36 protein-coding genes and 1 riboswitch are annotated in these 41,351 nt (G+C 26.6%); of the genes, 22 read left to right on the forward strand and 14 right to left on the reverse strand.

The annotated features are described in order from the left end of the window. Positions 1-523: 523 nt before the first annotated feature. Positions 524-976, reverse strand: coding sequence for a phosphatase (locus Q0J69_RS11685; protein ID WP_297207789.1), 453 nt, complete (start codon positions 974-976; stop codon positions 524-526). A 185-nt stretch (positions 977-1,161) separates the two neighbouring features. Between Q0J69_RS11685 and Q0J69_RS11690 the strand changes: the two genes are divergently transcribed. Both Q0J69_RS11690 and Q0J69_RS11695 read left to right on the forward strand, forming a co-directional pair. Further along, the gene (locus Q0J69_RS11690) at positions 1,162-1,584 is read left to right on the forward strand and encodes a PTS sugar transporter subunit IIA (protein WP_297207791.1); all 423 of its coding nucleotides are present in this window, start codon (positions 1,162-1,164) and stop codon (positions 1,582-1,584) included. 71 nt (positions 1,585-1,655) lie between these two features. After that, entirely contained in the window at positions 1,656-2,438 is a 783-nt protein-coding gene (locus Q0J69_RS11695) for an MgtC/SapB family protein (protein ID WP_297207792.1), read from the forward strand. On the opposite strand, the gene Q0J69_RS11700 is transcribed toward Q0J69_RS11695, so the two are convergent. Further along, positions 2,432-3,193 (reverse strand): basic amino acid ABC transporter substrate-binding protein, encoded by a 762-nt coding sequence (locus Q0J69_RS11700; protein ID WP_297207796.1) that lies wholly within the window; start codon positions 3,191-3,193, stop codon positions 2,432-2,434. The genes Q0J69_RS11695 and Q0J69_RS11700 overlap by 7 nt on opposite strands. 461 nt (positions 3,194-3,654) lie before the next feature. After that, positions 3,655-3,793: riboswitch (FMN riboswitch) on the forward strand. A 140-nt stretch (positions 3,794-3,933) separates the two neighbouring features. Here Q0J69_RS11700 and ribD point away from each other — a divergent pair. The 8 genes from ribD to Q0J69_RS11740 all read left to right on the forward strand — a co-directional run bounded on the left by ribD (position 3,934) and on the right by Q0J69_RS11740 (position 11,899). Next, entirely contained in the window at positions 3,934-5,031 is a 1,098-nt protein-coding gene (gene ribD / locus Q0J69_RS11705; RefSeq protein ID WP_297207799.1) for a bifunctional diaminohydroxyphosphoribosylaminopyrimidine deaminase/5-amino-6-(5-phosphoribosylamino)uracil reductase RibD, read from the forward strand. A 113-nt stretch (positions 5,032-5,144) separates the two neighbouring features. After that, positions 5,145-5,795 carry a riboflavin synthase gene (locus Q0J69_RS11710; RefSeq protein WP_297207801.1) on the forward strand — a complete coding sequence of 217 codons (651 nt, stop codon included), beginning with the start codon at positions 5,145-5,147 and terminating at the stop codon, positions 5,793-5,795. An 80-nt stretch (positions 5,796-5,875) separates the two neighbouring features. Beyond that, positions 5,876-7,075, forward strand: coding sequence for a bifunctional 3,4-dihydroxy-2-butanone-4-phosphate synthase/GTP cyclohydrolase II (locus Q0J69_RS11715; protein WP_297207803.1), 1,200 nt, complete (start codon positions 5,876-5,878; stop codon positions 7,073-7,075). A gap of 399 nt (positions 7,076-7,474) precedes the next feature. Next, the gene (locus Q0J69_RS11720; RefSeq protein WP_297207805.1) at positions 7,475-8,344 is read left to right on the forward strand and encodes a hypothetical protein; all 870 of its coding nucleotides are present in this window, start codon (positions 7,475-7,477) and stop codon (positions 8,342-8,344) included. Between the two features lie 119 nt (positions 8,345-8,463). Next, positions 8,464-9,333 (forward strand): hypothetical protein, encoded by an 870-nt coding sequence (locus Q0J69_RS11725; RefSeq protein ID WP_297207806.1) that lies wholly within the window; start codon positions 8,464-8,466, stop codon positions 9,331-9,333. 165 nt (positions 9,334-9,498) lie between these two features. Continuing rightward, positions 9,499-10,380, forward strand: coding sequence for an Rpn family recombination-promoting nuclease/putative transposase (locus Q0J69_RS11730; protein ID WP_297207847.1), 882 nt, complete (start codon positions 9,499-9,501; stop codon positions 10,378-10,380). A 373-nt stretch (positions 10,381-10,753) separates the two neighbouring features. After that, positions 10,754-11,224 (forward strand): 6,7-dimethyl-8-ribityllumazine synthase, encoded by a 471-nt coding sequence (gene ribE, locus Q0J69_RS11735; RefSeq protein ID WP_008727357.1) that lies wholly within the window; start codon positions 10,754-10,756, stop codon positions 11,222-11,224. A 186-nt stretch (positions 11,225-11,410) separates the two neighbouring features. Then, a complete protein-coding gene (locus Q0J69_RS11740; protein ID WP_297207807.1) occupies positions 11,411-11,899 on the forward strand; it encodes a ferritin family protein in 489 nt (162 codons plus the stop codon). A gap of 66 nt (positions 11,900-11,965) precedes the next feature. On the opposite strand, the gene Q0J69_RS11745 is transcribed toward Q0J69_RS11740, so the two are convergent. The 5 genes from Q0J69_RS11745 to Q0J69_RS11765 are packed head-to-tail and all read right to left on the reverse strand — an operon-like array spanning position 11,966 to position 15,794. Beyond that, on the reverse strand, positions 11,966-12,442 hold the full coding sequence (locus Q0J69_RS11745; RefSeq protein WP_297207808.1) for a hypothetical protein: 477 nt from the start codon (positions 12,440-12,442) through the stop codon (positions 11,966-11,968). Further along, the gene (locus Q0J69_RS11750; protein ID WP_297207809.1) at positions 12,439-12,777 is read right to left on the reverse strand and encodes an STAS-like domain-containing protein; all 339 of its coding nucleotides are present in this window, start codon (positions 12,775-12,777) and stop codon (positions 12,439-12,441) included. Before Q0J69_RS11750 ends, Q0J69_RS11745 begins: the two co-directional genes overlap by 4 nt. A gap of 3 nt (positions 12,778-12,780) precedes the next feature. Further along, the gene (locus Q0J69_RS11755; protein WP_297207810.1) at positions 12,781-13,899 is read right to left on the reverse strand and encodes a hypothetical protein; all 1,119 of its coding nucleotides are present in this window, start codon (positions 13,897-13,899) and stop codon (positions 12,781-12,783) included. A gap of 38 nt (positions 13,900-13,937) precedes the next feature. Continuing rightward, positions 13,938-15,308: a phage terminase large subunit gene (locus Q0J69_RS11760; protein ID WP_297207812.1), complete on the reverse strand. Its 1,371-nt coding sequence runs from the start codon at positions 15,306-15,308 to the stop codon at positions 13,938-13,940. Positions 15,309-15,335: 27 nt separating this feature from the next. Next, entirely contained in the window at positions 15,336-15,794 is a 459-nt protein-coding gene (locus tag Q0J69_RS11765; protein ID WP_366030658.1) for a hypothetical protein, read from the reverse strand. A 385-nt stretch (positions 15,795-16,179) separates the two neighbouring features. On the opposite strand from Q0J69_RS11765, the gene Q0J69_RS11770 reads away from it, so the two are divergent. The 8 genes from Q0J69_RS11770 (at position 16,180) to Q0J69_RS11805 (ending at position 28,803) form a co-directional block, all read left to right on the forward strand. Continuing rightward, a complete protein-coding gene (locus Q0J69_RS11770; protein WP_297207816.1) occupies positions 16,180-18,156 on the forward strand; it encodes a hypothetical protein in 1,977 nt (658 codons plus the stop codon). Between the two features lie 70 nt (positions 18,157-18,226). After that, a complete protein-coding gene (locus tag Q0J69_RS11775) occupies positions 18,227-20,137 on the forward strand; it encodes a tetratricopeptide repeat protein (protein WP_297207818.1) in 1,911 nt (636 codons plus the stop codon). Next, positions 20,134-21,477, forward strand: a complete 1,344-nt coding sequence (locus tag Q0J69_RS11780) for a hypothetical protein (protein WP_297207819.1) — start codon at positions 20,134-20,136, stop codon at positions 21,475-21,477. The genes Q0J69_RS11775 and Q0J69_RS11780 overlap by 4 nt, the downstream gene beginning before the upstream one ends. A gap of 935 nt (positions 21,478-22,412) precedes the next feature. Continuing rightward, positions 22,413-23,120 carry a MerR family transcriptional regulator gene (locus Q0J69_RS11785; RefSeq protein ID WP_297207820.1) on the forward strand — a complete coding sequence of 236 codons (708 nt, stop codon included), beginning with the start codon at positions 22,413-22,415 and terminating at the stop codon, positions 23,118-23,120. Positions 23,121-23,241: 121 nt separating this feature from the next. Beyond that, complete coding sequence (locus tag Q0J69_RS11790; RefSeq protein WP_297207821.1) at positions 23,242-23,937, forward strand: MerR family transcriptional regulator; 696 nt, start codon at positions 23,242-23,244, stop codon at positions 23,935-23,937. A 122-nt stretch (positions 23,938-24,059) separates the two neighbouring features. Then, positions 24,060-26,195 carry a hypothetical protein gene (locus Q0J69_RS11795; RefSeq protein WP_297207822.1) on the forward strand — a complete coding sequence of 712 codons (2,136 nt, stop codon included), beginning with the start codon at positions 24,060-24,062 and terminating at the stop codon, positions 26,193-26,195. 211 nt (positions 26,196-26,406) lie between these two features. Continuing rightward, entirely contained in the window at positions 26,407-27,456 is a 1,050-nt protein-coding gene (gap, locus tag Q0J69_RS11800; protein WP_297207823.1) for a type I glyceraldehyde-3-phosphate dehydrogenase, read from the forward strand. A 147-nt stretch (positions 27,457-27,603) separates the two neighbouring features. Beyond that, positions 27,604-28,803 carry a phosphoglycerate kinase gene (locus Q0J69_RS11805; RefSeq protein WP_297207825.1) on the forward strand — a complete coding sequence of 400 codons (1,200 nt, stop codon included), beginning with the start codon at positions 27,604-27,606 and terminating at the stop codon, positions 28,801-28,803. Between the two features lie 427 nt (positions 28,804-29,230). Here the strand turns inward: Q0J69_RS11805 and Q0J69_RS11810 are convergent, their stop codons facing one another. Continuing rightward, positions 29,231-30,112, reverse strand: a complete 882-nt coding sequence (locus Q0J69_RS11810; RefSeq protein WP_297207827.1) for a DMT family transporter — start codon at positions 30,110-30,112, stop codon at positions 29,231-29,233. 123 nt (positions 30,113-30,235) lie between these two features. Between Q0J69_RS11810 and Q0J69_RS11815 the strand changes: the two genes are divergently transcribed. Further along, positions 30,236-30,982, forward strand: coding sequence for a DUF3108 domain-containing protein (locus tag Q0J69_RS11815; protein WP_297207828.1), 747 nt, complete (start codon positions 30,236-30,238; stop codon positions 30,980-30,982). Between the two features lie 65 nt (positions 30,983-31,047). On the opposite strand, the gene Q0J69_RS11820 is transcribed toward Q0J69_RS11815, so the two are convergent. The 5 genes from Q0J69_RS11820 to Q0J69_RS11840 all read right to left on the reverse strand — a co-directional run bounded on the left by Q0J69_RS11820 (position 31,048) and on the right by Q0J69_RS11840 (position 35,005). Further along, positions 31,048-31,257: a DUF1858 domain-containing protein gene (locus Q0J69_RS11820; RefSeq protein WP_297207830.1), complete on the reverse strand. Its 210-nt coding sequence runs from the start codon at positions 31,255-31,257 to the stop codon at positions 31,048-31,050. 73 nt (positions 31,258-31,330) lie between these two features. Next, positions 31,331-33,457 (reverse strand): hypothetical protein, encoded by a 2,127-nt coding sequence (locus tag Q0J69_RS11825; protein ID WP_297207832.1) that lies wholly within the window; start codon positions 33,455-33,457, stop codon positions 31,331-31,333. A gap of 9 nt (positions 33,458-33,466) precedes the next feature. Next, complete coding sequence (locus Q0J69_RS11830) at positions 33,467-33,787, reverse strand: YggT family protein (protein WP_297207833.1); 321 nt, start codon at positions 33,785-33,787, stop codon at positions 33,467-33,469. Positions 33,788-33,796: 9 nt separating this feature from the next. Further along, entirely contained in the window at positions 33,797-34,132 is a 336-nt protein-coding gene (locus tag Q0J69_RS11835; protein WP_297207834.1) for an STAS domain-containing protein, read from the reverse strand. 90 nt (positions 34,133-34,222) lie between these two features. Continuing rightward, positions 34,223-35,005 (reverse strand): exodeoxyribonuclease III, encoded by a 783-nt coding sequence (locus Q0J69_RS11840; protein WP_297207836.1) that lies wholly within the window; start codon positions 35,003-35,005, stop codon positions 34,223-34,225. A 166-nt stretch (positions 35,006-35,171) separates the two neighbouring features. Between Q0J69_RS11840 and Q0J69_RS11845 the strand changes: the two genes are divergently transcribed. After that, complete coding sequence (locus tag Q0J69_RS11845; protein ID WP_297207838.1) at positions 35,172-36,056, forward strand: MBL fold metallo-hydrolase; 885 nt, start codon at positions 35,172-35,174, stop codon at positions 36,054-36,056. A gap of 53 nt (positions 36,057-36,109) precedes the next feature. Here Q0J69_RS11845 and Q0J69_RS11850 read toward each other — a convergent pair whose 3' ends face one another. Beyond that, positions 36,110-37,945: a methyl-accepting chemotaxis protein gene (locus tag Q0J69_RS11850; RefSeq protein ID WP_297207840.1), complete on the reverse strand. Its 1,836-nt coding sequence runs from the start codon at positions 37,943-37,945 to the stop codon at positions 36,110-36,112. A gap of 418 nt (positions 37,946-38,363) precedes the next feature. Between Q0J69_RS11850 and metG the strand changes: the two genes are divergently transcribed. Next, positions 38,364-40,319, forward strand: a complete 1,956-nt coding sequence (gene metG, locus Q0J69_RS11855) for a methionine--tRNA ligase (RefSeq protein WP_297207842.1) — start codon at positions 38,364-38,366, stop codon at positions 40,317-40,319. Between the two features lie 23 nt (positions 40,320-40,342). Next, on the forward strand, positions 40,343-41,107 hold the full coding sequence (locus Q0J69_RS11860; protein WP_297207845.1) for an FtsQ-type POTRA domain-containing protein: 765 nt from the start codon (positions 40,343-40,345) through the stop codon (positions 41,105-41,107). The last annotated feature ends 244 nt before the right edge of the window (positions 41,108-41,351 follow it).

The raw sequence follows: 41,351 nt of genomic DNA on the forward strand, positions 1-41,351 counted from the left end.
GAGTGCAGAGTGCAGAGTGCAGAGTGCAGAGTGCAGAGTGCAGAGTGCAGAGTGCAGAGTGCAGAGTGCAGAGTGCACCCACTATTGTTATTTGAAGTGTTTATAAGTAAATTTTTCACTTTTATAGTATAGACTTTTTTATATTTCATGTCAATATTTTCTTTTTATTTTTTACTAGAAAAAAATAAAAAGATTTTACTGTAGTAAAAATTATATTTTCAAATTTAAATTATTTATAGTTCAAAAAACATTAAAAACTAAAAATATTGGAATTATTTCAGAACTAAATTAAATAAGAATTATGCTATTTAAATTTCAGTGTTTTTATTTCTATAGTTGGTCTTAGCTGCATTTCTTTTATTAACACAGGTGAAGCCCTTATATTGTAATAACCAAAAAGATCGCAATTTTATATATAGGAATTAATTGTTATTCGACATATAAAATGTGTTTTATAGCTAAAGTTATATTGAGTATTATGTAAATAATTTTGTCAATTATTTTTGTAACAGATCTATTATAATTAAAATGACATTATATCCTGCCAATATGTATCAAAATATCTATACATTCCCATGCCCGGTGAATAATAACTATAAATTTCGTAAAAATCTTTTAAAGCATCTTTGAATGAATTATTATTAATATATCCCTTTCTTGCCATATAAAGAAGTGCTATAGAAGGAGATCTAGACATACCAAAATTACAATGAACTAGAACCTCCATATCTTTTATATGCTCATCTATAAACTCCATAGACCTCTTTATCATTGGAAATGCATACTCGAAAGATAGACTGGATATATCAAGAAGATTTAAATACAGATTATTATTTATCTCAAATACCTTTTTATCTCCTATATTTCCATGTACCCCCCTTACAAAACAGCTTTGACATGCATGTACTATCGCTCCTTTAAACTTTACGCAATCATTATCGCTTCCTACATAAAGATTATTATATACTTTTTTCATAATAAAAAGTCCCATTTCAATTATAAAGTTTTTATAATAATAACATATATATCAATTTATATAAACTATTGATATTATATAAAGTTAGAATATGTAAAAAAATTTAAATTTTATTTACATAAAATTTGATTAATATAAAACAATTATTATATTATATAATATAAGGTAAAGGAGGTATAATTGTTATGAAGCCTAATTTAGTATTAATGAGTCATGGAAGATTAGCCTCTGCTTTTATAGAGGCTGCTAAAATGATACTTGGCGAATTGGATAATTATGATATAATAGATATGCAGCCTGATGACTCTTTTGATACTATAGAAGATAAATTAAAATCAATACTAAACAAAATTCAAGATAATAATATTTTAATACTTACAGATCTATGCGGATGTACTCCTTTTAATATTGCAAGCAAATTTTATAGAAAATATAGTAATATATCATTGATAAGCGGTATGAATTTAGATATGGTTATAGAGTATTTTGCTTCTGATGTGCATGATGATATTAATAAACTTATAAATGATATAATAAGCGTTTCCAGAGATTCTATAGTTTTATATTCTAAAACATTTAATGAAGTTTATGAGGATATAGATATATAGCTTTTATTTATATTTGTTTTAGTATTTTTTTCGATAATATTTAAATATATATTATATTTGGATTATAATTTATGTTTAAAGATTCTATAAAGTATGCATTAGCAGATTATAGCATATTAGAAATTACAACAAGAATATTAGTAGCCTATATAATGGGTATATTTATAGGATGGGAGAGAGCACAGCATAAAAAGCCTATAGGAAGCAGAACAACCAGCATTGTATGTATGGGTGCTGCTATATTATCATGTTATGAAGAGGTTTTTGCACGTTCTATTATGCTTGAGAATGCAGAACTTATAAAGCTAGGAAGTGAATTATTATACACTGTACCTGATTACAATAGGATTTCGGCACAAATAGTTTCAGGAATAGGATTTTTGGGTGCAGGCATGATTATACAAAACAGAGGTAAGCTTCATGGAATAACAACAGCGGCTATAGTTTGGGTTACTGCATGTTTAGGTATAGTAATAGGTTCTGGTCAATGGGTATTATCAACTATAGGATGTATTTGTATATTTTTAAGTACTTCTATATTTAGATTTTTTATACCTTACTTTATAGCAAATAGAAGAAAATCTATAGTTTATTTAGTTGAATGTTCTTCCAAAATAGATATAGAAAATGAGATTGAGAGATTTGGAATAAAATTTGTTAAAATGGAAATACTAGGCTGGAAAGAGGTTAAAAGCGAAGATGGGAATATTGTATCCCCTAATATAATAAGTAAGCTAAATATATTTGTTCCTATTATAGATCATAAGAATATAGAAAATATTTTATTAAGTTTGGATATTAAGCCAATAAGGCTTCTTAAAAATATGAGAGAAAGAGTAGATATTAACTATTGAAAGAATTTATCCAATAATTGCTGATATGTTCCATTGTTAATGATTTCTGTAAGCCCATCATTAATTTTTTGCAGCAGTTCAGTATCTTCTTTTCTTACAGCTATAGCATAATCTTCTATTGGATAATTAGGGTCCTCTACAAGTTTAATGCTGTTATCATTTTTTGCATAATGTTCGCAAGTTACTTTATCAAATACAGCAGCATCTAATTTTTCTACTTTTAATGCAAGTAAAGCACTGCTTCCTGTATCAAATCCATTTATATTAATACCCTGTTTTTTAGAGATATAGCTGTATCCTATAGTTCCATTTATAACACCAACTCTTTTTCCTATTAAATCATCAAATGTATTTATATATTCATTGTCTTTATCCACTAATATTGCCTGACTTGATTTATAATATTCTTTTGAAAAGTTCACAAGTTTTTTTCTTTCTTCAGTTACAGTCATTCCTGCTATTATAATATCTATTTGTTTTGAAGATAATGCAGGCATAAGCTCTTCAAATTTCATAGCTGTAAAATCAATTTCCAATTCTGAGGATTTTGCTATTTCATTCATAATATCATAATCAAATCCGCCTATTTGTCCATTGCTTAAATATCCGAATGGATAATCATAAACATATATTCCAACCATTATAGTTTTATTTTTTTCATTAGTTTGTGAAGAGGTGTTGTTTACTTGAGTATTTTTATTATTACATGAGATGAATGATAATATAAGTATAATGAAAGGTACAATTTTTTTCATTTTTGCATATAGATTATGTTTTTTTTCAAATATATTTTATACTATAAAAAAAGTCAAGAAATTATTGTTAAATTTATTTATGATTATAAAAATACTATTTTACTTAAATTATATCAAACCATATTAAAAAATAAGTCATTTAAATCTAAAAAGTCTTAAACGCAGATAAAGTTTTAAAATTTATTATCAATCCACTCTTTAGTTTTTAAATCTAATTTGTTGTTTTTGTATTATTTTTTCTTTTTAATTGGTGATGTTATTTTAGCTGCCTACCAAAGTATTTTTTTAATTTACTATAAACTTACCGCACGATTAATAAATTTTGATTATGAATGAATTGATAATGAAAATTTTATTTATGTATAAAGCATACCATACGTTAAATAAATATTAATATGCCTTTTTTATAAAAATTATGTTATAGTTGACAATTCTATATTTTTGTATTATAATATTAGTATATAAATCTTCGGGGCTAGGTGAAATTCCATACCGGCGGTAAAGTCCGCGAGCTTTTTTGAAAATTATTATTTTTCAGAAATAGCTGATTTGGTGCAACTCCAAAACCGACAGTTAAAGTCTGGATGGTAGAAGATAACTAATGTAAACTTACTGCATATCAGAAAATTAAGGCTCTATTTGTTATATTTTAACATTTAGAGTTTTTTTGTTTATAGTCAAAAATCTGCCAAAATAAAACTCCAAAGATTAATAAAAATATTTTTAAGAGTATAAGCATTATGCCTGAAAAATATATGAGAATGGCTATTGAAGAAGCCAAAAAAGGAGAAGGTTTTACTAGTCCTAATCCTTTGGTTGGTGCTGTTATAGTGAAAGATGATAAAGTTATAGGTATAGGTTATCATCAAAAATACGGTGAAAATCATGCTGAAATTAATGCTTTTCTTGACGCCCAAAAAAAAGGAGAAGATGTTGAGGGAGCTGATATTTATGTAACTTTAGAGCCTTGTTCTCATTACGGTAAAACCCCTCCTTGTGCTGATGCTATTATAAAAAATAAAATAAAAAAAGTTATTATAGGGTGTGTGGATTCTAATCCTAAAGTTGCAGGTAATGGCATAAAAAAATTAAAAGATGCTGGAATTGAAGTTATAGTTAATGTGCTTGAAGATGAATGCAGAAAATTAAATGAAGTATTTTTCTATTATATAGCAAATAAAAGACCTTTTGTTGTGATGAAATATGCTATGACTATGGACGGTAAAATTTCTACAGTAAGCGGAAAGTCAAAATGGATAACTTCAGAAAAATCAAGAGAGCATTCTCATAGATTTAGAAATAAATACTCTGCTATAATGGTTGGAATAAATACTGTAATAGAAGATAATCCTACACTTAATTGCAGACTTCCAAATACTAAAAACCCTATAAGAATAATTTTAGATAGTTCTCTAAAAATAGATTTAAAATCTAATATTTGTAAAACTGCAAAAGAAATAAAAACTTTTATAGCTTCTGTTAGTAATGATGATAAAAAAATAAAAGAGCTTGAGAGTTTGGGAATAGAAATAATAAAAACAGAAAGTAATAATGGAAGAATAAACTTAAAAGAGTTAATGAAAATATTAGGCGAAGAGAAAAATATTGACAGTGTGTATGTAGAGGGAGGTGCTTCTTTGCATGCTAGTTTGATAGAAGAAAGGCTTGTAAATAAGGTTTTAGTTTATATAGCACCAAAAATATTCGGAGGAGTTAAAGCAAAAAGTCCTATAGGCGGCGAAGGTATAGATGACCCTAATAATGCTTTTAAACTTATAGGCGGCGATATAACAAAAATAGATGATGATTTATTTTTGGAATACTATTTAAATTATTAATTTATAGATAAAATATATTAGCTTTATATAGAATTAATTTTAAACTTGCACTTTTTGGTACTTTTTGCGGCGGGAAAAAGTACAGAAATTATTTAAGAGAGAAAATATTAAAAATGTTTACTGGTATAGTTGAAGAAATAGGAATTGTTAAATCGGTACAGAGCAAAGTTATTACAATAGAAGCAAATAAAATATTTGATGATTTGCATTTGGGGGACAGTGTTGCTGTTAATGGCACTTGTTTAACCGTGTCTAGTTTTGATAATAAGATATTCAATGCTGATGTTACTCAGGAAACTTTGAACCGTACTAATTTAGGAAGTTTAAAAAACGGAAGCAGAGTTAATCTTGAAAGAGCAATGACTTTAAGCGGAAGATTCGGCGGGCATATAGTAAGCGGGCATATTGACGGAGTGGGAAGCATTAAATCTATGAAAAAAGATGATAATGCTATTATACTTACTATTGAAGTGCCTAGACATTTAATGAAGTATATAGTAGAGAAAGGCTCTGTTGCCGTTGACGGTATAAGTTTGACGGTGGCAAGTTTAACTGACAATACTTTTTCTATAGCTGTTATTCCTCATACATTAAAGGAAACTGTACTTTATTATAAAAAAGAGGGAGATAAGGTTAATATAGAAAATGATGTTATAGGCAAATATGTTGAAAGGCTTTTAACATTTAAAGATGATAGAGAAAACAATAATAATAGTAAAAAATCCAATATCACAATGGAGTTTTTGCTTAAAAACGGATTTTAATAATTTTTGAACTTTTTACAGTTTTTTACAGTTTATTTTTAGGAAAAAGCTGAATAAAAAAATTAAATGGAGCATTAAAAATGGAAAACATTTACAGTACTATTGACGAAGCTTTAGAAGATTTAAGAAACGGAAAAATAATAGTTGTTTCCGATGACGAAGATAGAGAAAATGAGGGTGATTTAATATGTGCAGCTGAGTTTGCTACTACAGAAAATATAAACTTCATGGCTACTTATGCTAAAGGCTTAATATGCATGCCTATGAGCAAAGAAATTACAAATAAACTTAATTTAAATCAAATGGTTACAAAAAATACTGATAATCATGAAACTGCTTTTACAGTATCTATTGACCATATTGAAACGACAACTGGTATTTCAGCAGTAGAAAGATCAATAACAGCTTTAAAAGTAGTTGATGAAAACTCAAAACCAGATGATTTCAGACGCCCAGGACACATGTTTCCATTACTTGCAAAAGACGGAGGAGTACTTGTAAGAATGGGACATACTGAAGCTACTGTTGATTTGATGAGATTAGCAGGACTTAAAGAATGCGGTTTATGCTGCGAGATTATGAGAGATGACGGCGATATGATGAGAAGAGATGATTTGATTGATTTCGCTAAAAAACATAATCTTAAAATGATAACTGTTTCTGATTTGATAGATTACAGAAAAAAGAATGAAGACTTAATGGAGCTTTATGCTAAGGCTAAAATGCCTACTAAATACGGTGAGTTTGAAATACTTACTTTTGTAAATAAAATAACTAAACAGCATCATGTTGTACTTACTATGGGGGATATTTCAAGCGGAGAGGATGTGCTTTGCAGAGTACATTCTGAATGCTTGACAGGCGATGCATTAGGCTCTAAAAGATGCGACTGCGGGGATCAGTATGATTATGCTATGAGAAAGATTGCTTCTGAAGGAAGGGGAATAATGGTTTATATGCGTCAGGAAGGCAGAGGTATAGGACTTGTTAATAAATTAAGAGCTTATGAACTTCAGGACAGCGGACTTGATACAGTGGATGCGAATATAGCTTTGGGCTTCAGAGATGATATGCGTGAATATTATGAGGCTTATCAAATGCTTAAAAACTTGGGTGTAAAAAGCATCAATCTTATGACTAATAATCCAGATAAAATAAAGTATTTAAATAATTACGGTTTAAAAATAAATGAGAGAATACCTATACAAATAGAAGCGTCAGAGTATGATGCATTTTATTTAAAGACAAAGAAAGAGCGTATGGGTCATATATTAGATTAAGAATTTAAAATAAAAAAGTGAACCGAAGCCAGCCCAACAGGGGCACAGTCGTGCAAATAAATTTATTTATTTGCTAATTATCGGCGAGGTAAGCATAGCAGTAATAGAACAAGTTTTTTATATATAATAAAAGGCGAGCCGACCGACGCTCTGCGTGCCGGACGAAGTCCACCTCGCGAGTGTAGGCAAGGTACCCTTAAGGGTGACATAGCAACAGAATAAAAAATTACGAGCCTCTAGCAACTTACAAAGGAAGTTGCTAGAGCTTATTGGCGAGTAATTTTTTATATAATGAAAAAGTGAGCCGAAGCCAGCCCCACAGGGCACAGACATGTGAGTGAGTTTACTCACTAGCTTATTTAAGGCGAAGGCGAGTTTAGCAATAATAGGAGTTATTCAATGAAAAAAATTATTTTATTTCTTTTAAGCATTAATTTTTTATGGGCATCTCCGCCTACTGAAGCGTATTTTTCTGAACTTTTAAGGGATAATGGTAAAGTAACAAAAAATACACTTAAAGCCTATGATGTAGAAAGTGGTGGTATGGTTTATTTTGATGGAGAGATTACATTAACAGGAGTTCTTGAAAGAGCTGATAATGAAGATATGGGAGATAATTATACTGCTTTAAGATTTTATCCTGATAATAATGTAAATCTTCCTTTTTTATATGCTTCATCTGAAATGTATTTGGAAAATCAAGGTGCTTCTAAATATGGTGATTCTTGGGATTTTAGCGGCGTTGAATTTGACAGATTGGATTTCGGTGTCTTATTAAAAAATATTGAAGTAAAATTACCAGAACCTTTGAATAAAAGATTTTTAGGTGTTTCTGCGGTAAGAGCTGAAGTTACAATTAGAAATTATCGTTTTTATGGAGAAGGCGAAGCAGGAAGAGAGGCTTACGGTGATATTGTAGGTTTTAAGGCTTTAGGTGATGTAGAAACAAAGTATTTTAGTAAAAATAATTATAATTCAGGAAATGTTTCTTACAACGAACTTCAATATAATTCTAAAGACAATTATGTGAATATAAGAGATAAAGCAAATGGAAAAATAATAGGTAAGATTTTGAAAAGAGATATGATTTATAATGGGGGAGTTTTATTATCTATCAATGGAGCAGGTATTGATTATATGAATTATGAAAATTTTGAAAAAAATTGGCATGAAGTATTTTATCTTCCTCCAGAGGCTGAAGACGGAAAATATGCAATTCATGGCTTTGTGCATGGTTCGCAGGTAAAACTTGAAAATGGAGGCTATTAAAAGAGCATAACAATAACAAGTGAGCCGAAGCCAGCCCCACAGGGCACAGACATGTGAGTGAGTTTACTCACTAGCTTATTTAAGGCGAAGGCGAGTTTAGCAATAATAGGAGTTATTCAATGAAAAAAATTATTTTATTTCTTTTAAGCATTAATTTTTTATGGGCATCTCCGCCTACTGAAGCGTATTTTTCTGAACTTTTAAGGGATAATGGTAAAGTAACAAAAAATACACTTAAAGCCTATGATGTAGAAAGTGGTGGTATGGTTTATTTTGATGGAGAGATTACATTAACAGGAGTTCTTGAAAGAGCTGATAATGAAGATATGGGAGATAATTATACTGCTTTAAGATTTTATCCTGATAATAATGTAAATCTTCCTTTTTTATATGCTTCATCTGAAATGTATTTGGAAAATCAAGGTGCTTCTAAATATGGTGATTCTTGGGATTTTAGCGGCGTTGAATTTGACAGATTGGATTTCGGTGTCTTATTAAAAAATATTGAAGTAAAATTACCAGAACCTTTGAATAAAAGATTTTTAGGTGTTTCTGCGGTAAGAGCTGAAGTTACAATTAGAAATTATCGTTTTTATGGAGAAGGCGAAGCAGGAAGAGAGGCTTACGGTGATATTGTAGGTTTTAAGGCTTTAGGTGATGTAGAAACAAAGTATTTTAGTAAAAATAATTATAATTCAGGAAATGTTTCTTACAACGAACTTGAATATAATTCTAAAGATGATTATGTGAATATAAGAGATAAAGCAAATGGAAAAATAATAGGAAAGATTTTGAAAAGAGATATGATTTATAATGGGGGGGTTTTATTATCTATCAATGGAGAAGGTATTGATTATGAGAATTATGCAGATATCGAAACAAAGTGGCTTGAAGTATTTTATCTTCCTCCAGAGGCTGAAGACGGAAAAGATGCAATTCATGGCTTTGTGCATGGTTCACAGATAAAACTTGAAAACGGAGGCTATTAAAAGAGCATAGCAATAACAAGTGAGCCGAAGCCAGCCCCACAGGGCACAGACGTGTGAGTGAGTAAACTCACTAGCTTATTTAAGGCAGCACCTTGCTTCGGTCGCGAGCATAGCAATAATAATAATTTTGACAATTTATATTAATTTTATTATAATGTTTGTATGATGGATAATAACTACAGAAGCATAAAATATTTTAATACATTGAATGATTATTTTGTGAGATATCTTTTCTCTGATAAAGGAAGCGAGGCAATATTGCTTGATTTTATTAATTCAACAATGCTTGATGCTGGTATGAAAACTTTCAGAAGTGTAGAAATACTTACGCCATCGCCGAAGGCGGGCAGATGCCTCAATTATAAGGAAAATTACGAAGATAAAGAAACCATAACAGATGTTAAATGTATAACTCAAAACGGTTCAGTTGTTATAATAGAGATTCAGCTTCAAGGCAATTCAAGATTTCCAGAACGCATACTTTATTATTGGGCTTCTAATTACAGCAAACTTTTAAAGCAAGGCGAAAAATATGATGACCTAACTCCTGTAATAAGTATAAATCTTCTTAATTTCAATTTAGATGACAGCAGCAATATACATTCCTGCTATATGATTTATGACACAGTTAATCAAAGACTTTTGACAGATCATTTACAAATACATATAATTGAGCTTAAAAAATTTAAGGGTGATTTATTAAAACCAAATTTAAATTGCTGGCTTAAATTTTTCACTATAAAAGAAAAAGATAATAAGGAGGTTATAATGTCAGAAATAGTAAAAGAGAAACCTATAATGGAAGAAGTGCAAAAAAGATATAATAACTTCATTAAAGACAGACTAATGATGAATGAATATGATAAAAGACAGGCATATTTATATGGTAAGCAAATAATGCTTGAAGAAGAGCGAAGACTAGGAATTGAAGAGGGTGAAAAAAATAAGGCAATATCTATAGCTAGGAATTTTAAGAAAGCTGGCATAGATATAAAAATAATCAGTGAAAATACAGGTTTGAGTATAGAGGAAGTGGAAAATTTGTGAGTTTATTAAAGAACAAGTTTTCTCATATAATAAATATTAGATATAATAAATTAAAAAAGCTAGACTACTGCCAAGCATAATAATAACAAACGAGTTGACGAAGTCCATCTCATAAAATATGCAGTAATGTACATTTGCATAAGAGTCAGTGCTTTAGTTGCTAGCTTATAATAGCGGAGGACTTATAAATATTTTTAAACTACAATAAGACAGTGTAAGAAAATTATTAAGTTTTATGAAAAAAAGTCAAATATAAAAACTGCAGTACTTTTGGTTCTCGCTTCGCTTGGGTCAGCAAAAGAACTGTGGTTTGGGGTGAAACCCAAATAAAAATATTAAGACCTAATAATAACAATAATAAAGGATAGTTAAGATGAAAACTTTTGAAGGAAAACTCGTTAGTGAAAAACCAATTAAAATTGGTATAGTATGTGCTAGATTCAATGAATTTATTGTTTCTAAACTTTTGGGCGGTGCTTTGGATGCTTTATCCCGTCATAATATTAAAGACGATGATATTTCTGTAGCTTGGGTACCGGGGGCTTTTGAGATACCTCTAATAGCTTCTAAAATGGCTAAATCCAAAAAATATGATGCTGTTATATGTTTGGGTGCTGTTATAAGAGGTTCAACTACTCATTATGATTATGTTTGTGCTGAGGTGTCTAAAGGTATTGCTAATGTTTCGCTTAATTCAGATGTTCCTGTAATGTTCGGAGTTTTAACTACTGAAAACATTGAACAGGCTATTGAAAGAGCTGGAACTAAAGCTGGAAACAAAGGTTTTGATTCTGCTATGGGTGCTATTGAAATGGTAAACCTAATCAGAGAAATAGAAAAATAATATCTAATAATACTATACTACAATTAAAACAAGGGCTTAAATTATTTTTAAGTTCCTTGTTTTTTATTATCTTTAATTTTTATTATTTGTTATATTTAATAATAAACTTAATATTATATCTATAGACTTTTTTATTATTTAATATATAATATTTATTAATAATAATTATTAATAATAGGGGTTCATATGAAATTAAAAGGATCTAAAACAGAGGTTAATTTGAGAAATGCGTTTATAGGCGAGGCTATGGCAAGATGCAGATATATGTTTTATGCTGAGAAGGCTAGAGAAGAGGGAAAAGAGGATGTGGCTTTAATGTATGAAAGAGCTGCCAGAAATGAACAGGAACATGCTAAAATATGGTTTCAGAATTTTCATGGTATATTTTCTACAGAAGATAATTTAAAAGAATCTATTATGAATGAAAATTATGAATCTATTGATATGTATTTGGGATATGCTAAAACTGCTCAGGAAGAGGGGTTTGATGATTTGGCTATGGCTTTTATGAATGTTGCTAGAATAGAAGACGGACATAAAAAACAGTTTCAAAGTTTCTTAGAAGATAAAACTTTTGATGTTCAAAATTGGCAGTGTGATATATGCGGCTATATTGATTTGGCAAATGAAAATCCTCAAATATGCCCTGTTTGCAAAACTAAAAAGTCAAAATAATAATTGTTATCATATTCTATTGTAGGTATTTAATTTTAATAAAACTTACGATAGAATATTATTTTATTATGATTTAATTTTCTCTTTATATATGAGTGTATATATGTATCTTTTGCAAGATAATAATTTATTTATGAATTCTCTTAAATCATATTTTATATTATTATTATCTATTTTAATTTTAATAGATAAATTTTCATAAGAATTCATATTATCAAAAAAAGTTTCATGATTTAATTCTTTTCTATTTTCTTTATCAAATAAAGTAAGTAATTCTCTTATATTTTTATTTTTTGCACTTATGAATGTTTCAAAATAAAAATTATCATCTTTTAATATATTTATATCATATACAATATTAAATATATATTTTTCAATTTCATCAAATTCTTTCAATATCATATTTAAATATTGATATGATAATCTTTTACTTGGAAATTTACTTGTTACAGTATAATTATATATTATAGTTCCAATCAAAGTTATTAATGAAATAACTAAAGAAATTATAGATATTATTACTTCTATATTAGATATTTTCATTTTTTTATTAAGTTATTGGCTTTTTCCATAAACCCTTTTATATGTTTTATTAAAAATTTATCATCTGAACATTCAAATGTAATTTTTTTATTAATTTCATCTAATGTATAATATTTATTTATAATCAAACCAGCAAATGCTTCATCCCAAAAAGATGGTCCTATACCATCCAACTTATCAAGGTTAATAGTTATTTTATCATATTTATTTAAAGATGGTATTAAACAATCCTCTCTAAAAACTTCTCCTGATACATCACTATCAGTTCTATATCTGCCAAAAGGAGAAGGACTAAAATCTTTATATAAAACTATATATTCTTTTATCAATTTCATTAATTATTCCTCCTCATATAATGTTTCATCTATATCTATTTCAGATTTTATACAACCATTCCATGAAATAAGTGTACCTTGAAGATTATAGTCTAATAATTTTGATTCAATATCATCACTATTTTTTGTATACTTATAATAACCTTTTCTGCTAATTATTACAAGTTCTCCATTATCTGATTTTTTAGCATATTTTTTAATAGACTTTAATCCTTTGCCTCTATTTTCTAATTTTGTTGATGATTCACTTGTTTCTACCGCGATACGGATTTTTTCTGCATCATTTTTATTGAAAATAACATACCTTTTTAAATCTAGTGTTTTAGGTATTGTTTTCCCTTGGTCATAAATTATAATTTTCATATTATTATCATTTATATTTATATATCCTAATATCCACCATTTTTTTAATTTATATATAGAGTTGTAGATAAAGTCATCAGGATAAGCATGATGATGCGTATTTAATATAGCCTCTGTTATACCAACTTTAAGGGTTTTCTTTCCATTTATACTATTTTCATTAATTAAACTTTCAATTTCATTTACAATCTGCAATTTACGCCCTTCATTACCACTAGTTCCTGATTTAAATTTTAAATATCTTATAGTATTATTATTGTTAGGTGTTATATATCCTTTTTCTTTCCTTGATAATTTTATATCTAAAAAATCATACATACCTATATCATTAAATATGGTTTTAATTTCATTATTCCATTTATTGAAATCATAAACTCCAATTCTGGTTTTATGTAAAGTACAAAGTCTATCTAATTCAGATACCAATACTAATGCTGCTTCTGGTGTTATATATGTGAGGTATTTCATATTTATAAACAATCTTTTTTTATTATCAGATATTTCTCTTATTTTATTAAAAAAGACTAATGTTTCACAAGTATTCTCATCAAATGATAAAACTTTAGGGATATCTATTTCTAATTTATCTTTTCTTTTATGTCTGCTCTTTTTATATATACTCCCAGTAGCAACCCTCCTTTTTCTTTTTTCCTTTAATTTATATATAAATTTTTTAATTGTATGTTTTTTATGTAATAATTTCTTATAGAATTTTTTATGTTTTCTATTTCTTTTAATTAAAAAAGGCTTTTTATTCATAAATATATTATAGATTAATAATAGTATTTTTTCAATTATTATTCTCCAAAAATAGCATTAACTAAATTCATTTTATCATCATTTTCTTCATTTATTATTTCTTCAATACCAAAGAATATCAAACTAGATAAAGCATCTGGAAAATCTAAATAGCTGAATATATCTCCTTTAATATTGCTTCCATTAAGAGAATCATCGAAATTTAATAATTGTTTAAGTGCTATATATCCGCGTCCATTATTAGTTTTAAGCCATTTATCTGTATCTGTGCTTTCTGGTATATACTGCCAGCTTTTAGGAAAATATACTTTATCATATATTAAATAGCTTGCATTGACTATACGTTCTGCTTTATTTTTATGAACATAAAAAGGAATTACTTCAAAATGTTTTTCTAATCTTTTTACTAATTCCTTCTGAGCAAAGTTGCTTTCGCATAATACTTTTTTTATTTTTTTATCTATTAAGAAATTGATTATACTTTCATCAGTGGTAGAGTTTTCATCATTACGCATAAGTCCTGAATCTATTAAATAAATATCTTCTTCTACCTGAGTGTATATTATGACAGAGGTAAAGCAGTTATATTCTCCGAATGCTGGATCAACTACGGCTTTATGTTCACCTGAATTGATTTTATCTATATTTTCTTTTTTATTATCATCATAGAATTTTAATTTAGAATATAAGAAAATTTTTCCCTGTTTATTTTTTATTTTACCAAGCCAAATATGCTCATACATTTTAGGCATTATTTTTAGAGTTGAAAGTCTTGATTTATTTAATATATCGCTGAAATAATAGTTACCGTCATAGTTTATGAAAGTTATTAAAATATTATTGTCTTCATATTCTTTATAATTATATTTGTTATTATTTTTATCAGTGTATATTTTATTTTCTAATTTAAACTTGCTTACAGTTTTGTAAATAAAATCCGTTTCAAATCTAGGATTAAATGCAATCCATATTTCACTTTTTTCAGCACGTATTGAAGGCTCTAATATTTCATAGCTTCTTTGCGTGAGAGTTTGTCCTTCCTCTATGAAGCATATTTTTACATTGTATATTGATTTAATCTCTTCAATGGAGCATTCTCTTATGCCTAAAAATATAAATTTGCAGTTGGTAATTTTATTTATGATTTCATTTCTTTTGATTATAAAAAAACTTTCAAGCTTTAATTCTTTTATGATGCTTATTAGAAGGGGGTATGTTGAATAGGCTATTGATTTTTGAATTTCTCTTGAACATAGTATAACGCCTTTAACTTCAAAACTTTTTGCTATTAGAATGCGGGCAATAGATTCGCTTTTTCCTCCGCCGCGTCCCCCATAAGCTATTTTTAATCTCTTTTGCATATACGCCCATTTTTCAAAAGGTTTTAATATATTGAACTTTATATCCATTATTATTTTCTCCAAATAAAATTATTTTTAATTATCAAATCCGACTCTTATATTAATTTTATTTTCTTCTTCTTTTAGTTTTCTTTTTTCAAGCCTTTTAGATTTTCTTGTTTTTACAAGCTCTAAAAATACTATAATAGCTCTTTCGCTTGGAGGATTATATTTATAAACTGTTCTTTTTATAAATGATTCTTTTCCGTCTTTATCGGTTTTTATTTCTTTTATTGTGTCTTTAGTATAATAACCTAAAGCCTTTTTTATCAGAGCATTTTCTATTTTTATTTTGGCATCTTTAAAATATTCATCTTTCGCCTTTCTTATTTTTTTTGCTAAACTTTTCTTATATTTTCTGCTTGATTTGTTAATATATTCTTTTAACTCATCATAGCTGATATTTAAAGTTCTGCTTAAATGCTCAAATGTAGGATTTTCTTTTTTTATTAGATTATAAATAGAATCTTCAAGCTTTTTTGTATATTTCATTATGCCGCCTATTTGACAAAAAATAATTTATAATATAATCAAAAAATATAAGTAATTATAAGAATTTTATTGATGTCCTGCGTAAGTAATGAAATGAATTATAAAAAATATAGTTTATAATATGTATGTAAGAAGAATATTTTAGTTCTGTGAATTAGTTTTTAATAATGATATTACAGACGTAAATATAAAACAATTTTTATTAGCAATAATAGGAAGCATTATAAAAAGTATAAATATAGAAAAAAGAGAATATTATATTTATAATGATAAATATATACTTAATTCATTAAAGGATATTATAGAAAATAAAGGCTATAAAAAGGTTTATATTATATCAAAAGTATCAGGGCATCAATTAAATACAAGAAAAGATAAGCCTTATAATTTGAATGAAGTTAATATAATCCGCAAAGAAAAAGAAGATGAAGAAGATATTTTTATTTATGATATGGCAGATAATGCCCCAAAAGAAATTGATATAGAACATGTATATTCAATAACTCATGGTCTAATGATGAATTGGATTGACCCTATAGTGTTTTTGAGAATAGGGGTGTTTTTAGATTTATTTGAATACTCATGCAATAAACCTATACCTTCAGGTGGAGGTTTAGATAATAAATTGTGTATTTTTATTCCGAACCCTAAAAAATTTAATTTAGATAAAATGAAAAAGAGAATACAAAATTATTATGATAAATCTATTTTTCCTGCATATAGAATTTATTTAAAACTTTCTAAAGAATATGAACTTTTTTATAGCCAAAAGCATTTATTAATTTATGATGAAATATATCAACTTGAAAAATTAAAATTGGATGTAAAGCAGATAGAGGATTTAGTTAATAATAAGGATTTTAAATCAAAAAATAAAACAATAATAAGAAGAAAAATATTAGAAAAAAGAATAAGACTTATAGAACAGCTTGCAGACTCTTATGAAGATGAAGAATTAAAAAGAATTTTAGGTGCTATTCGTCTTTCATTGGATTATAGTATATTAATAAAAATAGGAGATATTATAGAGTTAATAATATTATACTCCAGAAAAAATAAAATATCAGTAGATGATGATAAAGCTTTTTATTATTTGATTTTTAAAATTAAACATTTAATATTTGACAATATTCCAAGAATTGTATCCTATGATGAAGGCGATAAAATAGAGGATTATAATATTATATTAAAACTTTATTTAGATAAATATAAAGAGATGAAAGATAGAAATAAAGAATCATTGGATAAAGAGTATAATAGTGAAGATTGTATAAGATACGGATATGATAATTTAAATCATGATGATTATTTAATTAATGAAGAGAAGCTAAGCGAAATAAATGTATTAAACAGAGCAGGTTATTTTTATAATTTATTTTTGAAATCCGATTCATACGAATATAAGTACAGACAAAGCGATGAATATATATATTCATTAAGTAATAATAAATATCATGAATATATGGATTTGCTTTTTTATTTGCTAGATTTAAGAATAGATTATAATATAAAAATTATTCACGGCGATGAAGAAGTTAATAATGATATAATTTCTATTTTAGAAGATATTAATGCTGTTCAAAAAATAGCTGAGAGATTCTATTTTTTAGGCTGTTTTAATGATACTAATAAATATAAAAAAACTATGATGAGCAAAATAAACAGCATAAAAATAAAATTTGCTTTTAAATATATAGAAGAGATAAAAGCTCATATTAATAATGAAAACAGAAAATATAGAGAATATGATGAGGCATTTAATTATATAATAGATTTTATAGAGTTTACTAAAATACGTCAGTCAAAAAAAGAATATTATAATGAAAAGCATTATTTAGATTATGATTATTATTACAGCGATGAATATAAAAACTTTAAAAAAATAGATGCAGAAATTTTTGAGGCTGATGATAATGATTTAAAAATTATAGAAAAGGTGAGAAAAAGTTTTTTGGAAAGAGGTATGGAAGCATGGAATTATTTTTCTGAAACAGGATATAAAGATATAAAAGAAAATTATAAAGAAGATAGAAGAATATTTTTTGAGAACAATTATAAAATAATATATAAAAAAGCCAAAGGAGACGGAATTAAAAAAATGAATTACATAAAATCCATCCCTACTAATAATGTTATTGAAAATGAGGATGATTTTATTGATGTTTATTTTTTTAATTACATGAATTATATATATCAGAAGAAATATTATATTGATTTTTTTAAGGTAAACAAAATAGATTTAAAAAAATTGTATATAGAAAGAACGGATATATTTGAAGAACATGATGAAAATAATCCATTTGGTTTTAGGATTTCTTCTGTTGATCTTGGCGGAACTTATTCTTATATTGATATTGAAGATTAAATTATACTGTTTGATTAAAAAAATAATTCATAATATAATCTAAAAAATATAAGTATTTATAAGGGTTGTTATGAGTTTGATCGATTTGGCGGCAGAAGCGTATCAAAATAAATTGTATAATTTTTCTATAAAGCTTATTAATAAATATCTTAAAAATACAAAAAATAAAAAGTTAGAAAAAGCCTATTATTACAGAGCATTAAGCAGAGAAAAATTAAAGCATTATAAAAAGGCATTGGAAGATTATAATAGTCTGCTTAAAATAATTCATCACAGCCCAAAAATATATTCAAAAATATCTATTATCAAAATAAAACTTTTTAAAAGCTGTCATAATATTATAGATGATACTAAATTCTTCAATAATGATATAATAGAATATTTGGAGAAATCTATAAAATTAAAAACTGAAAACAAAAATATTTATTATTACAGATATATATTTAAAAATATTTCACTGCTACGTTATGAAATAAATGAAAAAGAAAAAGAAATTATTTTAAATAAACTTAAAAATAATTTTCCAAAAATGTATAAATATTTAGGTTATGAATATAAAGATGAGAGATATTTAAAAAAAGCCATTGAGTTTGATGATAAGGATTATATATCATATTATAATATGGCTGTTATAAATTATAAAAATATAGATAGTTCTATTAAATATTTAGAAAAGTCAATAAATATAAATCCAAATTATTATAAGGCTTATAATGCTCTTGCTTTATTATTGCTTGAAAAAGAAAAGTCTATAGATAATTATAAAAAGGCTTTAGAGTATTTGGATAAGGCTATTGAATTAAATAAATATTATGTTCAGGGATTTTTTAACAGGCATAAAATAAAAAAAGAATTGCTGAGTTTAATTGAAGCAGATAAAAAATACGATGAAGAATATAAAAATAAATTAAAAGATGAAATAACAAAAGACTTAAAAAATGCTTATGAGCTTTCTAATTATGAAGCAAAAAAATCTATTAAGTATTATAAAGTTTTCGGCACAGAAGATGATATTATAAAAAACTTATCAAATGCTCAATTATCCTTTCCTAAATCAAAAGATGATAATGTTTTAATTTATATAAAGACCGCTGATAATGTTTCCAGTTTCTTTGAAAAAATAGAAAATTATAATGAGGCTTTAAGTTTAGATTCCAACTATTATGAGGCTTATAATTTAAGGGGCTTTGCAAAATATAATCTGGGCTTTTATGATGATGCATTGATTGATTTTGATAAGGCAATAGAAATTAATAAAAATTATGCCGATGCCTATTACAATAAGGGAAAGGTTTATTTATCTAAAAAGAAATACAATGAAGCTATAGAATATTTTACAAAGTCAAAAGAACTTTATAAAATGAATGATGATAAGCATGAATTAAACAGAATAAAGCCTGATCATTATATTGCTTGGTGCTATTATTATTTGGGAGAGGACATTGATAAAATATTTAATGAGAATATAAAATCAAATAATGAAGGACTTTCTGAAGTTTATTACAACAGAGGAAAATTAAGATATCAGCTAAAAGAATATGAAAAGGCTGCAGAAGATTTTGATAACATAAAAGATGAAACTGATAAAAATTATAAAAAGTCATTATTTTATAATGTTATATGCAAAAACGAATTAAGCGGTTTGACAGAGGATGAAAATATAAAACTTCATAATAAACTAATAATGATGCTTGCACTTGCCAAAGAATATAAAAAAGATAATGATTTTAGAAGTGCATTTGATATTTATGAAAAAGTGATTAACAATACTATTGAAATTAATAATAATAATAATGCAGAGCGTATGTTTTTCTTTTATTTGTTTAGGGCAGAAGCAAAGATTGAAATATTTAACTCTTCATTTGATTATGATAATTATTTTGAAGAGGCAAAAGAGGATATTAAACTTGCCTATCAGTATGCGAATACCGATAAGAAAAAAGAATATATTGATATTCAGAGGAAAGAATTTAATTTATGAAAGATATAAATAAAGATAATTTAGAATTTAATTTTGATGATGATAAAAGCGGCAAATATATAAAAAAAGAAATTCCTTCTTTGATTGAAATAAAAAAAAAGACAGAAAATATATTTTTAATAGAAGCTGTTTCAGGAAGAGAAAAAAAATCAAATGGAAATTATAAAAAAAGGAAGATTAAATTTTTAGAAGATAATATTTATGATTTTTTTGATGATAAGAAAGAATATAAAAATATATTAGATGATTTTAATTTTGATGATGAGAGTATTTATTTTTTCAGCATACAGGCCTTTTTAGATAAATACTTTAAAAATCACAGCAAAGATAATGAAAATTTAAAAGATAATATGCAGCAGGCTTATGACAGAGAAAATATACTCCCTTCATACAATATTAAATATAACAAATCAAATAGTAACGATACAAAAACTAGAATATACACAAAAGATCATTATCCGCTTTTAAATGAAATATTGAGGCTGGAAAAAGAAGAAAAGAATTATGAAGAGATAAGGTCTGCTTTATACGAAGATTTAAAAGAAGTATATAAAAAAGAAGAGTATAATGAAAAAATAGATGATGATAATTTGGAAGGGTATATAAAAAATATATGCTCAAAATTTGATGATGATAAACTTTATGATGAAAATGATGACAACATTATTCACCCTATTATATATTATCATCAGAAATTATATTATATGCCATTTAAAATTTATGAAAATTTTATAAGAAACAAAATAAATATAAAAAAATATAAAGCTCTTATCAATTTTAGCAAGGAAAGTTTTGATTTAATCAATAAAAATAATAAAGATGAAATAGATTATATTTATAATAGATGTAATAATTATGGTTTAGAAAGGCATGATAAAGTTTTATTTGAAAATATAATTTTTGATAAAATAGATTTTAATATAAAAGAAACTTATGAAAAATGTATAACTCTAAATGATAAGATAATATCATTTCAATTGAGTAATAATATTTATATAAAGAACTATAATCCTACTGCAGCAGAAGAGATTTTCAATATTCTTTATTTTACAGATTACATAGATGAACACAAGTATATAGAATTAAAAGATAAAATGTCAAAGTTAAAAAGTTTAGAAAAAAATAATAAAATAATAGAATGCAGTATAACTTCAGAAGATGAAAAAATAATTTATAATACGGCTAAAGCATTTAAATTTAAAAAAATGGGTTATATAAGTCTTTATAAGGTAATTAAACTTAACTATGACAACAGCAATTTAGAAAATACATTCAAAGAAATTATAGATTTAATGAAAAACTATGATAAAATATATAATTTAGCTAAATCTGCCCAATAATTTTATTTTACATATAATACATTTTTTGAGATATTTTTTATACTCCAAAAATACTTCAAAAATATTTCAATACATTAATCTTTCTATAATGATTTAAACTAACCATGGGGATATAATATGATACATACATATTAATGACTATATATATAATAATACTGCCATAAAAGATACATTATTATTATCATATAGATAAATATAACATAAGGTATATATGAGGGTATTTATAAAAAATATATAAATATACAAATTAATTTTTTTTCTTATGTTTGGTAGAATATTTTAATCTGATTTAATAAGAAATTTATTAATTTTATGACATCCCTCAGAGGGTATCAAGTGAGTTTTTTATGTTATTTGCTATTATATATATGTATTAAGATATTACTGGAGGAATATATGAGTTATATTATATGTTTAATTATAAAGGAAAGTCTTATTCCAATATAGTTAAATTACTATTTGTTATTCAATTATAATAATGATTAAAGCCAAATTTTAATATATTAATATACAGTAAAATTTTTGCTGGAGGTGTATTATGCCTAAAATAAAATTATATTACTTAAATTTAGGAGGTATTATGAAGAAAGATAGAATGATTAAGCGTAAAATATACCGTGATAACGGAAATTATGTTATAGATTTACATAACTTCCACAGTAAGCGAGGCAATAGATTTTATTGATCATACAATACTTCATTATTACTATATCAATAATATTAACTCTACTTTAGAAATAATATATGGAAGGGGACTTCATAACGGAATAGGACATTCTGTATTAAAAGCTCATGTTATAAACAGAATTTATGAATTAAAAAAGAAAGGTCATGTTCTTAAATGGAAGCAGAACAAATGTAAAAAAGGCGGGGCTATAATTGTATATGTAAATGTATGATTATAGAGATTATATAAATATTTTAAGGAGAGAAAAATGGCTAGAAGGGATAAAGATAATAAAGTATATGATAATAGTAAAAGGGATGTTAATGAAAAAGATATCATTTACTATATAGCAGGCAGAGAGTGCGTACTTCCATGCAAAGCGGATGCTGATAAAAATTCTTTTATGCAGATAGGAGATTTTTTTAATGAACTTATAAGGGATAAAATAATAAATGACGGAGATATTGATTTAAAAGTTTTAAGAAAATGGGATGAAAAAGAAATACTTCCAGCATACAGAAAGGCAAAGGGACCTGTAAGAACGGATACAAGATTTTATACTAAAAATCATAAATATATGGTTAAGGAGATATTAAGGCTTAAGAGAATAGGTTTTGATATATCCGACATAGAGAGAATATTATTTTTTAATGAAAGCTTGGAAATTGTTCTTTTGGATAAGTCTATAAAAAATAAAGAAGATTACAGCAAAATGAAAAGAACTATAAACAATATGGAGGATATGGAAGCTAAATTGATAACTCCTTCAATAGAAACTGTAAAGGAAATCATTAATTTAGATAAATACAATATTAACAGCAAAAGCAAAAAGTTAAAAAAAGAATATGCCTCCATAATTGCTTTTATAGATATAGTAAAAAAGGCATGCTCATCATACAATGGGAATTATTTTAATAAATCTGATTTTAAGGAGGATATGATTGATATAATAAAAAGATATAAGAAATTACTTTAATTCTATTATATATATATTAGGGGATATAGCAGCAAATATCTATGTTTTTTATTTTCATGCTATGTACAAAAAACCTATATTGTTTTATATATAAATTAATAATAAGTTACAGGTATCATATATGAAAAGCTATAAAAAAATAGATATGAATAATGATAATGCTTACTATTTTATAAATAAAGTTAAGCATACATTAACTTCTAAAAATAATATTAATAAAAATGATTTAATGTCTATAGGAGAGTTTATAGATTTGCTTAAATGCGAAGGCATATCAGATGTTACATTTAAAAATATGAGAGATTGGGATAATAAGGGCATACTTCCAGCATACAGAGTTCCTCAGGGCAAGTCTAGAGAGGATGTTAGATACTACAGTAATGAGCATTTAAATATGGTAAAAGAGATATTATATTTAAAATCTGTAGGTTTAGAGCTTCCAGACATTTATAAAATCATGTTTGAAAATGAAGATGCAAATATTATATTTTTATATAAATCTGTAAAAAATTTGGAGGATTTCAAAAGAATGAAAGATGTTATAAAAAATATTGATGAAATGGAAAAAGAATTGATAGTTCCTATAATAAAGAATATTAAAAATGAGTTTATAAAAAATAATGATAAGATTGATGAAAGCTATATAAAAAAACTTATATTCAATTATAAGAATGCTGATTTGGACAGCGAAGATATTACTATGCTTTCTTTTATACTTATGCTTTTAAGTGCTTTTTCATCATACAATGAGGAGGATAATTCTTTTGATAAAAAGAAATTCTCTGATTTTATGACAGATATAATAAGCAAATATTAAAAATCAAGGCAATTAAACCCTAATCAGAAAAAATAACATAATATTTATTTTATCTCCTAATGAATATAACTTCATTAGGAGTTTTTTATTGTATATGTTTTTATTTTTGATATAATAAAAACATGAAAATAAATTTAATAAATAATGATATAAAATACATAATACAAACTGCTGATAATAGTTTTGATGATAATTATATTCTTCCATCATTAAGAACTTTATTAGAAAAATTAGCAAAATTAGAAAAGTCAGAAGAGGTAAAAAAGTCAGAAGAAGTAGAAAAAACAAAACCTGAATATGATGAAAATATAACAATATATTTAGTTTCAAAAAATTCAGGAAATACTACTCAGTTAAAAAAAGGAAATTATAAATATATAGAGATAAAGTTTATAGGCAATGAATATAATAAATATAAAGAAATTAAATATTATAAATATGAAAATAATATATTAAAATTTGCAGATAAAAATAAATTATGCTTTTTTGAAATAGGGGCATTTTTGGATTTATTTAATATATTAAAATCATTAGAAAATAAAAATATTGGTAGTTTTCTTATATACGAATTAATAAATAATATCATTAACAAAAATAAATTGATTTATTTAAAAAAATATTATGGGCAAAATAATAAAACAATAGAAGAATATAAAGGCATAAATTATGATGAAATAGAGTTAATTATAAAAGAAAGAGAATTAAAAAGATTAAAAAAGATTCTTCAGGAGTATTATGATTATTCGGATAATTCTAAAGCAGGAATACTTCCTTCGTACAGATTAGAAAAACATTCAGATGCTTCTAAAAAAAGCACAAGATATTATACTTTGGAATCTTTAATCATTTTAGATGAGATACTCAGAATATATAAAAATATTAAAGAGGATAGTTTTTATTTTATAAGAAATATAAGCTATTTAGAAGATACCAATGATATAAAAGATGAATTATTTGACAAGAGAAAAGTTTTAAAGGCATTGAAAAATACTAACTTTATTAAAAGTAAATTGTATATAGAAAATATTTTAGATGTACTGGATTATAATAATTCTGATAAAGAATTTAAAAGCAGAATAGAAAATGTAAAAAACTCTGAATTAAAAAAATTATTTGACAGTGAAGATATAGAAAATATAAATAATCTCAATAATATTGATGAACGTAAAAATTATATAGAAGATTATATTTTCATATTGTTTAATAATATAAAAATAATGATTGATGAATATAAAAATATAAAAGATGATGATGAAAAAACGGAATTAGAAAATAAAATTATAGATTATGATTTGCATTTCTTTTATTTTAAATTTGTATTGGATTATATGTTTCTGTATAAAAAAGAACTTGATGTTTATAATGATTTATATGATTTATACAGATATAAATATTTTTATTTGAAAAAAGATAATATAGATTTTTTTGAAAGTATATATAAAAAACATGATTTAATAAATTATAAATATCCTTTTAATTTCTACATATCTATTTATGAAGATTATATATATAAAAACTATGATGATGAAAATATAGAAGATAAATATAAACTTATATTAAAAGAAAAAGAAGATTTTATAATACTTTCAGAAGATAATTATGATTATTTGTATTTGTATTATGATTTTGTATTTTTTCTTTTGTATTATACTATAATAAATAATGAGCATGTGATTGAAAGATTTAAAAGAGGTTCTTTCAAATCAGAATATACTAAAGATAATTTAAGGGTGCTTGATTATTATTCTATATTAGCTACAGATGAATTATTAAATGGGGTAAAAAATAATATTAAAAAGATTAAAATTCTATTGGATATAATTTACTTTTCTAATATAAAAAAAGAAAGCATTAAAAATTTGAGAGATGATATAATAAATTTAAATAAAAAAACAGATTATATTGATAATATTATTAATGATTATGATATTACTGATACTTTGGAGTATTTAGAAAAAGATGAATATATTAATAAAAATAAAGAAATAGAAAAAATAGAATCTGTAAATTTTCCTTTTAATAAATATGAATGCAGGAAGTATTTTGATGAGAATATATCAAGAATAATGAAAATATATAATTATAAATCAAGAACAGATGAAACATTCAGACTGTTTTTTAATTTTGCAGTATATGAATTCAATATTGATAAAACTAATTTTGAAATGATTTATAAACATATAGATAAAATACTATTTAGTATTGAAAAGGTTAATAAATTATGCTCTTATAATAATTTTATTCTAAGCTGTAAGTAGTCGGGAAGTACTGCATATTTATATATAAAAAAATAATAATTTATAAAAATTTAAATATATAATATGTAAATTACTTTTGAAACAAGTCTTTACACTTCTTATCAATTAAAATTCCCGCATAAACTTGACTTAATCATACATTTATGATAGCATGTATATTGAATTTTATATGTTCGCGTATAGGATATTATTTTAATTTAGGAGTATATTTATGGCTGTAAAAGTAGCAATAAATGGTTTTGGACGTATCGGACGTCTAGTTTTTCAGGCATTAGTAGAACGCGGTTTATTAGGTAAAGAAATTGATGTAGTAGGTGTTGTAGATGTAAGTACTGATGCTGAGTACTTTGCTTATCAATTAAAATATGACTCTGTTCATGGCAGAATGAAAGCAGATATTAGCCATGAAGGTGAAGATGTATTGGTAGTTAATGGCAACAAAATAAAATGTATCAAAGCAGCTCCATTAAATCAATTGGAACAGCTTCCTTGGAAAGATTTAGGCGTTGAATACGTTATTGAATCTACTGGACTTTATACAGAGGCTGAAAAAGCAGAAGGACACATTAAAGCAGGTGCTAAAAAAGTTATCATTTCTGCACCTGGTAAAGGTAATTTAAAAACTTTTGTTTGCGGTGTTAACCATGAAGAATATAACCCAGCAGAAAACCATGTAGTATCAAACGCTTCTTGTACTACTAACTGTTTAGCTCCATTAGTACATGTTCTTCTTAAAGAAGGTATCGGTATAGAAACAGGTCTTATGACTACTATTCACTCTTATACTGCTACTCAAAAAACAGTAGACGGTCCTTCTAAAAAAGACTGGAGAGGCGGACGTGCTGCTGCTGTAAACACTATACCTTCTACTACTGGTGCTGCTAAAGCTGTTGGAGAAGTATTGCCAGCTACTAAAGGTAAATTAACAGGTATGAGCTTCAGAGTTGCTACTCCTGACGTATCTGTTGTAGATTTAACTTTCAGAAGTGAAAAAGATACTTCTATTGAAGAGATAGATTCTTTAATGAAAAAAGCATCTGAAACTTATATGAAAGGTATTTTAGGTTATTGTAATGAAGAATTAGTATCTAGCGACTTCATACATGATAACAGAAGTTCTATATACGATTCTTTAGCTACTTTACAAAATAACTTAAAAGGCGAAAAAAGATTCTTCAAAATCGTTTCTTGGTATGATAATGAATGGGGTTATTCTAACAGAGTAATTGATTTATTATTATACATGCATAGCAAACAATAATAAAAATTATAATAATTAATTTATTAAGCTATAAGGAGGGTGTTATATTTAATTATAGCACCCTTTAAATTTTTATAGATATATAACACTAAATATTTTTTGTACTTGTTATATATTTATAAGCAATAATAATATAAGGATTAAAAAATGAAAAAAACAGTAAAAGATATTGATATTAAAGGTAAAAAAGTAATAATGAGAGTGGACTTCAATGTGCCTCTTGATAAAGAAACTAGTTCAAAAATAACAGACACTACAAGAGTAGATGCTGCTATGCCTACTATAGAATATATACTTTCTCAAGGTGCTTGTCTTATACTTATGAGCCATTTAGGAAGACCTAAAGGAGAGCCTAATCCTAAATATTCTCTTAAACCAGTTTATGATTATTTGAAAACTAAACTTCCTAACAATAAAGTAGAGTTTGCTAAAGACTGTATAGGAGAAGAGGTAAAAAAACAAGCTGCTGAACTTAAAGCAGGAGATGTACTTTTACTTGAAAACTTAAGATATCATGCTGAAGAAGAGAAAAATGATCCTAATTTCTCAAAACAATTAGCTGATTTGGCTGATGTTTATGTTAATGATGCCTTTGGTACTGCACATAGAGCACATGCTTCTACAGCTGGAATAGTATCTGCTAAAGCTGGTATGCCTGCTGTTGCTGGTTTCTTAATGGAAAAAGAAATAAAATATTTGGGAGATGCTGTTGCTAATCCTGCTCGTCCATTTGTAGCTATAATAGGCGGAGCTAAAGTTTCTTCAAAAATTTCTGTACTTAAAAACTTACTTAATAAAGTTGATACTTTAATAGTTGTAGGCGGTATGGCTTATACTTTCCTTAAAGCTAAAGGACTAGAAATAGGTGCTTCTTTATGCGAAGATGATTATATTGCTACTGCTAAAGAAATTATGGATAAAGCTAAAGAATTAAATAAAACTTTATACTTGCCTGTTGACAATGTTATAGCTGATAAATTTGATAATGACGCTAATATCAAAACAGTAGATTCTAATGCTATACCTGCAGGCTGGATGGGCATGGATGTTGGACCTAAAACTTTGAAAGAACTTGAAGATATACTTAAAAATGCTAAAACAGTTGTTTGGAACGGACCTTTAGGCGTATTTGAAATGTCTAATTTTGCTAAAGGTACATTTGAAGTTGCTAAATTTATAGCTAATTCTAATTGTGTAAGTATAATTGGAGGAGGAGATAGTGTATCTGCTGTTAATAAATCAGGTGTTGCTGATAAGATGACACATGTATCTACAGGCGGCGGAGCTTCTTTAGAGTTCCTCGAAGGCATTGAATTACCTGGTATTGCTGTATTACAGGATAAATAAATAATTAATAGTTAGATTTCAATAAATCAAAATAGTGAGCCCGTAGTAACTTTAGTTGCTACGGGTTTTTTAGCGAACTATTTTGATTATTAAATAAATGTATTGAATTAGCGGTATCGTAGTATTACAATACAAATGATATATTATACTTGTTTCAAAGTAATTGAGAAGATTATATATGAAATTTTTATAATTTATAAAAACAATGTTTTATATATTGTATAACTTATTGTTTTAATATATAAATATGCCATCCTTCACCTACCGGAACCAAAGGAGGACTTCATCAGCACGCAGAACGTGGCAATTAATAAATAAAATTAGTTTTGGAATAAGTATATGTAGTTTTTTATTTTATACTCTTTTTAATATACATCCTTATTAATTATTATAAAAAACTTTAACATAAATACTAATTAATAAAAACTCAATTAGTATCTTTATTAACTTTTCTTTTCTCCATTAAAAATAAAGCTATTCCTAATAATATTAATACAATTCCAATAAACTGCTTTAAACTAATGCTTTCATTTAGTACAAAATAACCAAGTATGCATGTACCTACAGCCTCTCCTAATATTGTCATAGATATAACAGTTGCTGAAAACCATTTCAAAAGCCAAGTAAATACCACCTGACCAAGCATAGTAGATATGAGAGTTAATGCTATTAAATAAATCCAAGTAGAAGAAGAATATCCTGTAAAAGGAATATTCATAAAATATGATAAAATACCCAAAAATATAAATGCACTGAAATAGCTCAAAGCAATCCAATTAACTGCCGATAATCTCACTCTAGCATACTGCCCTATTATAAAATACATACTTATAAGACCAGCAGCAATAAAAGCAAGCAAATCACCAAATAAAGCCTTTGAACTTATTTGAAAATCTCCCCATCCTATTATAAATGAACCTGCTATAGCTATAATAAAGCCCAATATTGCAATGATTGTATATCTTTCTTTAAAAAAGAAGTATCCAGCTATTAATGAAAATAAAGGCTGCAATGTAACAATTACTGTAGAGCTTGCTACTGAAGTAAAGTTTAATGACTGAAACCATAAAAAATAATGCAAAGCCAATGAAAAACCTGCTAGTACAGACAGAATAATTTCTTTTTTTGTTATTGATAAAACCTCTAACCTATTTGATTTTTTTAATAAACTTATTGGAAGCACAATTAAAAATGAAAAGAATATCCTATAAAATGCTGCTATAGAGGACGGGGCATTTGCAAGCCTTACAAATATTGCAGAAGTTGATAATGCTATTACTCCAACTAATAAAAATACTCCTTTACCCATAAATAATTCCTAATAAAAAATAATTTACATAAAAAAATAATAATATATTAAAAAAATAGTATTGCAACATTTATAATAATATAATAGCATATAAACATAACTTATAAAAGGAGAATTGTATTTATGAAACATACTTTTATAATATCTTTATTATTAATATCGAATATTTTATTTGGATATAATCAAACATTTAAAGTGGGAGAATATATCAAATATGACGTATTAGCACAGGTTCCTGAATTCAATATAAGCGGAAAAGTGGGAATGCTTGAGGCTAAAGTTCTTGCTATAAGCAATGTAAACGGAAAACCAGCGTATCATCTTTATGCTCATGTTTACACTACAGGAGCAGCTAATTGGCTTTATAAGGTTAGCGATATATTTGAGGCTTGGGTTACTACGAATGACTTTACTCCTATAATATTAAAAAAAGATACATCAGAGGGAGATTGGACTAATAAAGAAACTTTAACTTTTTATAATAATTACTATTTGTTTAATGACAAAAGAACGGTAGATGAAAAGGTAGAGTTTAAAGGAATGGCATTTGATGCTTTATCTTTAGTATTTTTTATGAGATTCGTTGACAAGAATATAGGTACTTTTAGCATTAATTGGCTTGAAGGAAAAAATGTTAAAAAAGATATAAGATTTACTATAGAAGAAGGGGAAGAATTAAAAACAAAATTAGAAAGAGGAAAATTAACTACTACTAGAATATATGAAAAAGATAAATATGGAACGGATGCTTTAATTTCTAAGGATAAATATAATCAGGTGCCTTTGGACGTTATTATAGCTGAACAAAAAATTTATGGACTTACATTAAGGGTAAGAGGCATAATAAAAGAATATAAAGACGGCAAATAAATTTAAGAGAGATAGTAATTATTTTTTACTATCTCTCCTAAATATCTAAAATATCTTTTATGAGATTATTTACTAGCTTCAAATTTATCGTTAATCTCTTTAACTAAGTTATCAATAAGCTCATCATTCATGCCATGACCGCGGCATCCCTCTTCTAAACTTTCCCAGCTGGCTACATGGCATCCTACACAATGAAGTCCATGACTCATCATTATTTCTACAGAATCAGGAAAAGCCTGTATAATTTCACCTATACTCATAGTCTTGTTTATCATAATTTATTACCTCTTTTTATTTTTTTATATAATATATATAATTGTTATTTTTGTCAAAGGGTAAAAAGTATATCTAATTATTTGAAATATGCAAAATAGGATAAAAGTTATCAAATTTCTTTATATGCTTTCTTAAATAGCTTAAATTAAACTCGCCAATATTTTCTAAAGCATTAATCTCCATCTTAGACATTCTTTTTACATCATGAGGCATATTAAGTCTTTTATATATCCTTTTTAACATCATTATTACATATAGATTTTTCATATCAGCCTTATCAAATAATGATAATGAAGTAATCAAATCAAATCCTTCTATATTATTTAGAGCAAAATATGAATAAAGTAATGCAGCATTAGTATCTATTTCGGCAGAAGCCTCTTTAATTATAGAGTAAGCCTCATTCTCATTTTTTTCAACACCAATCCCATTATAATAACAATGAGCAAGAAAACCTTTTGAGCATGTACATTTGGAATTATTCATATCCGCTATCTCTTTAGCCCTATAGTAAATTTCAAATGCCTTATTAAAATCCATCTCTAAACCCCTTCCAAGCTCATAAGCCCTTCCTACTATAACTAAAGGACATTCAAAAGTATTATCCATATCAAAGGTCATATTTGCTATACCAACAGCAATTTCAGGAAAAGGCGTTATAATATCTCCATAAAATAATTCCTTAGAATATATATAGTAAGACATTATATCATTTAATTCCATGGCTTTCTTAAGCATATAAATGCCTTCATCATTATATTTACTAGGCATATTATATAATAATATATTAGCAATAGCTCTGTATATTACAGCATTATCCAAACTGCCATTTAAACAGCTTTTTAAATTATTGAGCATAAGATCATAATTATCAGAACCTATCATCTGCAATGAATGAGCGTATATAAACTTTATATAATCTATTTCACCATCACCTTTATATACATATTTAAAAAACTCATCACATATCTCGGCAGTTTTCTTATAATCTCTAAGTTCATAATAAGAAAATATTAGAAGATAATATGTTGAATATTTAAACTCGCTTTTATTTATTTTATTTAAATATAATAAAGCCTCTCTGTAATCATCATCGCTTTGAGCATAATTATGATAAAGCTCAGCTATCTTTTCATAAAGCCAAGAACCGACATCACTTACCTCATGAATTATTTTTTTAAACTCAACAATAGCCTTTCTTATTTCGCCCTGATAAGCATATAAATTTCCTCTGTAATATCTGTACTGCATATTTTTAATTCCAAGTACATCTATAATTTTATTAAGCAAATAAAAAGCCTCTTCTAAATCCTTACCCTCCTGCTGACTGTCAGGATAATACTTATCATCATTTTCAATTATCAAATCATGCAAAGCCTGTGCCTTTCCAAGCAAAGCATCTAATCTATATTTATTATTATTATTTTTAAGAAGCTCATTATAATTCTCTATAGCCTTTCTGTATTTCTCTTTATTAAAATACCACTCAGCCCTCTCATATATGGCATTAAAATTAATAGGATTAAGTTCAACAGCCCTATCCAAAAAGAATATAGCATCATCATAAAAATCTGAATGTATCCCTTTCTTAGCAAGTATAATACCTTTCAAAAAATAAGCATCATCATACATAGGAAAGTCTTGAATAAGTTTATTAGCCTCTAAATCTGCCTTAGGAAGTATATTAAGATTATAATAACAAAGTCCCCTTTCAAATCTTGCTATTCTGCTGTTACTAACATCTACCCTGCTGATAAAATCATCATAATATCCTATGGCCTGATGGAAATCTGCCTCATTTTCTCCATTATTAAGATAACTGCTTGCCAATATAAGCAATGCATCGTAAGCGGTATCATCCTTATCAAAAAGTATCTGAGCATATTCTCTTTCTTTATCTATATTTTTTAAATCCCTATTTAAATACATAAGTCCTCTGTATGCATCTATTATATTAGGATCAATATCTATAGATTTATTAAGATCATACTCTATAGTAGAATAGATTAAAGCAACTCTTGCATCATATTTGGTATTGTCAAATTCCTGATTCTGAAGCTCTATAAATGCTGATTTTCCACGCATATAAAAAGCTCTGGCATTATCTGGTTCCATCGATATAATAATGTCTAATTCTTCTATGGCTTTTTTATAATCTCCCTCATCCATATATTTGCTTATTTCATCTAAGGAACTCATAATTATACTCTATATCCTAACCGCTAAACTTAATAAAAATCGATATATAACTTTAAGTATAACAGGGGCAGCTAATTGAAGCAGCAAAAGAAATACCAATGGAGATAAATCTATAATACCTACAATAAGTCTTCTTCCGCCGAATATTTTATCTATAACTCCGTCTGTTATCTTATAAAAGAAATTAACTATAGGATTATAATAATCCAAATGCATAGCTCCGAATGCCTGAAGCCAGCTTAATATAATCCATACAAACCATATAAAAGAATACAGCCTTAAAGCCTGAAATAATAAAACATATATAAAATTAACAACTTGTATTAACATATAACTCCATTAATTTCCTATATTTTTCAAAGCATCATCAACATTATCCGATATGTTCACTATAGTTAAAAATTTAGTAGCCTCAAATAATTTTTTTAATTGTTTAGTCAGAGAACAAAAATAAACAACTCCTCCATTTTCAGCAGATACCCTTAAAGTAGAAGCGATAATACCCAAAGCCGATGAACACATATATTCTATATTATGAAAATCAAATATAAAATTTAAAGCCCCTGCATTTTTCACATAATTTAATTTATCTTCTAATATATCCACATTTTCAGATATAATATTTTTTTCTATACTAATTATGGCTGTTTTATCCTCAATGATCGTACGAACCATAGATACTCCTTTAATAAAAGACTATAAAAAGTATAATAAATCACTTAATTTACAATATTATTATAAAACATTAAAAAATCAAGTAATTTTTTATTTTTCCCACTCAATAAGTATAGGACAATGATCGCTTCCCATAACATCAGTTAATATATCAGCCCTCTTAATATTAGGATCTATCTCATTATTAACAAAGAAATAATCTATTCTCCAGCCAACATTCTTTTCACGCGACCTAGTTTTCATATCCCACCAGCTATAATGCCCTCCTTCTTTAACAAACATTCTAAATGTATCTGTAAAGCCCTTATTCAAAAACTCTGTTATCTTAGCACGCTCTTCAGGTAAAAAACCAATACTCTTTTCATTTTCCTTAGGTCTTGCCAAATCAATAGCTTCATGAGCAATATTCATATCGCCGCATAATATAATATTAGTTTTACTTTTTAATTTGCTTAAATGCTTAGTTATCTCATCATAAAATGAAAGTTTATACTGAAAATGCTCCTCAGATTTTCCGCCGTTAGGAAAATAAACATTAAATATTGTAAAATCATCAAACTCCAATGACAATATTCTGCCTTCCCTATCTGAGAATTTACTGCCTAATTTATTTTTTACCTCTTTATTAGGCTTTAATTTTGTATAAATAGCAACACCGCTGTATCCTTTCTTCACTTCAGGATCGGCAGGATTAATGAAAAGCTCATATCCTTCTATATTTCTTAAATCAGCAGGAAGCTGCTCCTCAAAAGCCTTAGTTTCTTGAAGACATATTATATCAGGATTTTCTTTTTTTATAAAATCAACCAAACCTTTTTTGTATGCCGCTCTTATTCCATTTACATTCCAAGATATTATTTTTAAAACACTCATAAAAAACCTTTATATATTCTAACACTGCCATTATATAATTTTATAATAATAATACAACTATATTAAAATATATAATATTTGATTAATAATAAATGTAGAAATTATTGATTTTTTTTTATTTATTATATATTATATATAATAAATATGTAAAAAATAAGGGTATATTGTGAAAGTAAGATTTCTTGGAAGCAGAGGATCTATACCAACTCCTGGTAATAGTTTCAATGAATATGGCGGAAATACATCATGTCTTCAGGTTATAGACGATGATGAAAATTATATAATATTAGATGCTGGAAGCGGACTTAAAAATGCAAGCTATTATATATTTAAGTCAGAAAAAACTGAAAGTATAATACTGCTTACACATTTTCATTGGGATCATATTATGGGCATACCTTTCTTTGCACCTTTCTTCTCAAGTAAATACAGCTTTACTATTTACGGTCCTAAAGATTCATCTACAGAAATGTATGATACCATCAATAATATACTCTCTAAAGACTATTTCCCTGTAAATTTAGAACAATTTGCAGCAAGTTTGAAATTTGAAGCATTTTATGAAGGCAAAAAAATAGTTTTCGGAAATATGATAATAGAAAGTATATGGGTAAATCATCCATGTCATACACTATCATATAAAATAACTTCAGGAAATAAAACCGTAGTATATTTAACAGATCATGAACCATATAAAAGACGTCTTCATGCACAGCATCCTTCACTTTCTCATTATAATCATAATGCCGACTTGCTTCATGCCAGATTAATAGATTTTGTAAGAGGTGCTAATGTTCTTATAATAGAAGGCGAATATACAAAAAGTGAATATTATAACGGACATATAGGATGGGGACATTCTACTCTAAATGATGCTATTCAGGTGGGACTTGATGCAAATGTGCCTTATGTAATAATTCACCATCATAATCAGGAAAGAACCGATGCTCAAATAGATCTGATATATAATAAGCTAATGGCGTTCTTTAATAAAGAAGGAATAGACCTTCAATTAGCTTTTGCAAAAGAAGGTTCATACATAATCATATAAAAAAACAAGAGACTTCATTAAAAGAAATCTCTTGTTATATAAAATTATAATAATTATAACTTAAAGAAGCTGATGCTTTGTTCTAATTTTTTTGCTCTGTCTAATAGGCTTTGAGATAAATTACTAGATTCTCCTGCCAAATTTGCATTTTGAGTAGTTACCGTTTCCATACTATTTATTGCTGTACTAATTTGATTAACTCCAGACTGCTGTTCTAATGCTGTTGTTGCAATACTTTCCATTAATTCAGAAGTTTCTTTTACTTTGCTTTGAAGCTCAACAAATATCTCCTGAGATTTTCTTGCTGTTTGTGTGGCATTATTAATTTTCTCAGCTGTATTATCAACTAAATGAGTAATATCCTTAACTGATGCCTGAGTAGTTTGTGCCAAATTTCTAACCTCGCTTGCTACAACAGCAAAACCTTTACCCTGATCTCCAGCACGTGCCGCCTCTACGGAAGCATTCAAAGCAAGTATATTAGTCTGAAATGCTATATCTTCTATTATTTTTGTGATATCTTTTATTTTCTCACTTGACTCATAAACTTCTTCTATATTTGAAGATGTCTGACTGATTATCTGAGCTGCTTCCTCTATATAATTAATAGATTCATTCATCATATCTTTACCATTAACAGCACTTTCAGTAGACGACTGTATAGTAGAAACTATCTCTTCAACACTTGCAGCTGTTTCCTCCAAATTGGAAGCTGTGGCTTCTGTTCTGCTTGAAAGCTCTCCGCTGCTTTCCATCATAGTCTGAGAAGAAGCCATAATTTCTCTGGATGTATCATTAACCTCATTAATAACTTCTACTAGCTTCTGACTCATTATATTAAATGTTTTTTCTAATCTTCCAAACTCATCTTTTCTCTCTTTTTCTATTTCTTTTACTTCTAAATACCCCTCAGATATTTTCTGAGCCTGCTTCATCAAGCTGTCTAAAGGCGACATAGTTCTTTTTATATATGAAAGAGTAAATGTATTTATAAATAATATAGACAATATACATATTATTACAGCTATTCTAATCATTCTAATATTTTCTCTGTAAATAATTCTATCATCCATAGCCATAGTTAAAGTCCATGGAAGCTCGCTCATCTTAGTATAAACTGCTGTTCTTGAAGCGGTAGCAGATTTATAGTTTATTACGCCATTTTGCTTATTGTCTTTTTTAATTAAATTAAAGTATCCTCCGCCGTTTTCATTAATATAATCGTATGTATCTATAACTATTACTCCGTCTTCATCCAATGCGAATAATCTTCCTGTTTCATCAAGTTTTAACTGCTTTAATTTATTTATAACCTCTTCCCAGTTTATTGTCATGTATATAGCACCTATTAAATTATTATTTTCATCTCTTACACCTGCTATTATACCTAATGACCATTTATTATCAGCTGATGATTTTACTATTTTAGTTCCATAAGCTACATCATAATTGCTTTCTTTAAAATCATTCCAAATTCCAGGCCTCAAATCCTGTATATTATTTCCTATCGCAGAACGTTTAGCATTATCCAATATGATTCCGTTAGTATCGGTTACACCTATATTTAATGAATATTTATTTATAGATTCAAATTTTTTTAATGTCTGATCCAATTGAATATTGTTATTAGTACTTGAAACATTTTCTAAATAATTAATTACAGCAGGAGTTATAGCATAAGTCTTTATAAGTGTTTTATTTTCAAAAAGCCAAGTATCCAACATTGATTTATAGCCTTCTATTGTTGAAGCAAATCCTGAAAATGTTGTTTTGCTTACTCCTATAAATGATCTATAGGATAATAAGCATATAGTTATCATTAGAATTATCGTTGTTATTATACTTATTGTAAGCGGCATTTTAAATCTTATAGAATGTCTCTTCTTCATAAAAAATTTTCTCCCTAAACAAATATTTTCTTAATATATATCCAAATTATATTATACTGCAATGACAAAAAATGACATATATATTTTTTATTTAAAAAAATTAGAATACATGCATATTGCATAATATAACTATTGTCGTCATATTCCGTAAAATATATAATCATAAAATAAATAATATAATTAGCTTATTTTAAATATTTTTTATATATAATCAGATAAATGTAAAAAAAATGTATGATATACAAATGTTTTTAAATAAAAATATACATATATAAATATAATTAATTTTTAATTCATTCAAAATTAAAACAATAATATAAAAAATTGATGAATATTTTAACTTTACAAAAACCATTAATTTTAGTATAATTGCTTCAATCGTATATTTTTCATAACTAAATAATGGAGGCATACATAGATGACGGATAAAAAATTTTATATTACAACTCCAATATACTACCCTTCAGATTATCTGCATATTGGTCATTGTTACTGCACTATAGCTACAGACACTATGGCAAGATATAAAAAAATAATGGGATATGATGTTTATTTTCTAACTGGTACAGATGAGCATGGTGAAAAAATAGCAAGAAAAGCAGAAGATGCTAAAACTACTCCAAAATCTTATGTAGATAATATTGTTAATGCCACCAAAGAGTTATGGAAAAGACTTCATATTGATTACAGCCATTATATAAGAACAACAGATGACTATCATGAAAGAAGAGTTCAGAAAATATTTAAAATACTTTATGATAAAGGATATATTTATAAAGGAGCATATAAAGGACTTTACTGCGTAAGCGATGAGGCATTTTTTACAGACAGTCAGGTAATAAAAAAGGATGATGGAAAATGCTATTGTCCAGATTGCGAAAAAGAATTGGAATACAAAGAAGAGGAATGCTACTATTTAAAACTTTCTGAATACGGTCAATGGCTTATAGATTATTATAAAGAACATCCTGAGTTTTTAGAGCCTAAAGAAAGACAAAATGAAATGCTTAAAAACTTTTTGCTTCCTGGACTTGAAGATTTAGCAGTTACAAGAAAAGGTCTTCAATGGGGAATACCTTGTCCTATAAATAATGAACATAGTATATATGTATGGATTGATGCTTTATCAAATTATATTACAGCATTAGGATACCCTGAAGATGGGCAGGATGATTTGTATAAAAAATACTGGCCAGCAGATGTGCATTTTGTTGGAAAAGAGATAGTACGATTTCATGCTATTATATGGCCTATAATGCTTAAAATGCTTGATATACCTCTTCCTAAAAAAGTATTTGGGCATGGATGGGTACTATTCGATGACGGTAAAAAAATGAGTAAAAGCAGAGGAAATGTGGTTGATCCTAATACATTAATAGATAAATATGGTGTTGATGCTTTAAGATACTTCCTAATGAGAGAGATTAATTTCGGTTCTGACGGATACTATTCTCAGGAAATCTTCTTAAAGAGAATAAACAGCGATTTGGCTAATGATTACGGTAATTTATGGTATAGAATAACAACTATGCTTGGAAAATATTTTAACAGCGTGCTTCCAGATGAAGCAGAAAGTGTTTATGGAGATAGAGAAAAAGAACTTAAAAAAATGGTTCTTACGCTTGATGCTAATGTTGAATCTGCTTTGGACAGTTATAAATTCCATGAGGCATTATCTCATATTTGGGAAGTTATTAGAATGACCAATAAATATGTAGAGGATAGTGCACCTTGGAATCTAGCTAAAGATGAAAGCAAAAAAGAGCATCTTGCTAATGTAATGTATATATCTTTTCAAGTATACTATATAGTAACAGCTTATTTACAGATATTCTTTGTAGAAACACCTAAAAAAGTATTTAATAGATTAGGGCTTGGGGATAGTGTTCCTTTAGAGGATGCTAAAAAATGGGGTTCATTAAAATCTGGTATAAAAATAGAAAAGGGAGAGGCTTTGTTTAATAGATATGATATAGAAAAAGAAATAGGTGCAGAAAAATCTGATAATAAGAAGGAGGTTAATCCCCCTAAAGAGGATAAGCATAAAGCTAATATAGAAAAAGAAGACTTTGAGAAACTTGAACTTCTTACAGCAAAAATATTAGTTGCTGAAAAAGTGGAAAATGCTGATAAACTTTTAAAGTTTGTGCTTGATATAGGAGGCGGAGAACAGAGAGTTGTTGTATCTTCTATAGCAGAATATTATAAACCTGATGAAATGGTTGGAAAAAGCGTTCTTTATTTGGCTAATTTAAAACCTAAAAAGTTCAGAGGAGTTACTTCGCATGGAATGCTTCTTTTGGCAGATAATGTGGATACTCTATCTCTTATGAAGCCTGAAAAAGATTTTCCTGCAGGATGTTCTGTAAATTAAAAAAATAAAAGAAACTATCATAAATGAAAAACTTAAAAGAAAATAAACTTAGAAAGAAATTAAATAAAAATAAACTTAGCGATAGGCAAAAAAATATAATAAAAAGAACTGCTGTTATTTTTATTTTAATCATTATAATAGCAGCTTCTATTACTGTTATAAATAAAGCAAGAATTTTAAGAGTAGAAATAAGGGGCTTAAATAAATTAAATGCTATAGATATAATGGAAGAGTCAAACCTTTCTAAATATAATAATACAAGTTTATTTAATATACCAAAAAAAGAAATTACAAAGGACATAGAAGATAATCCAAGAGTTAAAGTTGAAAATATAAAGGCATCATTTCCTGATTTGCTGATAATTAATGTATCAGAAAGAGATAATCTTTTTTTACTTGAATCTAATACAGGAATATATGAAATAACGGATGAAGGATATATTATTAAAAATGAATCTATTTATAATTATGATGTTCCTTATGTTACAGGCTTAAATATAAATCCTACAAACAAAAAAATAGAAAATGAATACTCAAAATATTTATCTTCTGTAATATATGAGCTTAAAACCAATTATAATGAGATATACAATCTTATATCAGAGATAAATGCTTTTGGAAACGATTTAATACTTTATCCTAGAGGCTATCAGGTGCAGGTTATATTAGAAAAATATGTGAAGGCAGAAAAGTTCGTTGATTTAACAGCAATATTAAAAACTATTCAAAATCAAGGAACACAAACCTACAGAATAGATTTTAGATTTAAAGAGGCTATTATTAATTAATGATATTTAAGTATATACAATAATTTCCTCAAATAAAAATTACGAAGCAAATTTATACTTTAGTATAAATTTAGTTTTTGCGGAGTAATTTTTATAAATAATAAAATGATTTTAGATTTAAAGAGGCTATTATTAATTAATGATATTTAAGTATATATAATAATTTTCTCAAATAAAAATTACGAAGCAAATTTATACTTTAGTATAAATTTAGTTTTTGCGGAGTAATTTTTATAAATAATAA

This window comes from uncultured Brachyspira sp. (assembly GCF_944388875.1).
GTDB lineage: Bacteria > Spirochaetota > Brachyspiria > Brachyspirales > Brachyspiraceae > Brachyspira.

Bases quoted from the DNA above. Each gene is read 5' to 3' on its own strand.
- metG (WP_297207842.1), top strand. From the start codon at position 38,364: ATGACGGATAAAAAATTTTATATTACAACTCCAATATACTACCCTTCA.
- Q0J69_RS11830 (WP_297207833.1), bottom strand. From the start codon at position 33,787: ATGTTAATACAAGTTGTTAATTTTATATATGTTTTATTATTTCAGGCT.
- Q0J69_RS11685 (WP_297207789.1), bottom strand. From the start codon at position 976: ATGAAAAAAGTATATAATAATCTTTATGTAGGAAGCGATAATGATTGC.
- Q0J69_RS11775 (WP_297207818.1), top strand. From the start codon at position 18,227: ATGAGTTTGATCGATTTGGCGGCAGAAGCGTATCAAAATAAATTGTAT.
- ribE (WP_008727357.1), top strand. From the start codon at position 10,754: ATGAAAACTTTTGAAGGAAAACTCGTTAGTGAAAAACCAATTAAAATT.
- Q0J69_RS11815 (WP_297207828.1), top strand. From the start codon at position 30,236: ATGAAACATACTTTTATAATATCTTTATTATTAATATCGAATATTTTA.
- Q0J69_RS11825 (WP_297207832.1), bottom strand. From the start codon at position 33,457: ATGAGTTCCTTAGATGAAATAAGCAAATATATGGATGAGGGAGATTAT.
- Q0J69_RS11700 (WP_297207796.1), bottom strand. From the start codon at position 3,193: ATGAAAAAAATTGTACCTTTCATTATACTTATATTATCATTCATCTCA.
- Q0J69_RS11695 (WP_297207792.1), top strand. From the start codon at position 1,656: ATGTTTAAAGATTCTATAAAGTATGCATTAGCAGATTATAGCATATTA.
- ribD (WP_297207799.1), top strand. From the start codon at position 3,934: ATGCCTGAAAAATATATGAGAATGGCTATTGAAGAAGCCAAAAAAGGA.
- Q0J69_RS11755 (WP_297207810.1), bottom strand. From the start codon at position 13,899: ATGAATAAAAAGCCTTTTTTAATTAAAAGAAATAGAAAACATAAAAAA.
- Q0J69_RS11730 (WP_297207847.1), top strand. From the start codon at position 9,499: ATGGATAATAACTACAGAAGCATAAAATATTTTAATACATTGAATGAT.
- Q0J69_RS11820 (WP_297207830.1), bottom strand. From the start codon at position 31,257: ATGATAAACAAGACTATGAGTATAGGTGAAATTATACAGGCTTTTCCT.
- Q0J69_RS11720 (WP_297207805.1), top strand. From the start codon at position 7,475: ATGAAAAAAATTATTTTATTTCTTTTAAGCATTAATTTTTTATGGGCA.
- Q0J69_RS11810 (WP_297207827.1), bottom strand. From the start codon at position 30,112: ATGGGTAAAGGAGTATTTTTATTAGTTGGAGTAATAGCATTATCAACT.
- Q0J69_RS11805 (WP_297207825.1), top strand. From the start codon at position 27,604: ATGAAAAAAACAGTAAAAGATATTGATATTAAAGGTAAAAAAGTAATA.
- Q0J69_RS11860 (WP_297207845.1), top strand. From the start codon at position 40,343: ATGAAAAACTTAAAAGAAAATAAACTTAGAAAGAAATTAAATAAAAAT.
- Q0J69_RS11840 (WP_297207836.1), bottom strand. From the start codon at position 35,005: ATGAGTGTTTTAAAAATAATATCTTGGAATGTAAATGGAATAAGAGCG.
- Q0J69_RS11780 (WP_297207819.1), top strand. From the start codon at position 20,134: ATGAAAGATATAAATAAAGATAATTTAGAATTTAATTTTGATGATGAT.
- gap (WP_297207823.1), top strand. From the start codon at position 26,407: ATGGCTGTAAAAGTAGCAATAAATGGTTTTGGACGTATCGGACGTCTA.
- Q0J69_RS11745 (WP_297207808.1), bottom strand. From the start codon at position 12,442: ATGAAAATATCTAATATAGAAGTAATAATATCTATAATTTCTTTAGTT.
- Q0J69_RS11715 (WP_297207803.1), top strand. From the start codon at position 5,876: ATGGAAAACATTTACAGTACTATTGACGAAGCTTTAGAAGATTTAAGA.
- Q0J69_RS11790 (WP_297207821.1), top strand. From the start codon at position 23,242: ATGAAAAGCTATAAAAAAATAGATATGAATAATGATAATGCTTACTAT.
- Q0J69_RS11725 (WP_297207806.1), top strand. From the start codon at position 8,464: ATGAAAAAAATTATTTTATTTCTTTTAAGCATTAATTTTTTATGGGCA.
- Q0J69_RS11835 (WP_297207834.1), bottom strand. From the start codon at position 34,132: ATGGTTCGTACGATCATTGAGGATAAAACAGCCATAATTAGTATAGAA.
- Q0J69_RS11850 (WP_297207840.1), bottom strand. From the start codon at position 37,945: ATGAAGAAGAGACATTCTATAAGATTTAAAATGCCGCTTACAATAAGT.
- Q0J69_RS11750 (WP_297207809.1), bottom strand. From the start codon at position 12,777: ATGAAATTGATAAAAGAATATATAGTTTTATATAAAGATTTTAGTCCT.
- Q0J69_RS11760 (WP_297207812.1), bottom strand. From the start codon at position 15,308: ATGGATATAAAGTTCAATATATTAAAACCTTTTGAAAAATGGGCGTAT.
- Q0J69_RS11740 (WP_297207807.1), top strand. From the start codon at position 11,411: ATGAAATTAAAAGGATCTAAAACAGAGGTTAATTTGAGAAATGCGTTT.
- Q0J69_RS11795 (WP_297207822.1), top strand. From the start codon at position 24,060: ATGAAAATAAATTTAATAAATAATGATATAAAATACATAATACAAACT.
- Q0J69_RS11785 (WP_297207820.1), top strand. From the start codon at position 22,413: ATGGCTAGAAGGGATAAAGATAATAAAGTATATGATAATAGTAAAAGG.
- Q0J69_RS11690 (WP_297207791.1), top strand. From the start codon at position 1,162: ATGAAGCCTAATTTAGTATTAATGAGTCATGGAAGATTAGCCTCTGCT.
- Q0J69_RS11710 (WP_297207801.1), top strand. From the start codon at position 5,145: ATGTTTACTGGTATAGTTGAAGAAATAGGAATTGTTAAATCGGTACAG.